The following is a 56,634-nucleotide window of genomic DNA, read 5'->3' as shown; positions in this document are numbered from 1 at the left end:
CATCTCAAACAGCGTGCGTACCGGCATCACCACGAACGCCTGCTCATCTTCCACTGCTTCCTGCAAGGCCGCCAGCGAGGAGAAGAACGGGATCACCGAAGTGCCGTCATCTTTTTCCCAGTGCAGCAGATCCAGCGCGCTGTCCTCAACAACCTGCTCACCTTCCGCGGCGGTGCCGGGCACCCAGACGGTGGACTCCAGCAGCGTGCGGAAAAAGGCCGGACGATGGGCTGGCTCGGTGGCCGCTTTCTCCAGCAGAGTTTCTAATTCGTTTTTGGTTTCTGACATAAAAGTTCCAGATGGTGCATTTGCCCCTCACCCAAACCCTCTTCCAGAGGCAAGAGGGAATATGGACACCCTCTCCCCTACAGGGAGAGGGCTGGGTTGAGGGGGAAAAAGTTACTCAGCCGTCAGCAGGTTCGCAATGGTACGTACGCCCAGACCGGTAGCGCCGGCAGACCACTGCTCGACCGCTGCTTTACGGTAGGTCGCGGAGCAGTCGATGTGCAGCCAGCCTTCGCGATAGTTTTCAACGAAGTGCGACAGGAAACCGGCGGCGGTGCTTGCGCCTGCCGGGTAAGCCGCGCTGGCGGTGTTATTCAGTTCGGCAAAGTTTGACGGCAACTGGTTGCGGTGGAACTCAGCCAGCGGCAGACGCCAGAACGGCTCGTTCTCGGCGGCAGCACTTGCCAGCAGGCGGTTCGCCAGCTTGTCGTCGAAGCTGAACAGCGCGTGATAATCGTTGCCCAGCGCGGTTTTCGCGGCCCCGGTCAGGGTCGCCATATCGATGATCAGCTCCGGTTTCTGCGCACAGGCGTCAATCAGGCCATCGGCCAGCACCAGACGGCCTTCGGCGTCGGTGTTCATCACTTCGACGTTTTTGCCGTTGCGGTAGCGGATGATGTCGCCCAGCTTAAAGGCGTTACCGCTCACCATGTTGTCGGCGCAGCACAGATATAGCTTCACGCGCTTGTTCAGACCACGGGTGATGGCAAAGGCCAGTGCGCCGGTAATGGTAGCCGCGCCGCCCATATCGGACTTCATCGAGTCCATGAACGCGCTCTGCTTCAGGCTGTAACCGCCGGTATCGAAGGTGATGCCTTTCCCGACCAGGCAGGCGAAGACAGGGGCCGCTTTATCGCCGGTTGGGTTGTAATCCAGGGCCAGCAGAACCGGTGGGCGCTCAGAGCCGCGACCGACGGTGTGAATGCCCATATAGTTCTGCTCGCGCAGATCTTCACCTTTGGTGATGCGGTAAGAGACGTTATCGCCTGCCACTTTGTTCAGCAGATCCACCGCACGCTGCGCCAGCTGTTCCGGGCCTAACTCTTCCGCCGGGGCGTTGATGGTGTCGCGCACCCAGTCAATAATGGTGAGACGGCTGGTCAGCTCTTTTTGCGCTGCCGCGTCAAGGTTAGCCCACTCAATTTTGCGGGTACCTTTTGGGCCTTTGTAGCCCGACGAAAATGCCCAGCTGCGATCCACATCCCAGCCTTCGCCATCGAGGGTAACGTGCTTGATACCCAGACCGTCGATTTTACGGGCCGCGCGCTGAATCAGACCTAAATCGTCGCTGCCGTTAAGGTGCAGGGTAATGCCGTCATTATTGATGCTGTAAGTCGCTTTTTCACCCCAGCGCGCATCGGCTGGCTGAGTAGAGAGCGTAATCTTCATCGCTTCGGTCATTTTTATTTATCCTTATTAGCAAACGGGCCGCCTGAAGGCAGCCCATAGAGTCTCTTTCCACTAAATGATTCGCGTTGCGGGACAAAACGCTCTGGCGTTTTGAACAGCGCTTGCGCTGGCCCCGAAGGGGCGAGGCGCAGGCCGAGTAACGCGGCAAGCGAGTGAATCCCCAGGAGCAGAGATAACTCTGTGACTGGGGTGAACAAGCGCAGCCAACGCATCGGCAACGTGAAGCATGACGTGGAAATTATTCTGCTTCATCTAACCAGACTAACAGAATCGCCTCCAGAATTTTTTCATTGGATGCGTTGGGATCGTCGTCAAACTCTTCCAGATCGCAAATCCACTGATGCATATCGGTGAAGCGTACGGTCTTCGGATCGAGATCCGGGTTGGCGTCATACAGCGCCTCGCCGATTTCACGGCTGTCTGTCCACTTCAGTCCCATATTAATGCTCGCGTGCGTGGTTGAGAGTATAACGCGGAAGTTCGACCACCAGATCTTCATCGGTGACGCGCGCCTGACAACTCAGACGGCTTTCCGGCTCCAGACCCCATGCTTTATCGAGCATGTCGTCTTCATCTTCTGTGCTCTCCGCCAGGGAGTCAAACCCCTCGCGAACGATGCAGTGGCAAGTCGTGCAGGCACAGGATTTTTCACAGGCGTGTTCCACTTCGATGCCGTGACGCAGGGCAACGTTAAGGATAGTTTCGCCAGTCTCAGCTTCCAGAACGGCGCCATCGGGACAAAGGTCCGCATGTGGCAAAAAAACAATCTTTGGCATATTAAACCTCGTCCACGGAGTGGCCTTTCAGCGCGGTACGGACTGACTGATCCATACGGCGAGCGGCGAACTCCTGGGTTTGTTTATCAACGTTTTTAATGGCTTGTTCTATAGCGTCAGCGTCATTGCCTTCTGCGACCGCGCCCAGTTGCGCGACGGCATCGTCAATGGCCTGACGTTCAGCGGCGCTTAGCAGCGCGGCATCAGCAGTGAGTGCGCTATTCAGGCTTTCCAGCACGCGTGCGGCTTCGACTTTCTGTTCGGCCAGCATACGCGCCTTCACATCCTGCTCGGCGTAGCTCATTGAGTCCTGAATCATGGTGGCGATTTCGCCATCGGTCAGACCGTAGGACGGCTTCACCTGAATGGAGGATTCGACACCGGTCGATTTTTCCATCGCCGTGACGCTCAGCAGGCCGTCGGCATCCACCTGGAAGGTCACGCGGATATGCGCCCCACCCGCAGGCAGCGCCGGAATGCCGCGCAGCGCAAAACGCGCCAGTGAACGACAGTCCTGGACCAGCTCGCGCTCGCCCTGCAACACGTGGATCGACATCGCCGTCTGGCCGTCTTTAAAGGTGGTGAACTCCTGTGCGCGCGCCACCGGAATGGTGGTGTTACGCGGGATCACTTTCTCCACCAGACCACCCATGGTTTCTAAACCAAGGGACAGCGGGATCACGTCCAGCAGCAGCATTTCGCTGTCCGGCTTGTTGCCGACCAGGATATCAGCCTGGATTGCGGCGCCTACGGCAACCACTTTGTCCGGGTCGATGGAGGTAAGCGGCGTGCGGCCAAAGAATTCGCCCACACGCTCGCGCACCAGCGGCACGCGGGTCGAACCGCCGACCATAACCACGTCCAGCACCTCTTCTGCCTCGACGCCCGCATCTTTCAGCGCGCGACGGCAGGCCAGCAGAGTGCGTTTCACCAGCGGGGCAATCAGATCGCTGAACTGGTCGCGGGTAATTTCACCCTGCCAGCCAGCAACATTTACGGTAACCGTCTGCGCATCGCTCAGCGCAATTTTGGCGTCGATCGCCGCATCCAGCAGTTCACGCTGTACGCGCGCATCGCTGCGATCGGTAATCCCCGCCTGCTCGCGAATGTAGTCCGCCAGCAGGTGGTCGAAGTCATCCCCACCCAGCGCGGAATCCCCGCCGGTGGCCAGCACTTCAAACACGCCGCGGCTCAGGCGCAGGATAGAGATATCAAAGGTGCCGCCGCCGAGATCGTAAACCGCAATCACCCCTTCCTGACCGGAGTCGAGGCCGTAGGCAATGGCAGCAGCGGTCGGCTCATTGAGCAGGCGCAGCACGTGGAGGCCCGCCAGACGCGCCGCGTCTTTGGTGCCCTGACGCTGAGCGTCATCGAAATAGGCCGGAACGGTGATCACTACGCCATCCAGCTCACCTTCCAGCGTCGCGGTCGCGCGGGCGGCCAGCGCCTTGAGGATATCGGCGGAAACACGGATCGGATTTAACAGACCGGCGGTGGTGGCGATCATCGGCAGGCCGTTTTCACTGGCCTGCAGCTGATACGGCAGATGCGGGTAACGGCTCTGGATGTCAGCCAGCGAGCGGCCCATCATGCGTTTTACCGAACTGATGGTGTTGGCCGGATCTTGTGCCGCGTTGGCACGGGCGTCATAGCCCACGCTGTGGCCCTGGGGCTGATAGTGGACCACAGATGGCAGCAGGTGTTGGCCGTGCGCATCCGCCAGCGTCTCAGCCTGGCCGCTGCGTACGGTCGCTACCAGCGAGTTGGTGGTGCCTAAGTCGATGCCTACCGCCAGACGACGCTGGTGCGGCGCGGCACTTAAGCCCGGCTCACTAATTTGTAATAAGGCCATAATTGCTTCCGAAATTAAAAATCGAGCAGCTTTTCTTCGAGTTGTTCAGCACTGCTTCGCAGTTTATCGAGAAAACGCAGCTTGCGCACAGTGTCGGCCGCTACGTCCCACGTCTCGTTATTCAATTGGTCAACCATCTGCTGATGGCGGGTATCGAACATGCCTTTAACGCGCGTAATAAAGCGCTCAAGACGGGCTTCGTCTTTCGCCTGTTCGATCTCATCCAGCTCTTCGCGCAGTTCCAGCTGTTCCATCAGGAAGGCGGTGTCGCGAACGGTGTGTTGCTCACTGGCGAGATCAAAACCGTGGCGCGAGAGCAGATATTCTGCCCGGCTCAGCGGATTGCGCAGGGTTTGCCACGCCTGATTGATGGTCGCAGAGTGCTGCACCGCCGCCAGTTGTTCCGCCTGCGTGCCGCTGGCGAATTTATCCGGATGATACTGACGTTGCAGATCCTGGAAACGGGCCGCCAGCGCCTGAGTATCAATTTCATACCCGGCTGGTAACCCAAAGAGGGTGAAGTAATCCATAACAATCTCAGGGTTAGCTGATTAAAGCAAACCCCACACACAGCCTGGCTGCGGTGGGGTTAGCAGGTGATACGCAATTAAACGTGGAAGCTTTCGCCGCAGCCGCACTCGTCTTTAACGTTCGGGTTAGTGAATTTAAACCCTTCGTTCAGGCCTTCTTTTACAAAGTCCAGCTGAGTGCCATTCAGGAACTGCAGGCTTTTACCATCGACCACTACCTTCACGCCTTTGTCTTCGAATACGGTATCGTCCACCGCAGGTTCGTCAACAAATTCCAGTACATACGCCATACCGGAACAGCCGGAGGTGCGTACACCCAGTCGCAGGCCGAAGCCTTTGCCACGGTTTGCCAGGAAGGAGCTTACTCGCGCGGCAGCGCTGTCGCTAAGGGTAATCGACATAACAACCTCAACTAATTATTTTGCGTCACGTTTGCTTTTGTAATCCGCAATTGCGGCTTTAATCGCATCTTCCGCCAGGATAGAGCAGTGAATTTTCACCGGCGGCAGTTCGAGTTCGTCAGCAATATCGGTATTTTTAATTGCCTGCGCTTCGTCCAGAGATTTACCCTTCACCCACTCGGTGACCAGGGAGCTGGAGGCGATTGCGGAACCGCAACCGTAGGTCTTAAAGCGCGCGTCTTCAATGATACCTTCATTGTTGACTTTAATCTGCAACTTCATCACGTCGCCACAGGCCGGTGCACCCACCATGCCGCTGCCCACGCTGTCGTCGCTGTTGTCGAAAGAACCCACGTTACGTGGATTCTCGTAATGATCGATAACTTTTTCGCTGTATGCCATGTTGAATTCTCCTTACAAACCGATTAGTGATGTGACCATTCAATGCTGTTCAGATCCACGCCTTCTTTGAACATTTCCCACAGTGGAGAAAGGTCACGCAGACGGCCAATGGAGTTGCGAACCAGTTTGATGGTGTAGTCAATCTCTTCATCGGTAGTAAAACGACCTAAAGAGAAACGGATAGAGCTGTGTGCCAGTTCGTCGGTCATGCCCAGTGCGCGCAGCACGTAGGACGGCTCGAGGCTTGCGGAAGTACACGCAGAACCGGAAGAGACGGCCAGATCTTTCAGGGCCATGATCAGCGACTCGCCTTCAACATAGTTGAAGCTGACGTTCAGAATGTTCGGTGCGCCCTGCTCGAGATCGCCGTTCAGGTAGACCTCTTCCATATCTTTCACGCCTTCCCACAGACGGTTGCGCAGCGTACGCAGGCGCGCCATCTCGGTTTCCATCTCTTCTTTGGCGATACGGTAGGCTTCACCCATACCCACGATCTGGTGAACAGGCAGCGTACCGGAACGCATACCGCGCTCGTGACCGCCGCCGTGCATCTGGGATTCGATACGGATACGTGGCTTACGACGCACATACAGCGCGCCAATGCCTTTCGGGCCATAGATTTTGTGGCCGGAGAAGGACATCAGGTCTACTTTCAGCTGGCTCAGGTCGATAGGCAGTTTGCCCACGCTCTGGGTCGCATCAACGTGGTAGATGATACCGCGTGCACGGCACAGCTCGCCGATAGTGGCGATATCCTGCACCACGCCGATTTCGTTGTTAACGTGCATGATGGAGACCAGAATGGTGTCATCACGCATTGCCGCTTCAAGCTCTTTCAGGTCGATGATACCGTTGCGCTGAGGCGCCAGGTAAGTCACTTCAAACCCTTCACGCTCGAGCTGACGACAGGTGTCCAGCACGGCTTTGTGTTCGGTTTTGCTGGTGATGATGTGCTTGCCTTTTTTCTGATAGAAATTGGCTGCACCTTTGATCGCCAGGTTATCGGATTCGGTCGCACCGGAGGTGAAAACAATCTCACGCGGGTCAGCGCCAACCAGCTCGGCAATCTGATTACGGGCGATATCTACCGCCTCTTCAGCATGCCAGCCAAAACGGTGTGAACGGGAGGCCGGGTTACCAAAGTTTCCGTCCAGGGTCAGACACTGCATCATTTTCTCGGCAACACGCGGGTCCACCGGCGTGGTTGCGGAGTAATCGAGATAGATAGGTAATTTCATTGCTCTTTAAACTCCGTACATCGCTTCAATGCAAGGAATCAGGCAACCGGCTGGATGTACGACCGAGTACACGGGGCGCGATGCCCCGGCCTGATTCTGAAATCTTATTATTTTTGCCCTACATAGTTCATGTTGCAGCACGTGCGGCCACCGCAGTTACTGCACGAAATATAACGGGCAAATTAGGCGCGTAATTTGACGTCGATTGCGTCCTGCGCGCGGGTATTACGATGGGACTCGTGCGAGTGCTGACGACCAGAGACGTCCAGCACTTCCTGGTTGTTAACCAGTTCACCAATGGTGATGTTATTCAGGAAGCCGGTCAGACGGTCGCTCAGATCACGCCACAGCGCGTGAGTCAGGCATTTATCGCCGCCCTGACAGCCGCCTTTACCCTGGCAACGGGTCGCGTCAACGGATTCATCAACCGCGCTAATGACTTCGCCAACGGCAATACTGCCCGCGTCTTTACCTAACAGATATCCGCCGCCAGGACCGCGAACGCTGGAAACCAGGCCGTTTTTACGCAGTCGGGAGAAAAGCTGTTCCAGATAAGAGAGGGAGATTCCCTGACGTTCAGAAATATCAGCCAATGGAACCGGGCCCGATTCGGAGTTGAGCGCAACGTCCAGCATCGCGGTCACGGCATAACGCCCTTTAGATGTCAGTCTCATGTCTTACTTAACCTCAAACTCGCCCCTGCCCGGGGATTTTTATTGTAAAGTGGGGGTATTGCATAGCAGGGCCAAGTCTGACATTCCCGACTAATTTGGTCAACTATTTACTTGACTGTTTTAGTCAGGTATTTAACCTTCTGTGCGCTCATGAGTTTTTGCCGGGTAACGCTTCGCTTACCCGGTCAAACGATCCGTTGGCCCGAACAAACGCAGCGCCGCCGGACATCAGCCTTACTCTTTATTCTTTTGCTCAATCGACGCCAGAATACCACGCAGGATGTTCAGCTCCTGGCTTTCCGGGCGAGCACGGGTAAAGAGGCGGCGCAGTCGGTTCATCACCTGCCCTGGATGGCCAGCGCGAATAAAGCCGGTGGCGAGCAGGGTCTGCTCCAGATGACCATAGAAACGCTCCAGATCGTCCACCAGCGGGTACGGCGTCTCTTCCGGTGCAGCGTACGTCTCTTTTTCCTGGGTGGCCAGCCACGCCATCCGCACTTCGTAGGCGATCACCTGCACGGCCATCGCCAGGTTCAGCGAGCTGTACTCCGGGTTAGCGGCAATGGCGACATGATAATGGCACTTCTGCAGTTCATCGTTCGTCAGACCCACGCGCTCACGGCCAAACACCAGCGCCACCGGCGCATGCTGACCTTCGGCAATGCTTTTCAGCCCGCATTCACGCGGATCGAGCATCGGCCACGGCAGGGTGCGCGAACGCGCGCTGGTGCCGACCACCAGGCTACAGCCAGCCAGGGCTTCATCAAGGGTATCGACAATTTGCGCATTGCCAATGACGTCACTGGCACCCGCGGCGAGCGCGATGGCCTGTGAGTCAGGTTTGACCAGCGGGTTAACCAGCCAGAGATTGGTTAAGCCCATGGTTTTCATAGCACGGGCCACGGAGCCCATATTGCCGGTATGCGATGTTTCGACCAGCACGATTCGGATATTTTGCAGCATAGTTTTTCTGAGATATGAACAATATTTGGTGATGTTATCATAAACGAGAGACAGAATCCGATCCCGCTGCTATACTCTGCGCCGTTTTCGTATCCCCCGTTCTTTAACATCCAGTGAGAGTAACCGATGCAACATCCTATGTTGACCATCGCCGTGCGCGCAGCGCGCAAGGCGGGTAATGTAATTGCCAAACACTACGAAACTCCAGATTCCGTAGAAACCAGCCAGAAAGGCAGCAATGATTTTGTGACCAACGTCGATAAAGCCGCAGAAGCGATGATTATCGAAACCATTCGCAAATCTTACCCGCAGCACACCATCATCACCGAAGAAAGCGGTGAGCATGCAGGCGAAGATCAGGATGTTCAATGGGTTATTGATCCACTGGATGGCACCACCAACTTCGTTAAACGTCTGCCACACTTCTCTGTTTCTATCGCCGTACGCATCAAAGGCCGTACTGAAGTCGCAGTGGTTTACGATCCAATGCGTAACGAACTCTTCACCGCGACCCGTGGTCAGGGCGCACAGCTGAATGGCTACCGTCTGCGCGGCACCAACGCTCGCGATCTTGACGGCACCATACTGGCGACCGGTTTCCCGTTCAAAGCCAAACAGCACGCACCTGCTTACATGAAAATTCTGGGCAAACTGTTTACCGAGTGCGCTGACTTCCGTCGCTCCGGTTCCGCTGCGCTGGACCTGGCCTACGTTGCCGCTGGCCGCGTTGATGGTTACTTTGAAATTGGCCTGAAGCCATGGGACTTCGCTGCTGGCGAACTGATCGCCCGTGAAGCAGGTGCCCTGGTGTGTGATTTCACTGGCGGCCACAACTACATGCTGTCCGGCAACATCGTTGCAGGTAACCCACGCGTTGTGAAAGCGATGCTGGCGAACATGCGTGACGAACTGAGTGAAGCGCTGAAGCGTTAATTCCTGTTTGTCTTGCCCGGATGGCGCGCAGCGATTCGGGCCTACGCCCTCCCCTCTTAACGTGGAAGGGGGCAATGTGAGGGCATCAGCCCTCACCTCATTAAAACGGCCGCATCCCTCTGCCCACCGGCACCGCACTGATCCACATCATCACCGCCGCGACCAGCAACACCACCCCACCGGCTAAGGCCAGCGTAGTCCACCCAATCTGACGCCACAGTACCGGCGCTTTATTGCCGCTGAGTCTGACCGCCAGTTGACGAAAACCGTGTACCAGCAACGCCAGAGAAGAGATCGTCAGCCCCGTTCCCGCCGCCATCGCCAGCGCCGAGGCCACGCCCCAACTGAACACGCCAATCACTTTACTGAACAACAGCACCATAATCGCCCCGGAGCAGGGCCGCATGCCCATCGACAGAACGATCATCGTCCGTGCACGCCAGTCGTTAGCGCGCTGGATCTGCGTCGGACCGGGCAGATGTTGATGGCCGCAGCCGCAGTGTGCGTCATGGACATGATGCGGCGTAAACGCTTTGAAGGTGGGTTTACGCAGCAAGATGCGCAGCTTTTTTAACGCCCGCCAGCAGAGCATCAGCCCCAGCACGCCCACCAGGGCATAGCTCCCCTTCTCCAGCCAGAAGCTGCTCATATGCAGATCCCGCGCCGGAAGCTGCAGCAGCGTTAACACGCCCACGACCAATGCGATCGCCACGCTCCCCTGTAATAAAGAGGAGGCCAGGGTTATGCCAATACTCGATTTCAGTTTTGAAGGATGAGTGGCAAGCCAGGTGGTAATGACGATTTTCCCATGGCCCGGTCCCAGGGCGTGCAGCACGCCGTATAAAAAGCTGAAAATCAGCAGCGACCCGCCCGCCGCCGTCGGATTGTCGGCCACCGCTTTCAGCAAGCCGCTCATCTGCTGATTGACGTCCCGCTGCCAGAGAATGCTCTGCCGCATCACCTGCGGCCACGCCTGCCACAGCCAGACGGCCCCTGATACCGCCGCCACCAGAAACAGTGCCAGCGGCCAGAGATCCCACATGCGGCGCGCGCGAACTACTGACATTGCAACCTCACCGTCTGGGCAAACTGTTTACCGAGATCCATGTCTTCCGGCGGGGCATCGTCTTTATCCAGCGAACTGGCAAAGTTGAGCGTCTCATCGCTCGGCTCCGGGGTCTCCACGCTGACGGAACAGCTTTTTTGCACGGCCTCCGGCAGGGTCACATCGTCATCCTCGGCGTAGCTCATGTCGACGTAGTAGGAGGGGTCGAAGGTAGAGAAGGTGTATTTTTGCCCGGCCAGCGGCTGAGGCTCCGCCAGCGGCAAAATAAAGGTCAGCACCGCCTGATGCTCATGACGAGTCATACCGTACTGGGTGGGCCGGTTGAGGAATTTCACCTTCTCGCCGTTATGCCAGAACTCGGTAAAGTAGTGTTGGCCGAGCACGTTGGCCATCACCTCTGCCGCCAGCTTTTTCCAGATTTCATCCCCTGGCTTTGCGTTTCCGGCATCGTAAAGCAGATCGGCGGAGGTAAGTTCATCCATCGCCCAGCGCATCTTCAGCCCGGTAAGCTGGTTGTCTTTCACCATTATTTGCGTTTTCAGGGTGATAAAGCTGTGAGGGTGCGCGGCGGCAGCAAAAGATAAAACCGCTAAAAAAAGCGTTGTTGCGCTGCGTTTAACTATTTGCATCTCATCCTCACGTCAAAAATTCTGTGATGTTCACCCGCATTCCTGAAGGAAATGCCCGGCATTGTGCGCTACGGGGTACATCCTTTAGCTATTCTTATCAAACACCCTAACTGGAACCCGACAGATGATGACAACTCTCGAAATGCCATCTGCACTTTCCAGTTCGCAGCGCCGCTGCCAGGTTCTGTTGATGCTCTATGTGCCAGGATTTCGCGCTACCCTGGAACGCATCGGTGAAATCAATGGTGTCGATGATGCCCTCTGCCGGCAGGATATCGACGAGATGCGCATGGAGATCCAGCGCTATCACCAGCTCGACATTGCGACACAGCATGATGGCTGCTACCTGCTTGAAGGTAGCCACCTGAACCAACGTTTATGCCTGCTGCACTGGTTGCGCCGGGCGTTACGCCTCTGCCCCCACTTCATCGCGCAGCAGTTTACCCCATCTCTGAAGATCGCGCTAAAACAGCTCGGCATCGCCCGCACTTTATATGACGATACCAATCTGCGGGCACTGATTAATTTTTGCTCGCGCCGTCTGCAGCGTCAGTTCGAATGCCGGGATACGCAGTTTTTGCAGCTCTATCTGCAGTACTGCCTGCTCCAGCACCATCTGGGCCTGAGCCCCGAGTTTTCAGTGGTTCAGCGCAACTGGACCCAGTCGCGCAATGAATACCTGATGGCGCAGGAGATTGTGCGTCACTGGCAGCGTCGCGTGGCGCAGGTCCCCCACGCTGATGAACAACCCTTTCTGGCGCTGCTGTTTATGATGCTCCGCACACCCGATCCCCTGCGCGATGCGCACCAGGAAGATGACCGTCTGCGCCGCACGATTGCCCGTATGGTTGCCCGCTTTCGTGGACAAACCGGGATGCAGTTCAGCGACGAACAAGGGCTGATCGATCAGCTTTATGTTCATATTGCGCAAGCCCTGGACCGCTCACTGTTTGGTATCGGCATTGACAACAGCCTGCCTGAGGAGATCCACCGTCTCTATCCCCGCCTGATGCGTACCACCCGGGAGGTGCTGTTCGAGCTGGAAGCGGAGTTTGGCCTGCAGTTCTCTGAGGAGGAGTCGAGCCTGGTGGCGGTGATCTTTGGCGCCTGGCTGATGCAGGAGAGCGATCTGCATGAAAAGCAGGTGGTGTTACTGACCGGGGAAGATAAAGCCTGCGAGGAGCTGATTGAACAGCAACTGCGGGAGTTGACCCTGCTGCCGCTGAACATTCGCTATGTGACGTTACAGTCCTTCCAGAAGGAGGGCGCCCCGCGCGAGGCCGCCCTGGTGGTTACACCCTATACCACCGCCCTGCCCCTGTTCTCGCCGCCGCTCATCCATGCCGTCGAGGCATTGAATGCGCAGCAGCAGGAACATATTCGGGCCATGCTGGAATCTTAGTGCGCTGCCACTCGCGGACGCAGCAGTACCGCGGGCAGCGCCACCAGCGCCATTACCCAGAAGACCCCGTGACCAAGATGCTGGTAAAGGAAGCCGGCAAAGACAGTCATGATCGCAATACTGCCGCCCATCGCCACGGCGGAGTAGACCGCCTGCAGACGGATCACATCGCTGCCTTTACGCGCCGAGATATAGCGCATCGCCGCCAGGTGGCATACCGTGAATGTTCCGCAATGCAGGATCTGCGCGACAATCAGCCACGGTAACTCGGTGGTCCAGCCCATGATCCCCCAGCGGGCAATGCCGCAAATGGCAGAGAGCAGGAGCAGATCCCGGGCACCAAAGCGGCGGAACAGCCGGTTACTGAGGGCAAAGATGATCACTTCCGCCACCACACCCAGCGACCAGAGATAACCCACGGCAGACGCTGAATACCCGGCGCCCTGCCAGTAGATAGCGCTGAAGCCATAATAGGCGGCATGCGCCCCTTGCAGCAGACAGACGCAGGCCAGGAAACGCCAGCTCTGGGCGACCAGCGAGCGCCATGCTGGCCAGCCTGCACTCTCCTGCTGACGGCTCTCGCCCTGCGGCATCACCGACGGGCGCAGCAGCATGCCGAGCAGCATCGACAGGATCCCGATACTCAACAGGGCCAGAATAGCCCGGTAGTCATACAGGCTGACGAGCTTACCCACCAGCGCCGAGCCAATCACAAAGGCAATCGACCCCCACAGCCGCACCCGGCCATAGTCCATGGTGATCTGCTTCTGCCAGGTATTGGCCAGCGCATCGGTCAGCGGCACCAGCGGCGAGAAGAAGAGGTTAAAGCCCACCATCACCACCACCAGCCAGGCAAACTGCTGGCTGACCCAGAAACCGGCCAAAAACACCAGGGTGAGCAGCGCCAGCACGCGCACGGCTTTGATTAAAAGAGAGGGATCGCTGACGCGCGGCGCAATTAGCAGACTACCGAGAAAACGCGCCACCAGGCCCGAGCCAAGCAGAATGCCAATCATCTCCGGGGTGAGGCCAATTCCCTTGAGCCAGACGCTCCAGAAAGGCAGAAAAATACCGTAGCTAAAAAAGTAGGTGAAGTAGCTGAGCGCCAGCCAGCGTGTGGAATGCAAAACCATGAATCCCTCCCGTTTTGGAGGCGATAGTCTGGCGGTAAAAACAGGCTGGCGCAAGCGGGTATTAACAGTTGATTAACAGGTGCTGGCGATGCTCGCGACGAAAATCTCCACCGTGCTGTCGCTTTCATCCCTGCCACGGCTGCTCGTGGATAAGGAAAAAGCGCTCCTGCAACCCGCCGCCCCGCGGGTTACTGCGGTAGCGACAGATCATCGGCACCGGTTATTTATTGGTGGAAGATACACCGGAGGCAGGCTAACGGGCACATGCCGCAGTCAGGCAAATTTAAATCACCCTAATGCCTGATTTATGAGGAAAACCTGAATGGCGGGGCGGCATTTTGTGTATTAGCTTTAAGATAAATGCCCTGCATAGCGAGCCTGCCATGAACAGTTTACGGTATTTCGATTTTGGTCAGTCCCGGGCGCTGATTCTGTTGATCGCCCGTCTCGCCCTCATCCTGCTGTTTATTATATTCGGTGTGCCAAAGATGTTCGGTTTCGACGGCACGGTGCAATACATGGCGAAGCTGGGCGCCCCGATGCCGATGCTGGCGGCCATCGTGGCGGTGATCATGGAAGTGCCCGCCGCCATTCTGATCGTGTTCGGCTTTTTTACCCGCCCGCTGGCAGTGCTGTTTGTCTTTTATACCCTGGGTACGGCGGTGATTGGTCACCACTACTGGGATATGAGTGGCGATGCGGTAATGCCGAATATGATTAACTTCTTTAAGAACATCAGTATTGCTGGCGGTTTTCTGCTGCTGGCGGTTGCCGGGCCAGGCGCTATCTCTATCGACCGGCGTTAGCCATAAAAAAAGGCCGCATACGCGGCCTTTATTCTGCGGGGCAGACTTATGCGTAAACCGGGAAGCGCGCGCAGATATCCAGCACTTTGGCTTTCACGCGTTCGATAACGGCTTCGTCATTGATGTTGTCCAGCACGTCACACATCCAGCCAGCCAGCTCTTTCACTTCCGCTTCTTTAAAGCCGCGGCGAGTAACAGCCGGAGAACCGATACGGATACCGGAGGTCACGAACGGACTCTTCGGATCGTTTGGTACGCTGTTTTTGTTGACGGTGATGTTGGCGCGGCCCAGGGCAGCGTCAGCTTCTTTACCGGTCAGGTTTTTATCAACCAGATCCAGCAGGAACAGGTGGTTTTCAGTCCCGCCGGAGACCACTTTGTAGCCACGATTCAGGAACACTTCCACCATCGCTTTGGCGTTCTTAGCAACCTGCTGCTGGTAAACTTTGAACTCAGGCTCCATCGCTTCTTTCAGCGCCACAGCTTTCGCCGCGATCACGTGCATCAGCGGGCCGCCCTGCGCGCTTGGGAAGACTGCGGAGTTCAGTTTTTTATACAGCTCTTCGTCACCGCCCTTCGCCAGGATCAGGCCACCGCGTGGACCCGCCAGGGTTTTGTGGGTGGTAGTGGTAACGACGTGCGCGTGTGGAACCGGGTTCGGGTAAACACCTGCGGCAATCAGACCGGCAACGTGCGCCATGTCCACGAACAGGTAAGCACCGATGCTGTCGGCGATTTCACGCATTTTTGCCCAGTCAACCACACCGGAGTAAGCAGAGAAGCCACCGATGATCATCTTCGGCTTGTGCTCTTTGGCCTGCTTCGCCATGTCTTCGTAGTCGATTTTACCGGACTCATCGATACCGTAAGGGATGATGTTGTACAGCTTGCCGGAGAAGTTAACCGGGGAGCCGTGAGTCAGGTGGCCGCCCTGCGCTAGGTTCATACCCAGCACGGTATCGCCCGGCTGCAGCAGCGCGGTGTAAACAGCGAAGTTAGCCTGAGAGCCAGAGTGCGGCTGGACGTTCGCGTAGTCTGCGCCAAACAGCTCTTTAGCACGGTCAATCGCCAGCTGTTCAACGATATCAACGTACTCGCAACCGCCGTAGTAGCGCTTGCCCGGGTAACCTTCAGCGTATTTGTTGGTCAGCTGAGAACCCTGCGCCTGCATAACGCGCGGGCTGGTGTAGTTTTCGGAGGCGATCAGTTCGATGTGCTCTTCCTGACGTACTTTTTCCTGCTCCATAGCCTGCCACAGTTCGGCATCATAATCGGCAATGTTCATTTCACGCTTTAACATCCGCATCTCCTGACTCAGCTAACAAGTAAATTTTTGCCTGAAAAAAGGCGGTCCAGTTGGACGACGGGCAACAGTATAACTGATTAGCAGAGTGATAACAGGTCTTGACAAACGATTTTACGCAAACGTTTACCTACCCGCCACGCAAGGGTTTGAGGAATAACGCACTCCCCTTGTAAAGCGGATTTCTTTTCAGGTTTGTGATGCAGCTAATTCATGTTGCAAAGAACCATTTACAACGCAGGGTTATTTTCTATAAGATGCATATAAAATACATCATTAAAGTAACATTTGAAGGAAGCTGCTATGTTAGACGCCCAAACCATCGCTACCGTTAAAGCCACTATTCCCCTGCTGGTCGAAACAGGTCCTAAACTCACCGCCCATTTCTACGATCGCATGTTCGCGCACAACCCGGAGCTTAAAGAGATTTTCAACATGAGCAACCAGCGTAACGGCGATCAGCGTGAAGCGTTGTTTAACGCCATCGCCGCCTACGCCAGCAACATTGAGAATCTGCCGGCGCTGCTGCCAGCGGTGGAAAAAATCGCCCAGAAACACACCAGCTTCCAGATCAAACCGGAGCAGTACAACATCGTTGGCAGTCACCTGCTGGCTACCCTGGATGAGATGTTCAGCCCGGGTCAGGAAGTGCTGGATGCGTGGGGCAAAGCCTACGGCGTGCTGGCTAACGTCTTTATCAACCGGGAAGCAGAGATTTACAGTGAGCACGCCAGTAAGAATGGCGGCTGGGAAGGCACCCGCGCCTTCCGTATCGTAGAAAAAACCCCGCGCAGCGCGCTTATCACCAGCTTTGAATTCGAGCCAGTCGACGGCAAGCCGGTTGCCGACTACCAGCCGGGCCAGTATCTGGGCGTGTGGCTGAAGCCGGAAGGCTTCCCGCATCAGGAGATCCGTCAGTACTCCCTGACCCGCAAGCCAAACGGCAAAGGCTATCGTATTGCGGTGAAACGCGAAGAAGGCGGTCAGGTTTCTACCTGGCTGCATGACAAAGCCAACGTCGGTGATGTGGTGCATCTGGCAGCGCCAGCAGGCGATTTCTTTATGGCGGTGGAATCTACTACGCCGGTGACGCTGATCTCTGCCGGGGTCGGTCAGACCCCAATGCTGGCGATGCTGGATACGCTGGCGAAATCGCAGCATAACGCGCAGGTAAACTGGTTCCATGCGGCTGAAAATGGCGATGTGCATGCGTTTGACGATGAGGTTAAAACCATTGCCGCCGATCTGGCGAACTTTAATGCGCACACCTGGTATCGTCAGCCGAGCGACAACGATCGTGCCCTGGCGCTGTTTGGCAGCGAAGGCCTGATGAATTTAGGCCACTATAAAGCGCTGTTCAGCGCCCCGGATATGCAGTTCTATGTCTGTGGTCCGGTGGTGTTTATGCAGTTTGCCGCCCAGCAACTCCTTGAGCTGGGCGTGAACAAAGACAACATTCACTACGAATGTTTCGGCCCGCATAAAGTGCTGTAATGCAAAAGCCCCTCCGAAGAGGGGCTTTTTTTTGCCTGGCGGTGCTGCGCTTGTGCAGGCCGACGGGTTGTACAGGCCGGGTACGTGCTGCGCCACCCGGCAAAGTTTTAGATCGCTGCGTCGTCTTCTTCGCCAGTACGGATACGGATCACGCGCGCCACGTCAAAGACGAAGATCTTGCCGTCACCAATTTTGCCGGTCTGCGCCGTGCGGATGATGGTATCCACACAGGTTTCAACGATGTCGTCAGACACCACGATTTCAATTTTTACCTTCGGCAGGAAATCGACCATGTATTCCGCGCCACGGTACAGTTCAGTGTGGCCCTTCTGACGCCCAAAGCCTTTCACCTCTGTCACCGTCATGCCGGTGATGCCTACTTCTGCCAGCGCTTCACGTACATCATCCAGTTTGAAAGGTTTAATAATCGCATCAATCTTTTTCATGGTGGTCCTTAAACTTATGCCTGTCAGCTGCCTCGTAATCGGTTGCTCACAGTATCATATTCAGGCGGAATTTAGGGTATCACTCTTTAAAATCGTTTGCTTCCAGCTCGTGGCGCGACAGCAGCTTATAGAACTCGGTGCGGTTGCGCCCGGCCATGCGAGCGGCATGGGTCACGTTGCCTTTGGTGATCTGCAGCAACTTACGCAGATAGTTAAGTTCAAACTGGTTGCGGGCCTCGACGAAGGTCGGCAGGGCGGTGTTTTCCCCCTCCAGCGCCTGCTCTACCAACGCATCGCTGATGACCGGCGAGGAGGTGAGCGCCACGCACTGCTCAATCACGTTCACCAGCTGGCGCACGTTGCCGGGCCAACTGGCGGTCATCAGCCGCTTCATCGCGTCGGTGGAGAACGCCCGCACAAAAGGCTTATGCCGCTCGGCAGACTGGCGCAACAGCTGGGTAGCCAGCAGCGGAATATCTTCCGCCCGCTCAGCCAGCGCCGGGATCTTCAGGTTGACTACATTGAGGCGATAGAAGAGGTCCTCGCGGAACTCGTTGCGCGCCATTGCCTTAGGCAGATCCCGGTGGGTAGCCGAGATAATGCGCACATTGATGTCGATATCGCGGTTACTGCCGAGCGGCCTGACCTTCCGCTCCTGCAAAACGCGCAGCAGTTTGACCTGCAGAGGCGCAGGCATATCGCCAATTTCATCGAGGAACAACGTACCGCCTTCCGCGGCCTGGAACAGCCCTTCCCGGCTGCTGACCGCGCCTGTAAAGGCCCCACGCGCATGACCAAACAGCTCTGACTCCAGCAGTTGCTCGGGCAGTGCCCCACAGTTGATGGCAATAAAGGCATTTTTGCCGCGCGGACTGGCGTTGTGAATGGCCTGGGCGAGGATCTCTTTCCCGGTGCCGCTCTGGCCGTTAATCAGTACGCTGACATCGGATTGCGCCACCATCCGCGCCTGCTCCAGCAGCCGCAGCATGATCGGGCTGCGGGTAACAATCGACTCCCGCCACGTCTCATCGCCGGACGGTGCGGCATGCTCCAGCGCATCATCGATCGCTTTGTAGAGCGCGTCCTTGTCCACCGGCTTGGTAAGGAAGCTAAAGACCCCCTGCTGGGTGGCCGCAACTGCATCCGGGATCGAGCCGTGGGCGGTGAGGATAATCACCGGCATGCCGGGCTGCAGCTTCTGGATCTCGGTAAACAGCTGCATGCCGTCCATTTCATCCATCCGCAGATCGCTGATGACCAGATCGATTTTCTCGCGCCCCAGCACCTTCAGCCCTTCCTGACCGCTTTCGGCGGTCACCACACTGTAGCCCTCGCTCACCAGACGCATGCCCAGCAGCTTCAGCAAGCCAGGGTCGTCATCCACCAGCAAAAGATGCGCAGGTTTTCGGCTTGTCATGGCTTTCCGTCCTCTTGTTTCGGGGTCTCCGCCGCGTCGCTATCAACGGGGGATGTCGCACTCTTCGGCGCATCTGGCAGATAGTTACTGACCGGCTTACGGGTGGAGAGCTGCCGTTCAATATCGGTCAGGTTTTCCAGCTTCCGGGTGGTGGTATCCAGCTGCGTGCGTAAATATTGCTGCTGCTGGCGCAGGGTATCCAGTTCGCCGTCGGTCGTCTGCTGTAGTTTGCCGTAGCGGGAACGCTCCTCTGCCAGCTGCAGCTGCAGCACCTGCCCATGTCGCCACAGTTGATACAGCGGGCGTACCTGGGCGGGGATCTGCGGGCTTAGTGCATCCAGCCGGGTGGTCAACGTTCGCCGCTCCACCGGGTTAATTTTGGCATTCGCCAGCAGGATGCCGCGTTTAAAGCTCTCCTGCCAGGTGTCATCGGTCCATCCGCGCACCTCTGCACGCGCGGCGACGGGTGAGAGGCGATCCGCGCAGTCCATGCCGCGCAGCCAGTAGAGCGGGTTACTGTCGGTCTCTTTACCGTGCAGCTGCCAGATATTATTGCAGTCGGTAGAAAGGAAATCTGCCAGCTGATGTTCAGGCAATTTTTCATCCTGCTTGTCGCTGATAGCGGGGACCGGCGCATGGGTGACGCATCCGGCCAACAGCAGGCAGGGAAGGCTCAGGCGGATAAAGTGGCCGGAAAATACCGCGCTAATGGCGCGGGAAAAGACGTGTGACATACTCACCAGACTTAGATTCATTTCAGTGATTTTTCCGACTCAAGCGGCAGTTCGATGCGAAAACAGACATCGGTACGGTCGTCAGTGACAAGATTAAGCTCTCCCTGCATACGACGAATACAGTCGCGGGCGATGCTCAACCCCAGACCGCTTCCCTTAACCGCCCCTTTGCGCTGATGGCTACCCTGGTAAAAGGGTTCGAAGATCATCGCTTTTTCATCGTCGGGGATCGGGTTTCCGGTGTTGGCCACATCGATACAGACTCGCGAGCCGCGCGTAAAACTGCGAATATAAATGGTACCGGATTCAATGCCATAGTGCACCGCGTTGGAATAAAGATTATCCAGCACGCTCATCAGCAGCATGGGTTCGGCTAAACAGGCGGGCGTCGAAAGTGCCAGCTCAGTATGCATCATTTTAGCGCGTGCAGGCAGGCTGTGAGCGGAGAGCACCATATCTACCAGCGGCGCCAGCTCTACCCGTTCCAGCTCGGGCATGCCGTCGGCCAGTTTTCGGTTGTAGTCGAGCAACTGCTCAATCAGCTTTTGCAGATTACGGCTGCTGGCATCGAGGATCTCTACAATCTCTCCCTGCTCCGGTGTCAGCGGCCCGGCCACCTCGTCAGCCAGCAGTTCGGTGCCCTCACGCATACTGGCGAGAGGGGTTTTCAGTTCGTGGGAGATATGGCGTAAAAACTGGTGGCGCTGGGATTCGAGCCACGCCAGCCGCTCTGAGAGCCAGATGATGCGTTGCCCAACCGAGCGTAGCTCGCGCGGGCCGGTAAAGACCACGGTATTGCCCAGCGAGCGCCCTTCCCCCAGTCGGTTAATCATCCGCTCGATACCTTTGACCGGGCCGATGATCATACGGGTAAAGAGCAGGACCAGCCCCAGGCTGACCAGAAACAGCACCAGCGCCTGCCAGCCAAAGAACTGGCCGCGCTCGGCAATTTCCTGCTGAAGCTGTTGCCCGCGGGAGAAGATCACCGCCCGGGTCGCCTGCACCATCTCGGCGTTCGCATTGGCGAAAGCCTCCAGCTTTAACGCAGCCAGCGCATCGGGGCCACTATTGAGACACTGGAGCTGCGACAGGGCATTGATATCCTGGCGTAAGGCCTGGTAAAGCTTATCGTCCGGTAACACGCCGGCATGGGCGTCGAGCATTTCGCTGTAGCGCTTACGCTGATTCTGGTACACCCGCGCCAGGGTTTGATCGTCAAGCACGCAATACTGCCGGTAGCTGCGTTCCATCTCCAGCGCGGCATTGGTCATCGCCTCGCTGCGGCGGGCATCAATCAGGGTGGTCCGGTTGGTAAGCGCCGCCTGGGCGCTGAGGGCGTTCAGGCTTTGCCATGCCTGCCATGCAAGCACCAGCAGAGGCAGCAGGATCAGCAGAAATGCCATCATAACTAACTGTCGCAAGGAGCGAGGGAAAACAGGCCAGCGTTTCAACGCATTACTCTCTGTTGCGAGGGGGTAAGAGGATGCTAGCTGGACAACCCTTCAGATACAACAAAGCCGGGTTAAAAACCCGGCTTTGTTGTGGAATGAGGCGGTGCCTAACTCGACGTTTCGCCCTGGGTCTGATAAAGCAACGCTATGATCAGTAGTTGGACGGCAGGCACCTTTTTGTGCGTCATTCGAAGTTTATGTAGCACGTCCCGAAGGGGCTGACATAAGAAGGTGAATGAGCCACTGGTTATTATTATGCAACAGATGTGCCATATTGCAAATAAAAATATTAAATCGTTAATTTATATAAGATTTTATAACCTTATACGGTAATTGCGGGTGGAATGATTTTCAGGCTATCTGTCGCTTATCAGCAACACCCTGGCAGGGTTATTAGTCGTTCTATTAAAATCAATAGGTTATGTGTCGCTATTTGGCGACACTGAAAAACAGGGGTTGTCGCATATTTGCGACACCAGGAAATAGCCAGCAGAACACGACGCGATGCTTTCGCCCTGCCCTCTTTCTTTTAGAGAGAAGACAAACAAAAACGGCAACCGAAGTTGCCGTTCTGAACTTAACCCAACTGCTTACGCGCGTTGCGGAAGATACGCATCCACGGGCTATCCTCGCCCCAGTTCTCCGGGTGCCAGGAGTTGCTGACGGTGCGGAACACGCGCTCAGGGTGCGGCATCATTACCGTGACGCGACCGCTCTCGCTGGTAACGGCGGTGATCCCGTTGGCAGAGCCGTTCGGGTTCGCCGGGTAGGTCTGCGTGACTTTACCGAAGTTATCGACAAAGCGCAGCGCCACCAGGCCTTTACTCTCCAGCTCCGCCAGATGCGCGGCGTTACGCACTTCAACTTGCCCTTCACCGTGAGATACCGCGATTGGCATCTGGGATCCCACCATCCCCTGCAGCAGCAGAGACGGGCTTTGGGTCACTTCCACCAGGCTGAAACGCGCTTCGAAGCGGTCGGACTGGTTACGCACAAAGCGCGGCCAGGCTTCACTACCCGGGATCAGCTCACGCAGGTTCGACATCATCTGGCAGCCGTTACAGACGCCCAGCGCCAGGGTCTGCGGACGGTGGAAGAAGGCTTCGAACTCGTCGCGAACGCGGTCGTTGAAGAGAATGGATTTCGCCCAGCCTTCGCCCGCGCCCAGGACGTCACCGTATGAGAAGCCGCCGCACGCCACCAGCGCCTGGAAATCGGCCAGACCGGTACGCCCTGCCAGCAGGTCACTCATGTGTACGTCGATGGCATCAAAGCCCGCACGGTGGAAGGCTGCCGCCATCTCAACGTGGGAGTTAACGCCCTGCTCGCGCAGAACGGCGACTTTCGGACGCGCCCCCCTGGCAATATACGGCGCAGCGATGTCTTCGTTGATGTCGAACGAGAGCTTCACGTTCAGGCCCGGATCATTGTCGTTGGCTTTCGCCTCGTGCTCCTGATCGGCGCATGCCGGGTTGTCACGCAGACGCTGCATCTGCCAGGTGGTCTCTGCCCACCACATGCGCAACTTGGAGCGGCTTTCGGCAAAGACGGCCTGACCATTGGCTTCGATGACAAAGCGATCTCCGGTCACCGCTTTACCCAGATAGTGTACGCAGTCGGCCAGACCATGCTGTGCCAGCAGCGCTTCCACTGCCTCGCGTTCGGCTGCAGGCACCTGAATCACGGCACCCAGCTCTTCGTTAAACAGCGCCGCCAGACGATCGTCGCCCAGGCTGGCAATGTTGGCTTCTACGCCGCAGTGGCCGGTAAAGGCCATCTCTGCCAGGGTCACCAGCAGACCACCATCAGAACGGTCGTGGTAGGCCAGCAGTTTGCGTTGGGCAACCAGCGCCTGAATGGCGTCGTAGAAGCCCTTCAGCTGCGCCACGTCGCGCACGTCGGCAGCCTTGTCCCCCAGTTGGCGATAAACCTGCGCCAGCGCGGTGGCGCCCAGTGCGTTGTGGCCTTTACCGAGATCAATCAGCAGCAATGCGTTGTCTTCGGTAGAGAGTCGCGGGGTGATGGTATGACGAACATCTTCCACGCGGGCGAAGGCGGTGATCACCAGCGACAGCGGCGACGTCATCTCGCGCTGCTCGCTGCCTTCCTGCCAGCGGGTTTTCATCGACATGGAGTCTTTACCCACCGGAATAGTCAGGCCCAGCGCCGGACACAACTCTTCACCTACCGCTTTCACCGCTTCGTACAGCCCGGCGTCTTCGCCCGGGTGACCCGCTGCGGCCATCCAGTTGGCGGAGAGCTTGATGCGTTTGATGTCGCCGATCTGGGTAGCGGCGATGTTGGTCAGCGCTTCACCTACGGCCAGACGGGCAGAGGCCGCGAAGTCCAGCAGAGCAACCGGGGAGCGTTCGCCCAGCGCCATCGCTTCACCATAATAACTGTCGAGACTGGCGGTGGTCACCGCGCAGTTCGCTACCGGTACCTGCCACGGGCCAACCATCTGGTCGCGGGCAACCATGCCGGTTACGGTGCGGTCGCCGATGGTAACGAGGAAGGTTTTTTCTGCCACAGCCGGCAGATGCAGAACGCGGTTTACCGCCTCGGCAACCGTCACACCTTGCAGGTCGAGGGCTTTGCCGCTCGCTTTGCGGGTCTGTACGTCGCGGGTCATCTTCGGCGTTTTGCCCAGCAGCACGTCCAGCGGCAGGTCAATCGGCTGGTTGTCGAAGTGAGTATCGCTCAGGGAGAGGTGCATCTCTTCGGTGGCTTCACCGATTACCGCGTACGGGGCGCGCTCGCGGCGGCACAGTTCATCGAACAGCGGCAACTGATCCGGGGCAACGGCCAGCACGTAGCGTTCCTGAGATTCGTTACACCAGATCTCCAGCGGGCTCATGCCTGGCTCATCGCTCAGGATGTCGCGCAGGTTAAAGCGGCCGCCGCGGTTGCCATCGCTCACCAGCTCCGGCATGGCGTTGGAGAGACCACCCGCGCCCACGTCGTGAATAAACAGGATCGGGTTAGCGTCGCCCAACTGCCAGCAGCGGTCGATCACTTCCTGGCAGCGGCGCTCCATCTCCGGGTTGTCGCGCTGTACGGAGGCAAAATCGAGATCCGCATCAGACTGACCAGATGCCATCGACGATGCCGCTCCGCCGCCAAGACCGATGTTCATCGCCGGGCCGCCCAGGACGATTAGCTTCGCACCGACGACGATTTCGCCTTTCTGTACGTGATCGGCGCGGATGTTGCCGATTCCGCCTGCCAGCATGATCGGTTTGTGGTAGCCGCGCAGCTCTTCACCGTTGTGGCTGTCCACTTTCTCTTCGTAGGTACGGAAGTAACCGTTCAGGGCCGGACGGCCAAATTCGTTGTTAAACGCTGCGCCACCTAATGGGCCGTCGGTCATGATATCCAGCGCGGTAACTATGCGCTCTGGTTTGCCAAAGTCCTCTTCCCACGGCTGTTCAAAGCCCGGGATACGCAGGTTGGAAACGGAAAAGCCCACCAGACCCGCTTTGGGTTTTGCCCCACGGCCGGTGGCGCCTTCGTCACGGATTTCGCCGCCGGAACCGGTCGCCGCACCCGGCCATGGCGAAATCGCCGTCGGGTGGTTGTGTGTTTCAACCTTCATCAGGATGTGCGCAGGCTCCTGATGGAAGTCATAGCGCCCTGCTTCGCGATCGGCGAAGAAGCGGCCCACCTCGGAACCTTCCATCACCGCGGCGTTGTCTTTATAGGCAGACAGCACGTGGTCAGGGGTTTTTTCCATGGTGTTTTTGATCATTTTGAACAGCGACTTCGGCTGCTGCTCACCGTCGATAACCCAGTCGGCGTTAAAAATCTTGTGGCGGCAGTGCTCGGAGTTAGCCTGCGCGAACATATAGAGTTCGATATCGTTCGGGTTGCGGTTCAGCTTAACGAAAGCATCCTGCAGATAATCAATTTCATCGTCGGCCAGCGCCAGGCCCAGACGCAGGTTGGCGTCAATCAGCGCCTGACGGCCTTCACCCAGCAGGTCCACGCTCTGAACTGGCGCAGGCTGGTGGTGAGAGAAGAGTTGCTGCGCATCATCCAGAGAGGCAAACACGCTCTCCATCATGCGGTCGTGCAATTCGCTTGCCACAACGGCCCACTGGGCGTCGGTCAGGGTGGAGGCTTCAACGTAATACGCCACGCCGCGTTCCAGACGATCAATCTGGCTCAGACCACAGTTGCGGGCGATGTCGGTTGCTTTAGAAGACCAGGGGGAGATGGTGCCCGGACGAGGCGTAACCAGCAGAAGTTTACCGTTCGGGGTATGGCTGCTCAGGCTTGGGCCGTACTTCAGCAGGCGCTCAAGGCGAACTAAATCCTCTGCCGTTAAGGGAGCATTCAGGTCAGCAAAATGGACATACTCAGCGTAAATATTGCTTACCGGAAGGTCGGCCGCCTGAAAACGTGCCAGCAGTTTGTTGATACGGAAGGCAGACAGTGCAGGCGAACCACGCAGAATTTCCATCATAAGTCTCTCGTCTTCGAAGCGCCGGAGGCGCTTACAGTGTGCGCAAGGGGGGAAAACGGGCGCCATTATAGTGGATCCTGCGCGCCGACGAAACCGTTTGCGTCGTAATAAAATCGTCGCCGCCATTTAAGCCTTTCCCGCTAATAAGTTGCCAAGTGGCGTAACTTTACGCAAAATGCCGCGAAATCTTTGGTAATACTTGTTTTTACTGTGGCGACAACAAACCAAAATAATAGACTGCTCATAGAATCAACTTATTGAAAAAATTAAAGATTAATTATCTGTTCATCGGCATAGTTACCTTGCTGCTGGCAGCGGCCCTTTGGCCTTCAATCCCCTGGTTCAGCAAGGCCGACAATCGCATTGCCGCCATTCAGGCGCGGGGGGAGCTGCGCGTCAGTACTATCTCTTCGCCGTTGACCTACACCGCGATCAACAACAAAGTGATTGGCCTGGACTACGAGCTGGCGCAGCACTTTGCTGACTACCTGGGCGTAAAGCTCAAAATGACCGTGCGCCAGAACATCAGCCAGCTGTTTGACGATCTGGACAACGGCGATGCCGATATGCTGGCCGCCGGGCTGGTCTATAACAGCGAGCGCAGTAAAAACTATCAACCAGGCCCCACTTTTTACTCCGTCTCGCAGCAGCTGGTCTATCGCGTCGGCAGCCTGCGTCCGCGCTCTCTTGCCAGCCTCACGGCTGACCAGCTCACCATTGCCCCCGGGCATGTGGTGATTGACGATCTGCGGGCATTGAAAGAGAAAAAGTATCCCGACCTTAACTGGAGGGTGGATGAGAAGCTGGGCACCACGGCGCTGCTGGGGCTGGTCGCCGACGGTAAACTGCCCTACACCATCGCGGACTCGGTAGCCATCAGCCTGTTCCAGCGTGTTCACCCGGAACTGGCGGTGGCGCTGGATGTCACTGACGAGCAGCCCGTCACCTGGTTCAGCCCCCTCGATGCCGACCAGACGCTCTCCGCCGCGATGCTCGATTTCTTCAACGGAATGAATGAGGACGGCACCCTGGCGCGTCTGGAGGAGAAATACCTCGGTCATGGCGATGACTTTGACTATGTAGATACCCGCAGCTTCCTGCGGGCGGTAGATAATGTCCTGCCGGATCTCAAGCCGCTGTTTGAGAAGTACGCTCAGGAGATCGACTGGCGCCTGCTGGCAGCCATCTCGTATCAGGAATCACACTGGGATGCCCTCGCCACCTCGCCCACTGGCGTGCGCGGCCTGATGATGCTGACCAAAAATACCGCCCAGAGCCTGGGTCTCACCGACCGTACCGATGCCGAACAGAGCATCAGCGGCGGCGCGCGCTACCTGCAGGATATGATGGATAAGGTGCCGGAGACGGTGCCGGAAGAGGAGCGGATCTGGTTTGCGCTGGCGGCCTACAACATGGGATATGCCCATATGATCGACGCCCGCGCCCTGACGGCAAAAACCAAAGGCAATGCCGATAGCTGGTCAGACGTCAAACAGCGACTGCCGCTGCTGAGCCAGAAGCCGTATTACAGCAAGTTAACCTATGGCTATGCGCGCGGCCACGAGGCCTACGCCTACGTGGAAAATATCCGTAAATACCAGATTAGCCTGGTGGGGTATCTGATGGAGAAAGAGAGAGAGGCGCAGGCAACACAGCAGCTGGCGCAAAGTTATCCGGTGGTGTCGCCGGATGAACTTACTCGCCCGATAACTTCAATTCTGCCTTTTGTCGCTTTTTCTGCTGACGCCGCATTCGAAAGAACTCACTTAGCATCTCCGAACACGCTGGTGCCAGCACCCCACCCATCACATTGACCTGATGGTTCATGCCGGGATGGCGGAGCACGTCCAGCAGCGAACCTGCCGCACCGGTTTTTTCATCTGACGCGCCATACACCACCGTGCCGATCCGGCTGTGGATCATGGCACCGGAGCACATGACGCAAGGTTCGAGGGTGACATAGAGCGTGGTGTCCAGCAGGCGGTAGTTTTGCAGCACCAGTCCACCCTGGCGCAGGGCCATGATTTCGGCATGGGCGGTGGGATCGTGACGTCCAATCGGGCGATTCCAGCCTTCGCCAATCGCCTGGTTATTGTGGACCAGCACGGCGCCCACCGGGACTTCACCCTCTTCCCAGGCACGTTTGGCAAGCTGGAGCGCATGGCGCATCCAGTATTCATGATTGAGTTCAAGGTCGGACAACGCAGCATACTCCAGTCTGAAAAGCGGGCGCATTATACACACCCGCTATGCATAATCACACACTCATTCCAGTTGCTGAAGTTCGCCGAGGGGCGTGACGCGCCAGCGGTGCTGGCAGAAGTAAAGGAGGGGGTTGTCCTGCTTACTGTCGCTGTAGCCGCTGTAGAGCCGCAGCGGGGTGCCAATTTTCTTCTCCAGCTGCACCACCTTTTCGTGGCCGAGGCAGCGCATGGTCAGCACCCAGCCACCGTACGCGCGCCCCATCTGAGTGGCAATCAGGTTGACGCGCGGCAGCCAGGGGGTATCGAAATAGACCTGCTCGACCAGCGACTGCGGCGAGCCGGTAATCAGCCAGATATCGGCATCGTTGGCATTCAGGTAGTTGGTTAACCGCTCCTGCACCACCGGGAAGGCGGTGACATGTCCACGAAACCAGCTGACAAACTCTTTCTCCAGCTGTTTGAGCCGCGCTTCGCTGTGGCCGAAGGTGCAGCCCCACAGCAGCAGGCTCATCGGCCAGCGGGCGGCGCGGCCTTTAACCAGCAACGCCCCGCCGATAATGGGTAACAGGGGCAACACGAGCAAAGCATTCAGGGGCTGTCGGCGCAGCAAATAGCGCATAAAGGTGCCGAACATATCCTGCTGATGCAGCGTTCCGTCCAGATCAAAAAAGACTACGCGACGCTCGTGATTGGCCAAACCTTACTCCTCTGGATCATTAAACCCTAACAGCCAGGTAAACAGGAACCCGGCGATCACCGCTACCAAATAGCCTAACAGATAGAGCATGACTTTTCCGGTAACGATGGTTAATGCCAGCGGTAATCCAGAAATACCGAAGGTGATAACGGTTGCCACTTTCCAGTAACTAATGAGCGCCCCGCCGATCGCGCCCCCCAGACAGGCGCCGATAAATGGCTTGCCCAGCGGCAGGGTGACACCGAAGATCAGCGGTTCACCGATCCCCAACAGCCCGACCGGCAGCGCCCCTTTGATCACCTTTTTCAGGCGTTCATTACGGGTTTTCATCAGCACCGCAATCGCCGCGCCGATCTGCCCGACACCGGCCATCGCCAGAATAGGCAGCAGCGCGTTGTAACCATGGGCCTGTACCAGCTCAACGTGGATAGGCACCAGGCCCTGGTGTAAGCCGGTCAATACCAGCGGCAGGAAGGTGCCGGACAGTACCCCGCCCACCAGGAATCCCCCGCGATCGATAGCCCAGGAAGCGCCGTGGGCGATAGATTCCGAGATCACGCCACCCAACGGTTGGAGGGCGATGATTGCAACGCTGCCAGTGATTAAGGTTGTCAGCAGCGGATTAAAAATCAGCTCCAGCGAGCCAGGCAGAACACTGCGAAGCCTTTTCTCAATCCAGCACATCAATACTACCACCAGCAGAACGGCGATCACCCCGCCCCGCCCCGGCTGCAGCGCTTCACCAAACAGGGTGATTTGCGCCAACTGCGGGCTGGAAAGGATCCCCGCCATAACCCCACCCATCGCCAGCGAGCCGCCAAACACTTTGGCGGTGTTCACCCCCACCAGAATGTTCATGATGGCAAAGACCGCGCTGCCGAAGATGCCGAGGATCCCCAGCAGGTTGGGATAGTGGGTCGCGAAGTCGCCAACAATGTCCGGGCGTTTGAGGATATTGATAATCCCGGTGATCAGCCCCGAGGCAATAAAAGCCGGGATAAGCGGAATAAAGACGTTTGCCAGCTGGCGCAGCGCGTCGCTCATCGGCGCTTTATATTTGGCCTTCGCCTGCGCTTTAGTGCGCTCGGCGTCATCAATCACCGCTCCGCCCATCAGCGAACGCATGGCGTCCACCACCTGCGCGGCCTTTCCAGGGCCGACGATCAGCTGGTGTTGCTCCCCCTGCTTCACATAGCCGCTGACGCCGGGCAGTTTTTTCAGCCGCGCCAGATCGAGTTTGTTATCATCCTGAACTTCCACCCGCACCCGCGTCATGCAGTTTTCCAGACGCAGAATATTGTTCTCTCCGCCGATACCCGCAAGGATATCGCTGGCGAGGGCTACTGTTTTTTCCATGTATGCCTCTTTAGTTCTCTAATGCCGCACGTAAGAATCCCTGATGCGCGTCAAGTCTGGCGCGCGCCGCAGCGGCATCCAGCCCGCTTAAGATCATCAGAATGGCCGGTTTAACGTCATACCCGGTCTGTTTCAACACCTCTTCCGCCTCTTCACGGGAGGTGCCGGTAGCTTCCACCACCATGCGGCACGCCCTGTCGATGAGCTTCACGTTAGTGGCTTTCATGTCCACCATCAGGTTCTGATAGACCTTGCCGAATTTCACCATCGCGCCGGTAGAGATCATGTTCAGCACCAGCTTTTGCGCGGTGCCGGATTTCAGGCGGGTGGAGCCGGTTAAGGCTTCCGGGCCGACAACGGGCGAGATGGCGATCGACGCAATCTGGGCAATCGGTGAGCCAGGATTACAGGAGATCGCCACGGTGGTGCAGCCGATCTGGTTCGCAAATGCCAGGCCGCCAATCACGTACGGCGTGCGTCCGGAGGCCGCCAGCCCGACCACCAGATCCTGCGCAGTCAGGTTGAGTGCTTTGAGATCGTCTTCACCGAGCTGTTGACTGTCCTCGGCCCCTTCCACCGCCTTCAGTAATGCCCCCGGACCACCGGCAATCAGGCCGATGACCAGGCCGTGCGGTACACCAAAGGTTGGTGGACATTCTGAAGCATCCAGCACCCCCAGACGCCCGCTGGTGCCCGCGCCCATGTAGATGATGCGTCCGCCCGCTTTCAGTGCGGCGGCGGCGGCATCGACGGCTTTCGCCACCTCAGGTAATGTTTCTTTCACTGCCTGCGCGACCAGCGTATCCTGTTGGTTAAAGCGATTAACCAGGTCAAGCGTGGAGAGCGCATCGAGATCCAGGGTTTGTGGATTGCGGGATTCTGATACCAGTGAGCCGAGATTCATTTTTTTGTGCCTCAAGAATTTTTAATTCATAATAGTCGCATTATAATGGAATATAAAATTCATTCAGGCGAGCAGAATTCGCATTTGCTGCACTCATCACATTTCGCCAGGAGTCCTTATGAACTGTTTAATTCGTATCCGCCAGCGATACGCGGGTTTTGCCCAGAGTGATAAAAAACTGGCGGACTTTTTGCTCACCCAGCCCGATCGTGCCCGCCACTTAAGTTCCCAGCAGCTGGCAAGCGAGGCGGGAGTGAGTCAGTCCAGCGTGGTCAAATTCGCGCAAAAAATTGGGTTTAAAGGTTTTCCGGCGCTGAAGCTGGCGCTGAGCGAAGCCCTGGCCAGCAATCCGAATCCGCAATCCATGCCGGTGCACAACCAGATCCGCGGCGATGATCCGATGCGTCTGGTGGGCGAAAAGCTGATCAAGGAGAAGGTCGCGGCGATGCACGCCACGCTTGACGTCAACAGTGAAGAGAAGCTGCTGGAAAGCGTCGCCATGCTGCACGCGGCACGGCGGGTGATCCTCACCGGGATCGGGGCGTCGGGGCTGGTGGCGCGAAACTTTGGCTGGAAGTTGAACAAGATCGGCCTGATAGCCATCGTTGAGCAGGATATGCATGCCCTGCTGGCGACCGTGCAGGCGATGGCGCCTGATGATTTGTTGCTGGCGATCTCCTATTCCGGCGAACGTCGGGAGATTAATCTTGCCGCCGATGAAGCCCTGCGCGTAGGCGGGAAAATCCTGGCTATCACCGGCTTTACGCCTAATGCACTGCAGCAGCGGGCTACGCGTTGTCTGTACACTATTGCCGAAGAGCAGGCCACCCGCAGCGCGGCGATCTCCTCTACCAGCGCGCAGATGATGCTCACCGACCTGCTGTTTATGGCCCTGGTCCAGCAGGATCTGGAGCGCGCCCCGGAACGCATACGTCACAGCGAAGCGCTGGTAAAAAAACTGGTTTGAGCAGGGAATGAGCGTATAATGCCCGCCCTGTTTGTGTTGTTTCTGAGAATTTCCTGATGGCGCTGTTAATCACCAAAAAATGCATCAATTGCGATATGTGCGAACCTGAATGCCCGAACCAGGCCATTTCGATGGGGGACACCATTTATGAGATTAACAGCGACCGCTGCACCGAATGCATTGGCCATTACGAGACGCCAACCTGCCAGAAGGTGTGCCCAATCCCCAATACCATCCTGAAAGATCCGGCACATTCTGAATCCGAAGAGCAGTTATGGGACAAGTTCGTCCTGATGCACCACGCGGATAAGATTTAACTTTCGATAATCACCGTGGCGCAGGCGTAATGACGTTCATCCGCCAGCGTGACGTGCATATGCGCCACACCGAGCTTTTCTGCCAGCGCTAATGCCTCGCCCCACAGCCTAAGGCGCGGTTTGCCCAACTCATCGTTAAACACTTCGAACTGATTAAACGCCAGGCCATTGCGGATCCCGGTGCCGAAAGCTTTCGCCGCCGCCTCCTTCACCGCAAAACGCTTGGCCAGAAAACGCACCGGCTGCTGGTGCGTTTCCCAGATGGCCCACTCGTTATCGCTGAGCACCCGGCGGGCAAGGCGATCGCCGCTACGGGTAATCACCGCTTCGATACGGGCGATTTCAACGATATCCGTGCCTAAGCCGAGGATGGCCATTACTTGCGGGCTTCCTGCATCAGACGTTTCATCTCGGCCACCGCCTCTTTCAGGCCGCTCATCACTGCACGTCCAATAATGGCATGACCAATGTTCAGCTCGTGCATCTCCGGGATCGCGGCAATGGCTTTGACGTTATGGTACGTCAGGCCGTGACCGGCATTGACCTTGAGGCCAAGACCCGCAGCATAGGCAGCGGCTCTGGCAATGCGATCCAGCTCTTTTGCCTGGGTCGCTTCGTCTTCGGCATCGGCATAGCAGCCGGTATGGATTTCAATGTACGGCGCACCCACGTCTGCGGCGGCTTTGATCTGCGCTTCATCAGCATCGATAAAAAGCGATACCAGGATCCCGGCATCGGCCAGGCGTTTGCAGGCATCACGCATCTTGTCCAGCTGACCGGCCACGTCCAGCCCGCCTTCAGTGGTCACTTCCTGGCGCTTTTCCGGCACCAGGCAGCAGAAGTGCGGTTTGGTCTCAACGGCGATGGCCAGCATCTCTTCGGTGACGGCCATCTCCAGATTCATGCGGGTGTCCAGCGTCTGGCGCAGAACACGTACGTCACGATCGGTAATATGGCGACGGTCTTCGCGCAGATGCACGGTAATGCCATCGGCACCTGCCTGCTCAGCAATGAATGCCGCCTGAACCGGATCAGGATAGGCCGTACCGCGCGCGTTGCGCAGGGTGGCAATGTGATCAATGTTGATGCCTAACAGTAATTCAGCCATGACAATCCTCGGTTTTATTTTGGTTCGTTTCCCCTCGCCCTGGCCCTCTCTCACTGGGTGAAGGCTGGAGCCGGGGTGTACTCAATACGTTAACGCTTCGGTATAAACTGCCGAAATAATTCGCGGCTCTTAAGGGGCTTGCCACCAAGATACGGCTTGAGCGCAATACGGGTAAAGCGTTTTGCCGCCCGCAGGGTGCTGGCGTCGGGAAACTCGCGTTCTGCCAGCGCCCGTAGATCCCGTCCGGTGAAGGTGCTGTTATCAATGACGACGCTGGCAATAAAGCCCTTCTCTTCGCGATAGCGGTAGGTCATGGTGTCTTCGACCGGATCGCCGCTGCCTGCACAGTGCATAAAATCGACGCCATACCCCAGATGCCCAAGCAACGCCAGCTCGAAGCGACGCAGCACAGGTTCGGGCGAGCCGGTAACACCCGCCAGCGCCTGGATACAGTGCAGATAATCGAAAAAGAGTTCAGAGAAGCGGGTCTCATGTTCAAGAACGCGCGTAATCAGCTCGTTCACATACAGACCGCTGTACAGCGTAATACCAGAGAGGGGGAGCGCCAGAGAAACGGCTTCGGCACTGCGCAGGGTTTTGACTTCCCCGCGCCCACTGAAGCGCACCAGCAGTGGGGTGAAGGGTTGTAGCGTACCCTTCAGGTTAGAACGTTTGGAACGTGCGCCTTTAGCAACAAGGCGCACGCGGCCTGATTCTTCCGTGAAGACGTCCAGCATCAGGCTGGTTTCGCTCCAGGGACGACTATGCAGTACAAATGCACGCTGCCAGCCTTCCATCATACTCGTCGTCTTTCAGGTTGCAGGCGCGTTGGCTGCGTCCGTTCACCCCAGCCAGTGAGTGGATTAAGCTCCCGGGGATTCGCGGCCATGCCGCGTGACTCAGCCTCCGGCCTCGCTCCTTCGGAGCCAGTGTAAGCGCTGTTCAAAACACGTTGTGTTTTGTCCTGCACCTCGAAAGCCATAGAGTGTGAAACGCTATACGTCGTCGCCGTAACCAAGACTGCGCAGTGCGCGCTCGTCATCGGCCCAGCCAGATTTCACTTTTACCCACAGTTCCAGGTGAACCGGGGCTTCAAACATCTCTTGCATGTCCTTACGGGCTTCAATACCGATGGTTTTGATTTTGGCACCTTTGTTGCCAATCACCATCTTCTTCTGCCCTTCGCGCTCAACGAGGATCAGCCCGTTGATGTCATAGCCGCCGCGCTCGTTGCTCTGGAAACGTTCGATTTCCACGGTCACAGAGTACGGCAGTTCAGCGCCGAGGAAACGCATCAGCTTTTCACGGATGATTTCAGACGCCATAAAGCGCTGAGAACGGTCAGTGATGTAATCTTCCGGGAAGTGATGAATCGCTTCTGGCAGATGCTTACGCACGATGCCCGCGATGGTATCGACGTTCAGACCGGTCTCGGCAGAGAGCGGAACGATATCGAGGAAGTTCATCTGGCTACCCAGCCACTGCAGATGCGGCAGCAGATCGGCTTTTTCCTGCACGTTATCAACTTTGTTGACCGCGAGGATCACCGGCGTTTTACCGTCGCGCAGCTTGTTCAGCACCATCTCGTCGTCCGGCGTCCAGCGGGTGCCTTCGACCACGAAAATGACCAGCTCAACGTCACCGATAGAGCTGCTCGCCGCCTTGTTCATCAGACGGTTAATGGCGCGTTTTTCTTCCATGTGCAGACCCGGGGTATCGACATAAATAGCCTGATACGCCCCTTCGGTATGGATACCGACAATACGGTGACGGGTGGTCTGCGCCTTGCGGGAAGTGATGGAAATCTTCTGTCCCAGCAGATTATTCAGCAGGGTTGACTTGCCTACGTTCGGACGGCCGACGATAGCAACAAAACCGCAGTAACTCTTTTCTTCGCTCATTCCAGCTCCAGCATTTTTAACGCCTGTTCGGCGGCAGCCTGTTCCGCCTTGCGACGGCTTGAACCTGTGCCAACCACCGGTTCACTCAGGCCACTGACCTGGCAATGGATGGTAAATTCCTGATCGTGTGCTTCGCCACGAACCTGCACCACCAGATAAGATGGCAACGGCAGATGGCGACCCTGCAAATACTCCTGCAAACGAGTCTTTGGATCTTTCTGTTTATCACCCGGGCTGATTTCATCCAGACGCGACTGATACCAGTTCAGGATCAGCTGCTCAACCGTCTGGATATCGCTGTCGAGGAAAACGCCACCGATTAACGCTTCGACGGTATCCGCGAGAATAGATTCACGACGGAAGCCGCCGCTTTTCAGTTCGCCAGGCCCGAGTCGCAGGCACTCACCCAGTTCAAATTCACGGGCAATTTCGGCAAGCGTATTGCCACGTACCAGCGTTGCGCGCATGCGACTCATATCACCTTCGTCCACGCGCGGGAAGCGATGATAAAGCGCATTCGCAATAACAAAACTTAAAATGGAGTCGCCCAGGAATTCGAGTCTCTCATTATGTTTGCTGCTGGCACTGCGATGGGTTAATGCCTGTTGCAACAACTCCTGATGCTGAAAAGTGTAGCCCAGCTTCCGTTGAAGCCGATTAATTACGATGGGGTTCATGCGATACCAATAGAATAAATGCGTCAAAAATGCAGCACACGAAACCGTCCTGAAAAAGCCAACGCGGTTTCGTGTGCCGTGGCACTGAATCAGCGCCAACCTTAAACTTCGGGGGAATATTCTATACGCAACGACAGGGGTTGTCGTTAGTCAGAAGAGATTTATCACTGAAATAATTCACGTAGCCTCTGATTAAAGAGACTACGTGCGTATTTATCAGGAATTAGTGGATGCCGCCGATACGATTTAACCGTACGCCGGTCGGCCATTCGCCTTCCTGTTTCTCAAAGCTCATCCAGATAGTGGTCGCTTTGCCGACCAGATTCGCTTCCGGCACAAAGCCCCAGTAACGGCTGTCCGCGCTGTTGTCGCGGTTATCACCCATCATGAAGTAGTGTCCCGGCGGCACAATCCAGGTCGCCAGCTGCTGCCCCTGCTGATGATAGTACATCCCCAGCTGATCCTGAGCGATGGAGACGGTCAGGATACGGTGCGTCACATCGCCCAACGTCTCTTTACGCTCGTTCAGACGAATACCGTTCTCTTTGGTCTCGCCTTTCGGCAGCTGGAAGAAACCGCTGGTCGCTTCGCCACCGTTACGGCGGGCAAACGTCTGTACAAAGTCGCTGGGCTCAACGCCGGAATAGGTTACTGCCAGCGCGCTTCCACAGGCCGTACCGGAACTGCATCCAGGCTGAACCGTTACCTCTTTGGAGACCGGATTATAGGTCACCTTGTCGCCCGGCACGCCAACGGTGCGTTTGATGTAATCCAGACGCGGATCGTCCGGGTATTTAAACACCACGATGTCGCCACGTTTCGGATGACCGGTTTCGATCAGCGTTTTCTGGTAGATCGGATCTTTAATGCCGTAGGCAAACTTCTCCACCAGAATAAAATCACCGATCAGCAACGTTGGCATCATCGAACCGGATGGGATCTGGAAAGGTTCATAGATAAACGAACGTACCACCAGCACAATGGCCAGCACCGGAAAGACAGAAGCGCCCGTTTCCAGCCAACCCGGCTTCGGGCTGACTTTTTTCAGGGTTTTCGCATCCAACTGGTCGCCCGTGGCCGCCTGCGCGGCGGCCTGGCGTTCGTGACGTTTCGGGGCAAAGATAAACTTATCCAGACACCACAACAGCCCTGTCACCAGGGTGGCAACCACCAGGATCAGGGCAAACATGTTCGCCATGCCAACTCCTTAAAGGATTATTTTCCGTCTTTACCCACGTGCAGAATGGCGAGGAACGCTTCCTGCGGCAGTTCGACGTTACCGACCTGCTTCATACGCTTCTTACCTTCTTTCTGCTTCTGGAGCAGCTTTTTCTTACGGCTGACGTCACCGCCATAGCATTTTGCCAGAACGTTTTTACGCAACTGTTTCACCGTCGAACGGGCGATGATGTGGTTGCCAATGGCTGCCTGAATCGCAATGTCGAACTGCTGGCGCGGAATGAGCTCTTTCATCTTCTCGACCAGTTCACGACCGCGATACGGAGCATTGTCGTTGTGGGTAATCAGTGCCAGCGCATCGACGCGCTCGCTGTTGATCAGCACGTCCACACGCACCATGTTAGAGGCCTGGAAGCGTTTGAAGTTGTAATCCAGCGACGCATAACCGCGGGAGGTAGACTTCAGGCGGTCGAAGAAGTCGAGCACCACTTCTGCCATCGGGATTTCGTAGGTCAGCGCAACCTGGTTACCGTGGTAAACCATGTTGGTCTGCACGCCGCGTTTTTCGATACAGAGCGTGATGACGTTACCCAGGAATTCCTGCGGCAGCAGCATATGACACTCTGCAATCGGCTCGCGCAGCTCATGAATATTGTTCAGCGGCGGCAGCTTGGATGGGCTGTCGACGTAGATAACCTCTTTCGAGGTGGTCTCCACTTCGTAAACTACCGTCGGCGCAGTGGTAATCAGATCCAGATCGTACTCACGCTCCAGACGCTCCTGGATGATCTCCATGTGCAGCAGGCCGAGGAAGCCGCAGCGGAAGCCGAAGCCCAGCGCCGTGGAGCTTTCTGGCTCATAGAACAGGGAAGCATCGTTCAGGCTCAGTTTGCCGAGCGCGTCACGGAAGTTCTCGTAATCATCAGAGCTGACCGGGAACAGACCTGCGTAAACCTGTGGCTTCACCTTTTTGAAGCCTGGCAGCGCTTTATCTGCCGGGTTACGTGCCTGGGTCAGGGTATCGCCCACTGGCGCGCCAAGAATGTCTTTGATGGCACAAACCAGCCAGCCTACCTCGCCGCATTTCAACTCGGTACGGTCAACCTGTTTTGGCGTGAAGATCCCCAGACGGTCAGCGTTATAGACCTGGCCGGTACTCATCACTTTAATTTTGTCGCCTTTGCGCATGGTGCCGTTTTTAATACGCACCAGCGAGACAACGCCAAGGTAGTTATCGAACCAGGAGTCGATAATCAGCGCCTGCAGTGGCGCATCGGCATCACCTTCCGGGGCCGGGATATCACGCACCAGACGTTCCAGCACGTCGGTTACACCCACGCCGGTTTTCGCCGAGCAGCGTACTGCGTCCGTCGCATCGATACCGACGATATCTTCAATCTCTTCCGCTACGCGTTCAGGATCGGCGGCTGGCAGGTCGATTTTGTTCAGTACCGGCACCACTTCGAGATCCATTTCCATCGCGGTATAGCAGTTGGCCAGCGTCTGGGCTTCTACGCCCTGCCCGGCATCAACCACCAGCAGCGCGCCTTCGCAGGCCGCCAGCGAACGGGAAACTTCATAAGAGAAGTCAACGTGGCCTGGGGTATCGATAAAGTTCAGCTGATAGGTTTCACCATCAGACGCTTTGTAGTCGAGCGTGACGCTCTGCGCTTTAATAGTAATGCCGCGTTCGCGTTCCAGGTCCATGGAGTCCAGTACCTGGGCTGCCATTTCACGATCAGACAGGCCACCGCAAATCTGGATAATACGGTCAGACAGCGTCGACTTACCGTGGTCAATGTGAGCAATGATCGAAAAGTTACGTATGTTCTTCATATAGTTAAATAATTATGCCTTACGAATTCCTGGAGGCCGCTGTTCTTAGCCTGACGTTTTTCAGTGCGAAAACGCAGCATTCTACACTACATCTCCTTCACCGGGAAATGCTCTTCCAGCAAGCTTAGCGTGAAGATTCAGCGTTTTCTTTTATGAGATGTAAATAAAGCAAAGCCCGGTGACATCACCGGGCTTCAGAAGAGAGCATTTCGACACGAAGCTGATCGGGGGGCAATCCAACACTGAGGATCACAGGCTGCCACTCTTCACGGACGGCAAGCCTGGATGAAAAGCCGCGGGCAAGTAAAAATCCCCCCACGCCACCCAGAGCTGCCCCGCACATTGCGGCAAGATCGGTACTGAACATAACCTGGAAGACGCCCCCCAGGGTAAACAGCCCCACCAGCGGCGAGAGGTAGACCAGCATGGCAGAACCAAGCAGGCTGCCTTCAGCGATCCCTAACTCGACTTTTTGTCCTGCAACCAGCGGCTCTTCGCTGGGTACACTAATGGTGTGTGACGTTTGCGGCCCGAGTTTATTCAGCACCCGGCTTCCGCAGCCGGCGCGGGAGGCGCAGCTGTTACAGGATGCTTTGACGTCACAGCTAACCAGCGCGATGCCATCCTGCCATGAAACGACAGTTGCCCACTCTTTGATCATGGTGCGGCCCTGAATTTAATGCTGTCGGCGATGCGTTTAGCCGTTTGTGGCGGTAGCTCACCCACGACGGTGATCTCGGCGTTATCACGCACGGTGGTACTCACAGTTCGGCGTCCGGTGCGCAGCATCTGATCGGCGCTGACCGCTGTTGCCCGGTTGACGTTAACCGAGAAGCTGAACAGACCGTCGGAGTAAAGACGGGATTCAACCGCAGTATCAATCGTCGGTAGCTGACGTCGACTGCTGGAGACTTCACTAAAGCCCTGAGGGATCCAGTTTGGTGCCCAGTTGAAGCTGACAGGGTCGCCTGCCGGTACAGAAAGCAGCGGCGGCAGGTTGGCTTTTGCCAGATTCTGCATGCTGTTGCCAACCTGATCGTTAATGGTGAAGGCGATCACCCGGAACTGTTCCAGCGTCTCGCCATCCCGATCCAGCAGATCGACACGCATAGGCAGCCTGGTCTCAGCATCCATCCACACGATATAGCTGTAACGCGTTCCGTCTCTGGCGACCACGCGCAGCACTTCACAGAGCCGGTCAGCAATGCGGGTACGCCCTACGGAGATAAAGTCGTAGTAAGGAGCAAGCCGTTTGAAATCGGTATAGATGAGCGAAGGCAGCGAATCAACGATGTAATCGCCGTTCAGCGTAAAGGGTTCAAGACCCGGCTCAAAATAGCTGATTTCGTTGCCACGCTGCACAACTTCGCGGCGCGGACCATCCATCTGCAATAGCTGGGCAAGCGGCTGTTTATCAAGACGGGCATGGCGATAGCGTAACGACTCTACACCTTGCTTATTAATGCTGATAAAAGACAGCTCGTAGTTGAGTGACTGGCTGGCCTGGTTCATTTGCTGTAACAACGCCCCGGACGATACATCAGCCGAGGCGTTGACAGTGAAGAACAGGCTACCCGCCATCAGAGACATGGCGCACCAAAGTTGCTTCATTACTGCGATTGCGTTCCTAAAGTTTGGTTTCCAGGCACTTGCACAGCAGCCTGCTGGGTTTGTGCTTGCTCAAACTGAAGTTGTTCGGAATGCAGACGGCGCTGCAATTCGTAGTCCTGCAACATCGCATTGATGCGACGGCGTTGCTCTTGTACCTGCTGCTGCTGACCGGCGCCTGCCGATGCATCAGAAGGAATACCCAGGCTTACCGGGCTGGCTTTGCCCATCATCGGCAGCGTGTTAAACACTGGCGCTTCTGGTTGCTGGTTGACTTCAGATTGATTGTTATACTGCTGGACGCCAACAATAACTGCAAGCGATACGCACGCAGCGACGCCCATTTGCGTCAGTTGACTTGCCCAGGGACGCACTTTGTTCCAGAAAGGCATCTTCTGCCACTGGTGCGGTGCCGGTTGGGCTTCAGGAATCAGCGGAGTGGCTTGAGAAACAGGTTCATTCTCGATGGCAGCCATTACGCGAGCTGAGATATCGAAATGGAGAACGTCACTGGTATCACCGCGCAGGGTATCGCGGATGAGATGATAACTCTCCCAGGTTTTTTGCATCTCAGGAGAGCGAGAAAGCTCATTAAGCATCTCACTGTCCAGCGTTTCACCATCCATTAAAGCGGAAAGTTGTTCTTTCTGCATGCCTAATACCTTTTCCAGTATCCCGCTATCGTCAACGCCTGATTAGCGGTTGAACTTTATTATCAATAGCTTCTCGCGCACGAAAAATTCGTGAGCGAACCGTACCGACCGGGCAATCCATGATAGCGGCTATCTCTTCATAGCTCAGGCCATCTAACTCCCGCAACGTAATTGCCATGCGTAAATCTTCCGGAAGCGACTCGATGGTGCGAAAAACTATTTGTCTCAGTTCTTCTGACAACATTAAGTTCTCAGGGTTCGAAATTTCTTTTAACGCACCGCCGCTTTCAAAGTTTTCTGCGTCAATGGCGTCAACATCGCTTGAAGGCGGACGGCGGCCCTGAGCGACGAGGTAGTTCTTGGCGGTATTGACAGCAATACGATACAGCCAGGTATAAAAAGCACTATCTCCCCGGAAAGATTCCAGCGCGCGATAGGCCTTGATAAAAGATTCTTGTACGACATCAGGGACATCGCCTGACGGTACATAACGGGACACCAGACTCGCCACTTTATGCTGGTAGCGCACCACCAGTAAGTTAAAGGCTTTCTGATCTCCCTTCTGGACCCGTTCAACCAGAATCTGGTCCGTTAACTGCTCGCTCATCCGAGGTAATGTCTCCCCAAACCTAAAATCCACGCGTTATCGAAACGCCACTCCAAACACTGCACTGTGAGCAAGCAGTTGCTTTGAGGGTCTTTTTTTCAAAAAGTTCCGTCACGCCTTTGTTTTTGTTAATCGTGTCGCAGACTGTTCATTTTCTCTCATTATAAGTCTGATACCGAAACGCACCCAGTTTCTGATAAGAATTGGCATTTACCGCTTGCAGGGTACCGCAAGACTGGCTTTATTTCACCACAAAATCTGAAGCTAACGATCTGCTTCGCAAAATATTTCTGCTCTTTTTGTGCCTGCTTGTTCCTGGCGTGTTGTTTAGTCATTGCAACTAACCTTAAAAAAAACGTGCGATTCCTCGCATTCGGGTGCTATGCTGGCCAAACACTGTTTAGTAAATTAAACACACATCATGAACGCAATGACTGACCTCTCCTGTGACGTACTGATTATCGGCAGCGGTGCCGCTGGCCTTTCACTGGCGCTGCGACTCGCCTCACACCAGAAAGTGATTGTTCTCAGCAAGGGTCCCATCAATGAAGGCTCCACCTTCTATGCACAGGGCGGGATTGCCGCTGTGTTTGATGAAACGGACAGTATCGACTCCCACGTAGAAGATACCCTGATTGCCGGTGGCGGTATCGTGGATAAGCACGCCGCTGAGTTTGTCGCCAGTAATGCCCGACATTGCGTTCAGTGGCTTATCGATCAGGGTGTGTTGTTTGATACCCACGTCCAGCCCAACGGTGAAGAGAGTTATCACCTGACGCGGGAAGGCGGCCATAGCCATCGCCGTATCCTGCACGCTGCGGATGCCACCGGTAAAGAGGTGGAAACGACCCTGGTCAGCCAGGCGTTGAGTCATCCGAACATCCAGGTGCTGGAACGCAGCAATGCGGTAGACTTGATCATTTCCGACAAGATTGGTCTGCCAGGTACGCGCCGCGTCGTGGGTGCCTGGGTCTGGAACCGTAATAAAGAGACGGTAGAAACCTGCCGGGCCAAATCGGTGGTACTGGCGACAGGCGGTGCTTCCAAGGTGTACCAGTACACCACTAACCCCGATATCTCTTCAGGCGACGGGATTGCCATGGCCTGGCGTGCAGGCTGTCGCGTGGCCAATCTGGAATTTAATCAGTTCCACCCCACCGCATTATTCCACCCGCAGGCCCGCAATTTCCTGCTGACTGAAGCCCTGCGCGGTGAAGGCGCGCATCTGAAGCGCCCGGATGGCACACGCTTTATGCCGGACTTCGACGAGCGGGGCGAATTGGCCCCGCGTGATGTCGTGGCCCGCGCTATCGATCATGAAATGAAACGCCTGGGCGTGGATTGCATGTATCTGGATATCAGCCACAAACCCGCAGAATTTGTGCGTCAGCACTTCCCGACCATCTATGAAAAATTGCTGGGGTTAGGCATCGACATCACCAAAGAGCCGATGCCTGTGGTGCCCGCGGCCCACTATACCTGCGGTGGAGTGATGGTGGACGATCATGGCCGCACCGACGTCGACGGCCTGTATGCGATCGGCGAAGTGAGTTATACCGGCCTGCATGGTGCCAACCGTATGGCCTCTAACTCGCTGCTGGAGTGTGTGGTCTATGGCTGGTCGGCGGCAGAAGATATTACCAAGCGCATGCCTTACGCCCGTCAGGCAGAAAATCTGCCCGCCTGGGATGAAAGCCGCGTGGAAAACCCGGATGAACTGGTGGTGATCCAGCATAACTGGCACGAACTGCGCCTCTTTATGTGGGATTACGTGGGGATTGTACGCACCACCAAGCGGCTGGAGCGCGCCCTGCGTCGCATTACCATGTTACAGCAGGAGATTGACGAGTATTACGCTCACTTCCGCGTGTCAAACAATCTGCTGGAGCTGCGTAATCTGGTCCAGGTGGCGGAGCTGATTGTGCGTTGCGCAATGATGCGTAAAGAGAGCCGCGGGCTGCATTATACGCTCGACTACCCGGAACAACTTGAGCACTCCGGGCCGTCCGTGCTCTCGCCGCTGGCTCACATAAACAGATAGAACGGGTGGGTCAGCGCCGTATAATCCTCGGAATAACGCTGATCTGGCCCGCGGATCACCAGCCTGTCGCTGAAGCACTCTCCTTCTTTCGGCGACAGCGCCACCAGAACCCGGTGCGGTAACCTGCCGTCCGTGTCAGCAATGTCGGTGCGCAGACGTAAATACCAGCCCATTTCCAGTGCGTTATTGATTAGCGCACTGCCCGCGCTTTCCGGTAATACCACGCAGAAAAAACCCTCTTCGGTGATCAACGCCGCCGCACAGGCTAATAGCGCACCGTGATCGAGCGAGCCGGTTGAACGAGCCTGGTCGCGCTCGGGCGTTGCGCACCCGACGCCGGGTTCATAATAAGGAGGATTACTGACAATTAAGTCATAGCGAGCCGTTTGCTCTGGTGCCCAGGTAAGAACATCCGCACAATGGAGTGCAATGCGAGAGGCCCAGGGGGATTCAGCCACGTTTTCTGCTGCCTGTTCGGCCGCACGAGGATCCAGCTCTACCGCATCAAGCGTGGTTGACGGCTCGGTGCGCTGCGCCAGCATAAGGGCTAATAACCCGCTGCCGCTGCCAATATCAAGGATACGTTTAACGCCTGCAACCGGTGCCCATGCCCCCAGTAAAATGCCATCGGTGCCGACTTTCATTGCACAGCGGTCGTGAGCGACAAAGAACTGCTTAAAGGTAAAACCATCGCGGCGCAGCTGCGCTTTGAGTTGAGACATGTCAGAGCAACCTTCAAAATGAAACGGGAGTAGCATAGGGGAAAGCGTAACGACGGAAAAGGGATATCCACACAAACAGATGAAGATTGCAGCCATAACGTCTATAATCAGCGCCCCACACAGAGGTAGAACATGACTGTAACGACTTTTTCCGAACTTGAACTCGACGAAAGCCTTCTGGAAGCCCTCCAGAATAAAGGCTTCACACGCCCGACTGCCATCCAGGCGGCAGCCATTCCGCCTGCGTTAGAAGGCCGCGACGTACTCGGTTCAGCGCCGACAGGCACCGGTAAAACGGCGGCGTACCTGCTGCCTGTCTTGCAGCATCTGATTGATTTCCCCCGCAAGAAATCCGGTCCACCGCGTATCCTTATTCTGACCCCAACACGTGAGTTAGCCGTTCAGGTTGCGGAGCATGCGCGTGAACTGGCCGCCAATACCCATCTGGATATTGCGACCATCACCGGTGGCGTAGCCTACATGAACCACGCCGAAGTGTTCAGTGAGAACCAGGATATCGTGGTCGCCACCACCGGGCGTTTGATGCAGTACATCAAAGAAGAAAACTTTGATTGCCGTGCTGTTGAAACGCTGATTCTGGATGAAGCGGATCGCATGCTGGAGCTGGGCTTCGCGCAGGATATTGAACACATCGCAGGCGAAACCCGCTGGCGCAAACAGACCATGCTGTTTTCTGCCACGCTTGAAGGCGATGCGATTAAAGACTTTGCTGAGCGTCTGCTTAACGATCCGGCAGAAGTTTCTGCCACGCCGTCCACGCGCGAGCGCAAAAAAATTCACCAGTGGTATTACCGTGCTGATAACTACGAGCATAAGCTCGAGTTGCTTAAACATCTGTTAAAACAAGATGACACGACCCGTACCATCGTCTTTGTACGTAAACGCGAACGTGTGCACGAACTGGCTGAACAACTTCGCGCCGCGGGCATTAACAACTGTTATCTCGAAGGTGAGATGGCGCAGATTAAACGTACCGAAGGGATTAAACGCCTGACCGAAGGTCGCGTGAATGTCTTGATTGCCACGGACGTGGCAGCGCGTGGTATCGACATTCCTGAAGTGAGCCATGTGATTAACTTCGACATGCCGCGCAGCGGAGATGTTTACCTTCACCGTATCGGTCGTACCGGGCGTGCAGGCCTTAAAGGCACCGCGATTTCTCTGGTTGAGGCGCATGACTATCTGCTGCTGCAGAAAGTGGGTCGCTACATCGAAGAGCCGGTGAAAGCGCGCGTGATTGACGAACTGCGCCCTACTACGCGCCCACCAAGCGAAAAAATGACGGGTAAACCGTCGAAGAAAGTTCTCGCCAAGCGCGCAGAGAAAAAAGAGAAAGAAAAAGAGAAACCGCGTGTGAAGCAACGCCACCGTGATGCCAAAAACATTGGTAAACGTCGCAAGCCAAGTGGCAGTGAACCTGCTTCACAGAAATAAGCGTAAAAAAACGCCGGGGTTAACCCGGCGTTTTTGTATCTATTCGCTGGCAGCAATTACAGGCTGGCGGTAAAGGTACGGGCAATGACGTCACGCTGCTGTTCTGCAGTCAGTGAGTTAAAGCGAACGGCATAGCCGGATACGCGAATGGTCAGCTGTGGATATTTTTCAGGATGCTTAACGGCATCTTCCAGTGTTTCGCGACGCAGCACGTTAACGTTCAGATGCTGACCGCCTTCAACGCGCACTTCCGGTTTGATTTCCATTGGGATTTCGCGGTACTCAATCTCACCCAGTTTATTAACCGGAACAACTTCATCTTCTGCAAAGCCTGCTTTTGCACATACGCAGCGCGCTTCGCCTTTTTCGCTGTCCAGCAGCCAGAAAGAGTTCAGCAGGTCGTCGTTTGCAGCTTTAGTAATCTGGATACCAGTAATCATGTAATGTCTCCCTTAAACTACACTATTGGGTGTTGCCCATTGTTTAGGGCAATTGGTAAAACCATTGTTGCTTGAGTGTATATATATCAGTCAAACCCTCGTCATTCATTGACGTAAATCAATAAAAACCATATCGACACAAGGGCTATCAGGGAAGATTATTGTTTTATATCAATTTTCTACGAAGCCAGCCTTCAAAAGAATTCGTAATTTTTTAAATATTTTTCATCAAGCTGCCCTTTTACCCCGGCAATTTTGCTCCCTCGTCATAACCAGTTAAGCTAGGAGCAGATAAAATTCGCAGGAGAGCGAGATGACAACACCTTTAACCTGGCATGACGTACTGGCCGATGAGAAAAAACAACCTTACTTCGTCAATACGCTGAACACGGTTGCCGCCGAACGTCAGGACGGCATCACCATCTATCCGCCACAGAAAGACGTATTTAACGCCTTTCGTTTTACCGAACTGGCCGATGTCAAAGTGGTAATTCTTGGCCAGGATCCCTATCACGGGCCGGGCCAGGCGCACGGTCTGGCCTTTTCCGTACGTCCGGGCGTTGCAACTCCCCCTTCCCTCCTGAATATGTATAAGGAGCTGGAAGCCTCGGTGCCAGGATTTACCCGCCCTGCACACGGCTATCTGGAAAGCTGGGCACGCCAGGGCGTGCTGCTGCTGAACACGGTGCTGACGGTACGCGCCGGGCAGGCACACTCCCATGCCAGCCTGGGCTGGGAGACGTTTACGGATAAAGTTATCAGCCTGATTAACCAACATCGGGAAGGGGTTGTGTTTTTACTGTGGGGGTCGCACGCGCAGAAGAAAGGGGCGATCATTGATACCCAGCGCCATCATGTGCTGAAAGCACCGCACCCGTCGCCGCTGTCAGCACACCGCGGCTTTTTTGGCTGCAATCATTTCGTGCTGGCAAATGAATGGCTGGAGAAACAGGGCGAAACGCCAATTAACTGGATGCCAGAGTTACCGGCTGAAAGCGAATAGACTGGATAAACAGAGCAGATATGCAGGCCCGGTAAACATAGCGCCACCGGGCCTATTGCCGGGTGGCGGCTTCGCCTTACCCGGCCTACAAAAACAGAGCGGGATTACGCTTTGTTCTGACGCCACCACTCCGCCAGCAGAACGCCGGTCGCAACGGATACGTTAAGGCTTTCGACATTGCCGGTGCCATCGATAGAGACGCTCAGATCGGCGCTGGACAGTGCCGCATCAGACAGACCATCACGCTCCTGACCCAGCAACAGCACCATTTTACGCGGCAGCGTCGCCTTAAACAGCGGGGTGGTGCCTTTGTGGCTGGAGGTAGTCACAATGGAATAGCCCGCTTTACGGAACTGTTCAATCGCGTCCAACACGCTGTCGCCAGTGATCGGCTGAACGTGTTCCGCGCCGCCTTCCGCGGTACGGATTGCCGCACCGGATTCCAGCAAAGCCGCATCCTGCAACAGTACCCCTTTCACGCCGAAATGGGCGCAGCTGCGCATCATCGCGCCGAGGTTGTGCGGGTTGCCCACGTCTTCCATCGCCAGTACGCAGTCATCTTCCGCTGCCTGGCTAACCCACTGCTTAACGGTCATCCCGTTACGTTTCTTAATCAGGAAGCAAACGCCACCGTGGTGTTCGGTGCCAGACGCTTTGGTAATCTCTGCATCATCTACCACGTGGTAGGCTTTGCGATTGGCGGCCATCCAGCGCAGCGCCTCTTTGAAACGCGGCGTGACGCTCTGGATAAACCAGGCGCGCACGATGCTGTCAGGACGGCTCTGGAACAGGGCCTGACAGGCGTTCTCACCGTAGACACGCGTCTCTTCCGCGCGTTGACGGCGGATGACTTCTGGATCAATCACCGTTTTACCGGCCATGCTGCCGTGATCGACAGGGGCCTTCGACTCATCGCCCGGCGCGCGGGAAACGGTACGCCACGGGGAAGCGTCGCGGTTAAAGTCGTCGCGTTTGAAATCATCACGCTTACGGTCGTCACGTTTACGATCGTCGCGTTTGCGGTCATCACCGCGGCTGTTTCTCTCATCGCGGGCGGGGCGACGGCCACCGTCTGCACGAGATGGCCCTGGACGCCCGCCACCTTTTCCGGTACGCGGATTTTCGGTGCGTTTATCAGAGTCATCATCACTGCGGACATACATCACTTTGACCTTGCCGCTTTTGTTTTTCAGTTCGTCGTTCATGCTTTTCTCCACCAGCGCTGCGCGAAGCGCGCAGATTACCCGATGTACCCGCGCATAGCCATTACTTCGTATAAAAGCCTGTGACTATTGTTCTCATTGAATAAAACGCATTGTTGTTTCAAACAGGGTCGCTGATAATATGTAACATATTGGAAACATAACCGGCATGTTGCCGATTTGTCCCCCTGCTCTACCTGAGGTTAGTTATGAATACCGTATGTGCCAACTGCCAGGCTCTTAACCGCATTCCAGAGGATCGAATTGATGATGGAGCAAAATGCGGACGCTGCGGTCATGAATTGTTCGATGGTGATGTCATTAATGCTACCGGTGCAACTCTGGATAAACTGCTGAAGGACGATCTGCCGGTAGTGGTCGATTTCTGGGCGCCCTGGTGCGGCCCGTGCCGCAATTTTGCACCGATCTTTGAAGATGTCGCAGAAGAGCGTAACGGCAAAATGCGTTTTGTGAAAGTGAACACCGAAGCTGAACGTGAGCTGAGCGCACGCTTCCGCATTCGCAGTATTCCAACCATCATGATTTTCAAGAATGGTGAGGTGGTCGATATGTTGAACGGCGCAGTGCCAAAAGCCCCGTTTGACAGCTGGCTGAACGAATCCCTCTGATATTCCGGGGCACGTAACTTGTGCCCCGCTCTCGCCTCTGCGAGAATGGCGTTTTTTCTACGCTCTCCCCCCATGACTGATAACGCCGTACTGCAATTGCGCGCCGAACGCCTGGCGCGTGCGACTCGCCCTTTTCTTGCCCGTGGTAACCGCATTCGTCGCTGTCAGCGCTGCCTGCTGCCGCTTAAGCAGTGCCTGTGCGCTACGCTGACACCCAGCGAGGCTAAAAGCCGTTTCTGTCTGGTAATGTTTGATACGGAACCGATGAAGCCCAGCAATACTGGCCGACTCATCGCCGATATTTTACCGGATACCGCTGCTTTCCAGTGGTCTCGCACCGAACCGCCGCAGGCACTCCTGGATTTGGTCGCCAGCCCGGATTATCAGCCGATGGTGGTGTTCCCGGCGTCTTATGCCGGAGAAACGCGTGAAGTGCTTACCGTTCCCCCTTCCGGCAAGCCCCCGCTGTTTATTATGCTGGATGGCACCTGGACCGAAGCGCGTAAGATGTTCCGTAAGAGTCCTTATCTGGATGCCCTGCCGGTAATCTCGGTCGATCTGTCACGTGTTTCTTCTTATCGCCTGCGTGAAGCCCACGCTGACGGCCAATACTGCACAGCCGAAGTGGCGATTGCGCTACTGGATCTGGCGGGCGATACCCTGGCAGCCAGTGCGCTTGGTGGCCATTTTTCCTGTTTTCGCGAACGCTATCTCGCAGGAAAAACCACTCATAAGGGAAGCATCACAGCAACAGAGCCGGAAAGCGTTTAATATCATCAGGTCACTCGCCTTTTCAGGAGACTTGTATGAGCCAGCGCGGGTTAGAAGCATTACTCCGCCCTAAATCCATCGCCGTCATCGGCGCGTCGATGAAACCCGAACGCGCCGGTTACCTGATGATGCGGAACCTGCTCGCAGGCGGTTTCAACGGCCCAATTCTGCCGGTAACGCCTGCTTATAAAGCCGTGCTGGGCGTCCTGGCCTGGCCAGACGTGGACAGCCTGCCCTTTATCCCCGATCTCGCGGTGCTTTGTACTCATGCCCGACGCAATATCACGCTGCTTGAGGCGCTGGGTAAAAAGGGCTGTAAAACCTGCATCATTCTCTCCTCACCTCCTGAACAACAGACGGCGCTTCTGGCCTGCGCGGCGCGATTCCAGATGCGACTGCTGGGGCCAAACAGCCTTGGCCTGCTGGCGCCCTGGCAGGGGCTGAACGCCAGTTTCTCGCCTGTTCCAATACGTAAAGGCAAGCTGGCCTTTATCTCGCAGTCGGCGGCGGTCTCCAATACGATTCTCGACTGGGCACAGCAGCGTGAGATGGGGTTCTCCTACTTTATCGCCCTGGGCGATGGGCTGGACATCGATGTCGACGAGCTGCTGGATTTTCTGGCACGCGATACCAAAACCAGTGCCATCCTGCTCTATCTTGAGCATCTGAGCGATGCCCGACGCTTTGTCTCCGCGGCCCGTAGTGCCTCGCGCAATAAACCGATCCTGGTGATCAAAAGCGGTCGTAGCCCGGCCGCTCAGCGTCTTTTGCACTCGCATTCCGGGATGGACCCCGCCTGGGATGCCGCCATCCAGCGTGCCGGTTTACTGCGCGTTCAGGATACCCATGAACTCTTTTCGGCTGTCGAAACGCTCAGCCATATGCGTCCGCTCCGGGGTGAACGGCTGATGATCATCAGCAACGGAGCCGCCCCCGCCGCGCTGGCGCTGGATGAACTCTGGCTGCGTAACGGCAAGCTGGCCGCGCTCAGTGAAGAGACGCTCCAGCGCCTGCGTGAGGCGCTGCCTCCTGGCGTAGAGCCGGGTAATCCACTCGATTTGCGTGACGATGCCAGCAGCGATCGCTATATCAGCGCCCTGAACATTCTGCTGGAGAGCCAGGATTTTGATGCCCTGATGGTTATTCACTCTCCGAGCGCCGTCGCGCCAGGGAGTGAAAGTGCCCGTTCGCTGATTGAAACTGTGAAAAAGCATCCGCGCGGTAAATACGTTTCGCTTCTGACCAACTGGTGCGGTGAGTTTTCCTCTCAGGAGGCACGCCGCCTGTTCAGCGAGGCAGGGCTGCCGACATACCGCACACCGGAAGGCACCATCACCGCCTTTATGCACATGGTGGAGTACCGACGTAACCAGAAACAGCTGCGGGAAACCCCTGCGCTCCCCGGAAATCTGACGGCCAATACCGGTAATGCTCGTGCCCTGCTGCAACGCGCCATTGATGATGGCGCGCGTACACTGGATACCCACGAGGTACAGCCGATACTGAATGCTTTCGGCATGCATACCCTGCCGACCTGGATCGCCAGTGACAGTGCGGAAGCGGTGCATATTGCCGAGCAGATTGGTTATCCGGTCGCGCTAAAACTCCGCTCCCCCGATATCCCCCATAAGTCAGAAGTTCAGGGGGTGATGCTGTATCTGCGCACCGCGGCGGAAGTTCAACAGGCGGCAGATGCCATCATCGATCGTGTCAAAATGACCTGGCCCCAGGCGCGGATCCACGGCCTGCTGGTGCAAAGCATGGCCAACCGCGCGGGGGCACAGGAGTTACGGGTGGTGGTTGAACACGATCCGGTCTTTGGTCCACTGATCATGCTGGGCGAAGGGGGCGTTGAGTGGCGTCCTGAAGAGCAGGCGGTGGTTGCCCTGCCTCCGCTGAACATGAACCTGGCGCGCTACCTGGTGATCCAGGGGATCAAGAGCAAGAAGATCCGCGGGCGTAGTGCCTTGCGATCGCTGGATATCGCTGCTCTGAGCCAGTTCCTGGTACAGGTATCTAACCTGATCATCGACAGCCCGGAAATACAGCGTCTGGACATTCATCCTTTACTGGCCTCCGGCAGCGAACTGACGGCCCTGGACGTGACGATGGACGTGGCAGCCTTTACTGGCGATCGTGAAAGCCGACTCGCGATCCGTCCTTACCCTCATCAGCTTGAAGAATGGGTGGAGATGAAGAATGGCGAGCAGTCGCTGTTTCGTCCCATCCTTCCTGAAGATGAACCCCAGCTACAGCGCTTCATCGCCCAGGTAACAAAAGAAGATCTTTACTATCGCTACTTTAGTGAAATCAACGAATTTACCCACGAAGATTTAGCCAATATGACGCAGATCGACTACGATCGGGAAATGGCTTTTGTTGCCGTCCGCCGCACTGATGAGGGTGATGAGATCCTTGGCGTCACGCGTGCTATTTCCGATCCTGATAACGTCGATGCGGAATTTGCAGTACTTGTTCGCTCCGATCTAAAAGGCCTCGGGCTAGGCAGACGGTTGCTGGAAAAGCTGATCGGTTATACGCGCGATCACGGACTTATCCGTCTCAATGGCATTACTATGCCTAATAATCGTGGCATGATCGCCCTGGCGCGAAAATTAGGCTTTACTGTTGATGTTCAGCTGGAAGATGGCATTGTGGGGCTGACGCTGGCGCTGATGTCGACTGGTAAACAAGAGTAAGGTACTGGAAATGTTGACCACTTTAAACGGCACTGGTGGTATGATTGCCCGCTTCTGTTGGCTGCATAGCCCATATAATCCTTCAATGAACAGAGAAGAAACGCACTGTGATGTTGTCCAAATTTAAGCGTAATAAACATCAACAACACCTTGCTCAACTACCGAAGATTTCTCAGTCAGTTGATGATGTAGAGTTCTTTTATGCTCCCGCTGATTTTCGGGAGACGCTACTGGCAAAAATTGCCAGCGCAACGCATCGTATTTGCATTATCGCGCTTTATCTTGAACAGGATGAAGGCGGCAGCGCGATTTTACGCGCGGTATACGAGGCCAAACGTCAGCGCCCTGAACTGGATGTTCGCATCCTGGTGGACTGGCATCGCGCTCAGCGCGGCCGTATTGGTGCAGCCGCATCTAACACTAATGCCGACTGGTATTGCCGCATGGCGCAGGAGAACCCTGGCGTAGATGTGGCGGTTTATGGTGTCCCGGTTAACACCCGCGAAGCGCTCGGCGTACTCCACTTCAAAGGCTTCATCATTGATGATAGCGTGCTCTACAGCGGCGCAAGTCTGAATGACGTCTACCTGCATCAGCTTGATAAATACCGTTACGATCGCTATCACCTGGTGCGTAATGCCCGCATGGCTGACGTCATGTTCGAGTGGGTGGATCAGAACCTGGTGCGCGGTCGCGGCGTGAATCGCCTTGACGATCCCCATCGTCCAAAAAGCCCGGAGATCAAAAATGACATTCGTCTTTTCCGTCAGGAATTGCGCGATGCCATGTTCCATTTCCAGGGTGATGCGGATAACGAACAGCTTGCAGTGACCCCGCTCGTAGGCCTTGGTAAATCCAGCCTGCTCAATAAAACTATCTTCCATCTTATGCCGTGCACTCAGCATAAGCTGACCATCTGTACCCCCTATTTCAACCTGCCGGCAGTCCTGGTGCGTAATATCATCCAGCTTTTACGCGACGGCAAAAAGGTAGAAATAATCGTTGGCGATAAAACAGCGAACGATTTCTTTATCCCAGAAGATCAGCCGTTTAAGATCATCGGTGCCCTGCCTTATCTGTATGAGATTAACCTGCGCCGCTTCCTCAGCCGCCTGCAGTATTATGTCAATACCGATCAGCTGGTGGTGCGTCTCTGGAAAGATGAAGACAACAGCTATCATCTGAAAGGGATGTGGGTCGATGATGAGTGGATGCTGCTAACGGGAAATAACCTCAACCCGCGTGCATGGCGACTGGATCTTGAGAATGCCATTCTGATCCACGACCCGCGTCATGAGCTGGCAGCCCAGCGCGATCGCGAGCTGGAGTTGATCCGCACCCATACCACTGTGGTAAACCATTACCGCGATCTGCAGAGCATTGCTGATTATCCAGTTAAGGTCAGAAAACTGATCCGCCGTCTGCGCAGGATCCGCATTGATCGCTTGATTAGCCGCATTTTGTAATTTTCAGCCCTGTCATTGACGGGGCTTTTTTATGGAGATCGTTGTGCGTTACTTTCTGTTAATGGGCTGTCTGCTTCTGTGTGGTTGTAGCCATATGGCTCAGGATAGCTGGTCGGGTCAGGATAAAGCACAACACTTTCTCGCCTCGGCGATGCTGTCAGCTGCGGGTAATGAGTATGCCCAACGACAGGGGTATAGTCGCGATCGTAGCGCGGCGTACGGCTTGATGTTTTCAGTGAGTCTTGGGGCATCGAAGGAGCTGTGGGACAGCCGCCCGGCGGGGAGCGGCTGGAGCTGGAAAGATTTTGCCTGGGATATCGCCGGGGCAACAACCGGCTATAGCCTGTGGCAACTGGCGGAGCACTAAAGACGGACCCCTTTCCCTTTTCGGTGCAGCATCAGCGAGACAATAAATGCCAGCGCCCCCATCAGCGTAACGTACCAGAAAAAGACGGTCTCATTGCCGATCGATTTTAATGACAGCGCAACATATTCTGCCGACCCCCCAAAGAGTGCGTTAGCTACCGCATAAGATAACCCCACCCCCAGCGCACGTACCTGAGCCGGAAACATCTCTGCCTTAAGAATGCCGCTGATAGAGGTGTAAAAACTGGCAATGACCAGTGCCACCATCACCAGAGCAAAAGCGGCATAAGGGGATGAAACATGCTGAAGCGCTGTGAGAATAGGCACCGTGCATAACGTCGATAATCCGCCAAAAATGAGCATGGAACTACGACGACCGATTTTATCTGACAGCGCACCGATAATGGGCTGAATAAGCATAAAAACAAACAGCGCCACTGTCATGACCATACTCGCCACGTTAGCGTGCATACCCGTGGTGTTGACCAGATACTTTTGCATGTAGGTTGTAAAGGTATAGAAGGTGAGTGAGCCGCCTGCCGTGAAGCCGAGCACCATCAAAAATGCCTTGCGGTTACGCCATAAACCTTTAAATGAACCCGCCTCTTTTAACGTTCTCACCTCTTTTCGCGACGTTTCATCCAGTTGGCGCCGTAACCACAGTGCCACCACGGCCAGGACTGCACCCAGCGCAAAAGGAATACGCCATCCCCAGGTACGGAGATCTTCATCACTCAATACTTGTTGCAGTATTACCACGGCCAGGATAGCCAACAGCTGACCGCCGATCAGCGTGACGTACTGAAAAGAAGCATAAAAGCCTTTACGCCCTTCCACTGCGACTTCACTCATATAGGTCGCACTTGTACCATATTCCCCCCCAACGGATAGCCCCTGGAACAAACGCGCCAGCAAGAGTAAGGCCGGTGCCCATGTGCCAATCGCATCATAGCCGGGTAGACAGGCAATAACCAAAGAGCCGAAACACATCATACAGACTGAGATCAGCATGGACGTTTTTCGCCCTCTTCGATCGGCGATGCGACCAAACAGCCAGCCGCCGATTGGGCGCATCAAAAAGCCAGCGGCAAAGACGCCTGCGGTTTGCAGAAGTTGTGTCGTGGTGTTGCCGGATGGGAAGAAGATATGAGCAAAATAGAGTGAACAAAATGAGTAAACATAGAAGTCGAACCATTCCACCAGATTGCCAGAAGATGCGCCGACGATAGCCCAGATCCTGCGGCGGGTATCGCCGTCTGCCTCTTTTTTACTTTCCGTATCTGTACTTGCTACGGTTTCTGTCATTTTAAATCCCCTGTCTTACATTGCGGGCCATTGCACCCGTTCCAGTAAAACCAGATTTAAAATTTAACGTTAGGTAAAAAAATTGTTTCTATTATGTTTCATTTAATTTTGTGAGATAAGTCATAAAATGCGGCCTGAGGCGAGGGGTATCATCAACCCCACTTTTTTTGATGCGCTTGTTTTCTCTGTAAATAATCTTCATCGGCACGAATTTTATCCCACCATCCCTTAAAGACTTTCGCCGCTTCGGCTTTGACTGGATCGTGATCTAACGGACGCACATTGCGTTCATCATCATACTTTTTGCCGCCTTTGTGGTTGGCATAGCGCCTGGCGCGGGTATACCCCATCTGAATAAATTTCCTGGCCATATCCATACCAACAAAATCATTTTTCTCACGATATTGCTCAAAGAGCGCGTAAATTTCCTGTGCAGATTTTGTCGCGACTTCAGCATTTTTGTAACGCCAGTAGGGCAGGATTTCACTTTTATAAGGTTCAACCAGCAAGACACCCTGCTCTCCCCGCCCTACCTGGTAAAGCTCAGGATGATCACGAAAGTTTGTGTTGGCAAAATCTTGTTGGTAGTTAAATGGGGGATTCGGCAAAATAACCTCGATGACGATGTATATCTTGTTATTTTAGCCAGAGATTGTTGAGTTTGCCCGGGATGGAGAAATGCGAAAAACCCCGTACCTTGCGGTACGGGGT

Annotated in this window: 56 protein-coding genes (1 of these 56 only partly in view); 15 read left to right on the top strand and 41 right to left on the bottom strand. The window is 55.9% G+C overall.

What is annotated here, in order from left to right:
- The 11 genes from sseB to trmJ all read right to left on the bottom strand — a co-directional run.
- A protein-coding gene (sseB, locus tag ACF8PE_RS02700; protein ID WP_032613116.1) for an enhanced serine sensitivity protein SseB crosses the window boundary here: on the bottom strand, positions 1 to 288 show its start. Its footprint begins 489 nt before the window's first position; the window shows 288 of its 777 coding nt (coding positions 1-288); its start codon is at positions 286 to 288; the stop codon falls past the left edge of the window.
- Between the two features lie 111 nt (positions 289 to 399).
- On the bottom strand, positions 400 to 1,686 hold the full coding sequence (gene pepB, locus ACF8PE_RS02695; RefSeq protein WP_130588404.1) for an aminopeptidase PepB: 1,287 nt from the start codon (positions 1,684 to 1,686) through the stop codon (positions 400 to 402).
- Positions 1,687 to 1,933: 247 nt separating this feature from the next.
- The gene (iscX, locus tag ACF8PE_RS02690; RefSeq protein ID WP_032613119.1) at positions 1,934 to 2,134 is read right to left on the bottom strand and encodes a Fe-S cluster assembly protein IscX; all 201 of its coding nucleotides are present in this window, start codon (positions 2,132 to 2,134) and stop codon (positions 1,934 to 1,936) included.
- A 1-nt stretch (position 2,135) separates the two neighbouring features.
- Entirely contained in the window at positions 2,136 to 2,471 is a 336-nt protein-coding gene (fdx, locus tag ACF8PE_RS02685) for an ISC system 2Fe-2S type ferredoxin (protein ID WP_032613120.1), read from the bottom strand.
- Position 2,472: 1 nt separating this feature from the next.
- Positions 2,473 to 4,323 carry a Fe-S protein assembly chaperone HscA gene (gene hscA / locus ACF8PE_RS02680; protein WP_032613121.1) on the bottom strand — a complete coding sequence of 617 codons (1,851 nt, stop codon included), beginning with the start codon at positions 4,321 to 4,323 and terminating at the stop codon, positions 2,473 to 2,475.
- A 14-nt stretch (positions 4,324 to 4,337) separates the two neighbouring features.
- Positions 4,338 to 4,853, bottom strand: a complete 516-nt coding sequence (hscB, locus tag ACF8PE_RS02675; RefSeq protein ID WP_032613123.1) for a co-chaperone HscB — start codon at positions 4,851 to 4,853, stop codon at positions 4,338 to 4,340.
- Between the two features lie 77 nt (positions 4,854 to 4,930).
- The gene (gene iscA, locus ACF8PE_RS02670; protein ID WP_032613125.1) at positions 4,931 to 5,254 is read right to left on the bottom strand and encodes an iron-sulfur cluster assembly protein IscA; all 324 of its coding nucleotides are present in this window, start codon (positions 5,252 to 5,254) and stop codon (positions 4,931 to 4,933) included.
- 15 nt (positions 5,255 to 5,269) lie between these two features.
- Positions 5,270 to 5,656, bottom strand: a complete 387-nt coding sequence (gene iscU / locus ACF8PE_RS02665; protein WP_032613127.1) for a Fe-S cluster assembly scaffold IscU — start codon at positions 5,654 to 5,656, stop codon at positions 5,270 to 5,272.
- 23 nt (positions 5,657 to 5,679) lie between these two features.
- The gene (locus ACF8PE_RS02660) at positions 5,680 to 6,894 is read right to left on the bottom strand and encodes an IscS subfamily cysteine desulfurase (protein WP_032613128.1); all 1,215 of its coding nucleotides are present in this window, start codon (positions 6,892 to 6,894) and stop codon (positions 5,680 to 5,682) included.
- A gap of 182 nt (positions 6,895 to 7,076) precedes the next feature.
- Positions 7,077 to 7,568 carry a Fe-S cluster assembly transcriptional regulator IscR gene (gene iscR / locus ACF8PE_RS02655; RefSeq protein ID WP_032613130.1) on the bottom strand — a complete coding sequence of 164 codons (492 nt, stop codon included), beginning with the start codon at positions 7,566 to 7,568 and terminating at the stop codon, positions 7,077 to 7,079.
- Between the two features lie 234 nt (positions 7,569 to 7,802).
- Entirely contained in the window at positions 7,803 to 8,531 is a 729-nt protein-coding gene (gene trmJ, locus ACF8PE_RS02650) for a tRNA (cytosine(32)/uridine(32)-2'-O)-methyltransferase TrmJ (protein ID WP_059307397.1), read from the bottom strand.
- A 126-nt stretch (positions 8,532 to 8,657) separates the two neighbouring features.
- Here trmJ and suhB point away from each other — a divergent pair, with 126 nt between their 5' ends.
- Positions 8,658 to 9,464: an inositol-1-monophosphatase gene (gene suhB / locus ACF8PE_RS02645; RefSeq protein WP_098946264.1), complete on the top strand. Its 807-nt coding sequence runs from the start codon at positions 8,658 to 8,660 to the stop codon at positions 9,462 to 9,464.
- Positions 9,465 to 9,564: 100 nt separating this feature from the next.
- Here the strand turns inward: suhB and ACF8PE_RS02640 are convergent, their stop codons facing one another.
- Positions 9,565 to 10,530, bottom strand: a complete 966-nt coding sequence (locus ACF8PE_RS02640) for a nickel/cobalt transporter (protein WP_392494516.1) — start codon at positions 10,528 to 10,530, stop codon at positions 9,565 to 9,567.
- Positions 10,521 to 11,159: a DUF1007 family protein gene (locus tag ACF8PE_RS02635; RefSeq protein ID WP_032613138.1), complete on the bottom strand. Its 639-nt coding sequence runs from the start codon at positions 11,157 to 11,159 to the stop codon at positions 10,521 to 10,523. Before ACF8PE_RS02635 ends, ACF8PE_RS02640 begins: the two co-directional genes overlap by 10 nt.
- A 124-nt stretch (positions 11,160 to 11,283) precedes the next feature.
- On the opposite strand from ACF8PE_RS02635, the gene csiE reads away from it, so the two are divergent.
- Complete coding sequence (csiE, locus tag ACF8PE_RS02630; RefSeq protein WP_077226726.1) at positions 11,284 to 12,561, top strand: stationary phase inducible protein CsiE; 1,278 nt, start codon at positions 11,284 to 11,286, stop codon at positions 12,559 to 12,561.
- On the opposite strand, the gene ACF8PE_RS02625 is transcribed toward csiE, so the two are convergent.
- On the bottom strand, positions 12,558 to 13,694 hold the full coding sequence (locus ACF8PE_RS02625) for a 3-phenylpropionate MFS transporter (RefSeq protein WP_077226727.1): 1,137 nt from the start codon (positions 13,692 to 13,694) through the stop codon (positions 12,558 to 12,560). The two genes, csiE and ACF8PE_RS02625, sit on opposite strands and share 4 nt — an antisense overlap.
- A 383-nt stretch (positions 13,695 to 14,077) precedes the next feature.
- Between ACF8PE_RS02625 and ACF8PE_RS02620 the strand changes: the two genes are divergently transcribed.
- Positions 14,078 to 14,500 (top strand): DoxX family protein, encoded by a 423-nt coding sequence (locus tag ACF8PE_RS02620; RefSeq protein ID WP_270734828.1) that lies wholly within the window; start codon positions 14,078 to 14,080, stop codon positions 14,498 to 14,500.
- A gap of 46 nt (positions 14,501 to 14,546) precedes the next feature.
- Here ACF8PE_RS02620 and glyA read toward each other — a convergent pair whose 3' ends face one another.
- The gene (gene glyA / locus ACF8PE_RS02615; RefSeq protein ID WP_032613146.1) at positions 14,547 to 15,800 is read right to left on the bottom strand and encodes a serine hydroxymethyltransferase; all 1,254 of its coding nucleotides are present in this window, start codon (positions 15,798 to 15,800) and stop codon (positions 14,547 to 14,549) included.
- 306 nt (positions 15,801 to 16,106) lie between these two features.
- Between glyA and hmpA the strand changes: the two genes are divergently transcribed.
- Complete coding sequence (gene hmpA / locus ACF8PE_RS02610; RefSeq protein ID WP_032613148.1) at positions 16,107 to 17,297, top strand: NO-inducible flavohemoprotein; 1,191 nt, start codon at positions 16,107 to 16,109, stop codon at positions 17,295 to 17,297.
- A 107-nt stretch (positions 17,298 to 17,404) separates the two neighbouring features.
- On the opposite strand, the gene glnB is transcribed toward hmpA, so the two are convergent.
- The 5 genes from glnB to purL form a co-directional block, all read right to left on the bottom strand.
- Positions 17,405 to 17,743 carry a nitrogen regulatory protein P-II gene (glnB, locus tag ACF8PE_RS02605; RefSeq protein WP_032613150.1) on the bottom strand — a complete coding sequence of 113 codons (339 nt, stop codon included), beginning with the start codon at positions 17,741 to 17,743 and terminating at the stop codon, positions 17,405 to 17,407.
- Between the two features lie 79 nt (positions 17,744 to 17,822).
- A complete protein-coding gene (gene glrR, locus ACF8PE_RS02600; protein ID WP_059307392.1) occupies positions 17,823 to 19,160 on the bottom strand; it encodes a two-component system response regulator GlrR in 1,338 nt (445 codons plus the stop codon).
- On the bottom strand, positions 19,157 to 19,915 hold the full coding sequence (qseG, locus tag ACF8PE_RS02595; protein ID WP_077226729.1) for a two-component system QseEF-associated lipoprotein QseG: 759 nt from the start codon (positions 19,913 to 19,915) through the stop codon (positions 19,157 to 19,159). Before qseG ends, glrR begins: the two co-directional genes overlap by 4 nt.
- Complete coding sequence (gene qseE, locus ACF8PE_RS02590) at positions 19,912 to 21,345, bottom strand: two component system sensor histidine kinase QseE/GlrK (RefSeq protein WP_032613156.1); 1,434 nt, start codon at positions 21,343 to 21,345, stop codon at positions 19,912 to 19,914. Before qseE ends, qseG begins: the two co-directional genes overlap by 4 nt.
- Before the next feature lie 577 nt (positions 21,346 to 21,922).
- Positions 21,923 to 25,810 carry a phosphoribosylformylglycinamidine synthase gene (gene purL / locus ACF8PE_RS02585; protein ID WP_392494510.1) on the bottom strand — a complete coding sequence of 1,296 codons (3,888 nt, stop codon included), beginning with the start codon at positions 25,808 to 25,810 and terminating at the stop codon, positions 21,923 to 21,925.
- A 257-nt stretch (positions 25,811 to 26,067) separates the two neighbouring features.
- Here purL and mltF point away from each other — a divergent pair, with 257 nt between their 5' ends.
- On the top strand, positions 26,068 to 27,624 hold the full coding sequence (gene mltF / locus ACF8PE_RS02580) for a membrane-bound lytic murein transglycosylase MltF (protein WP_144836714.1): 1,557 nt from the start codon (positions 26,068 to 26,070) through the stop codon (positions 27,622 to 27,624).
- Here mltF and tadA read toward each other — a convergent pair.
- Genes tadA through murQ form a run of 4 tightly spaced genes read right to left on the bottom strand, consistent with a single transcriptional unit; the run spans position 27,506 to position 30,971 of the window.
- On the bottom strand, positions 27,506 to 28,045 hold the full coding sequence (gene tadA / locus ACF8PE_RS02575) for a tRNA adenosine(34) deaminase TadA (RefSeq protein WP_150872070.1): 540 nt from the start codon (positions 28,043 to 28,045) through the stop codon (positions 27,506 to 27,508). The genes mltF and tadA overlap by 119 nt on opposite strands.
- A gap of 30 nt (positions 28,046 to 28,075) precedes the next feature.
- Complete coding sequence (yfhb, locus tag ACF8PE_RS02570; RefSeq protein ID WP_032613162.1) at positions 28,076 to 28,711, bottom strand: phosphatidylglycerophosphatase C; 636 nt, start codon at positions 28,709 to 28,711, stop codon at positions 28,076 to 28,078.
- 3 nt (positions 28,712 to 28,714) lie between these two features.
- Entirely contained in the window at positions 28,715 to 30,067 is a 1,353-nt protein-coding gene (locus ACF8PE_RS02565) for a PTS transporter subunit EIIC (protein WP_103793078.1), read from the bottom strand.
- A gap of 10 nt (positions 30,068 to 30,077) precedes the next feature.
- Positions 30,078 to 30,971, bottom strand: a complete 894-nt coding sequence (gene murQ, locus ACF8PE_RS02560; protein WP_032613166.1) for an N-acetylmuramic acid 6-phosphate etherase — start codon at positions 30,969 to 30,971, stop codon at positions 30,078 to 30,080.
- Positions 30,972 to 31,089: 118 nt separating this feature from the next.
- On the opposite strand from murQ, the gene ACF8PE_RS02555 reads away from it, so the two are divergent.
- On the top strand, positions 31,090 to 31,938 hold the full coding sequence (locus ACF8PE_RS02555) for a MurR/RpiR family transcriptional regulator (protein ID WP_032613168.1): 849 nt from the start codon (positions 31,090 to 31,092) through the stop codon (positions 31,936 to 31,938).
- A 56-nt stretch (positions 31,939 to 31,994) separates the two neighbouring features.
- The gene (locus tag ACF8PE_RS02550; RefSeq protein ID WP_032613169.1) at positions 31,995 to 32,255 is read left to right on the top strand and encodes a YfhL family 4Fe-4S dicluster ferredoxin; all 261 of its coding nucleotides are present in this window, start codon (positions 31,995 to 31,997) and stop codon (positions 32,253 to 32,255) included.
- On the opposite strand, the gene acpS is transcribed toward ACF8PE_RS02550, so the two are convergent.
- The 12 genes from acpS to rseD form a co-directional block, all read right to left on the bottom strand.
- Positions 32,252 to 32,632 carry a holo-ACP synthase gene (gene acpS / locus ACF8PE_RS02545; RefSeq protein ID WP_077226732.1) on the bottom strand — a complete coding sequence of 127 codons (381 nt, stop codon included), beginning with the start codon at positions 32,630 to 32,632 and terminating at the stop codon, positions 32,252 to 32,254. The two genes, ACF8PE_RS02550 and acpS, sit on opposite strands and share 4 nt — an antisense overlap.
- A complete protein-coding gene (pdxJ, locus tag ACF8PE_RS02540) occupies positions 32,632 to 33,363 on the bottom strand; it encodes a pyridoxine 5'-phosphate synthase (RefSeq protein ID WP_150872081.1) in 732 nt (243 codons plus the stop codon). Before pdxJ ends, acpS begins: the two co-directional genes overlap by 1 nt.
- 89 nt (positions 33,364 to 33,452) lie before the next feature.
- The gene (gene recO / locus ACF8PE_RS02535) at positions 33,453 to 34,160 is read right to left on the bottom strand and encodes a DNA repair protein RecO (RefSeq protein WP_032613220.1); all 708 of its coding nucleotides are present in this window, start codon (positions 34,158 to 34,160) and stop codon (positions 33,453 to 33,455) included.
- Between the two features lie 198 nt (positions 34,161 to 34,358).
- Positions 34,359 to 35,264, bottom strand: coding sequence for a GTPase Era (gene era / locus ACF8PE_RS02530; RefSeq protein ID WP_032613173.1), 906 nt, complete (start codon positions 35,262 to 35,264; stop codon positions 34,359 to 34,361).
- Positions 35,261 to 35,941: a ribonuclease III gene (rnc, locus tag ACF8PE_RS02525; RefSeq protein WP_032613175.1), complete on the bottom strand. Its 681-nt coding sequence runs from the start codon at positions 35,939 to 35,941 to the stop codon at positions 35,261 to 35,263. Before rnc ends, era begins: the two co-directional genes overlap by 4 nt.
- A 223-nt stretch (positions 35,942 to 36,164) precedes the next feature.
- Positions 36,165 to 37,139, bottom strand: coding sequence for a signal peptidase I (lepB, locus tag ACF8PE_RS02520; RefSeq protein WP_032613177.1), 975 nt, complete (start codon positions 37,137 to 37,139; stop codon positions 36,165 to 36,167).
- A 17-nt stretch (positions 37,140 to 37,156) separates the two neighbouring features.
- On the bottom strand, positions 37,157 to 38,956 hold the full coding sequence (lepA, locus tag ACF8PE_RS02515; RefSeq protein ID WP_032613179.1) for a translation elongation factor 4: 1,800 nt from the start codon (positions 38,954 to 38,956) through the stop codon (positions 37,157 to 37,159).
- A gap of 184 nt (positions 38,957 to 39,140) precedes the next feature.
- Complete coding sequence (gene rseC / locus ACF8PE_RS02510) at positions 39,141 to 39,617, bottom strand: SoxR-reducing system protein RseC (protein WP_150872084.1); 477 nt, start codon at positions 39,615 to 39,617, stop codon at positions 39,141 to 39,143.
- Positions 39,614 to 40,567, bottom strand: a complete 954-nt coding sequence (gene rseB / locus ACF8PE_RS02505; protein ID WP_032613183.1) for a sigma-E factor regulatory protein RseB — start codon at positions 40,565 to 40,567, stop codon at positions 39,614 to 39,616. Before rseB ends, rseC begins: the two co-directional genes overlap by 4 nt.
- The gene (gene rseA / locus ACF8PE_RS02500) at positions 40,567 to 41,217 is read right to left on the bottom strand and encodes an anti-sigma-E factor RseA (protein ID WP_032613185.1); all 651 of its coding nucleotides are present in this window, start codon (positions 41,215 to 41,217) and stop codon (positions 40,567 to 40,569) included. Before rseA ends, rseB begins: the two co-directional genes overlap by 1 nt.
- A 31-nt stretch (positions 41,218 to 41,248) precedes the next feature.
- Entirely contained in the window at positions 41,249 to 41,824 is a 576-nt protein-coding gene (gene rpoE / locus ACF8PE_RS02495; RefSeq protein ID WP_032613187.1) for an RNA polymerase sigma factor RpoE, read from the bottom strand.
- Entirely contained in the window at positions 41,821 to 41,889 is a 69-nt protein-coding gene (rseD, locus tag ACF8PE_RS02490; protein WP_231313890.1) for a rpoE leader peptide RseD, read from the bottom strand. Before rseD ends, rpoE begins: the two co-directional genes overlap by 4 nt.
- 356 nt (positions 41,890 to 42,245) lie before the next feature.
- On the opposite strand from rseD, the gene nadB reads away from it, so the two are divergent.
- Complete coding sequence (gene nadB / locus ACF8PE_RS02485) at positions 42,246 to 43,865, top strand: L-aspartate oxidase (protein ID WP_200142115.1); 1,620 nt, start codon at positions 42,246 to 42,248, stop codon at positions 43,863 to 43,865.
- Here nadB and ACF8PE_RS02480 read toward each other — a convergent pair.
- Positions 43,850 to 44,587 (bottom strand): tRNA1(Val) (adenine(37)-N6)-methyltransferase, encoded by a 738-nt coding sequence (locus tag ACF8PE_RS02480; RefSeq protein WP_032613191.1) that lies wholly within the window; start codon positions 44,585 to 44,587, stop codon positions 43,850 to 43,852. The genes nadB and ACF8PE_RS02480 overlap by 16 nt on opposite strands.
- 132 nt (positions 44,588 to 44,719) lie before the next feature.
- Between ACF8PE_RS02480 and srmB the strand changes: the two genes are divergently transcribed.
- Positions 44,720 to 46,042 carry an ATP-dependent RNA helicase SrmB gene (gene srmB, locus ACF8PE_RS02475; RefSeq protein WP_032613193.1) on the top strand — a complete coding sequence of 441 codons (1,323 nt, stop codon included), beginning with the start codon at positions 44,720 to 44,722 and terminating at the stop codon, positions 46,040 to 46,042.
- A gap of 56 nt (positions 46,043 to 46,098) precedes the next feature.
- Here srmB and grcA read toward each other — a convergent pair whose 3' ends face one another.
- Entirely contained in the window at positions 46,099 to 46,482 is a 384-nt protein-coding gene (grcA, locus tag ACF8PE_RS02470; RefSeq protein WP_032613195.1) for an autonomous glycyl radical cofactor GrcA, read from the bottom strand.
- A gap of 313 nt (positions 46,483 to 46,795) precedes the next feature.
- On the opposite strand from grcA, the gene ung reads away from it, so the two are divergent.
- Positions 46,796 to 47,485, top strand: coding sequence for a uracil-DNA glycosylase (gene ung, locus ACF8PE_RS02465; RefSeq protein WP_032613197.1), 690 nt, complete (start codon positions 46,796 to 46,798; stop codon positions 47,483 to 47,485).
- Positions 47,486 to 47,589: 104 nt separating this feature from the next.
- On the opposite strand, the gene ACF8PE_RS02460 is transcribed toward ung, so the two are convergent.
- The gene (locus ACF8PE_RS02460) at positions 47,590 to 48,690 is read right to left on the bottom strand and encodes a tRNA/rRNA methyltransferase (RefSeq protein WP_117385216.1); all 1,101 of its coding nucleotides are present in this window, start codon (positions 48,688 to 48,690) and stop codon (positions 47,590 to 47,592) included.
- 206 nt (positions 48,691 to 48,896) lie between these two features.
- Between ACF8PE_RS02460 and trxC the strand changes: the two genes are divergently transcribed.
- From trxC to ACF8PE_RS02435, 5 genes are all read left to right on the top strand, one after another.
- Complete coding sequence (trxC, locus tag ACF8PE_RS02455; RefSeq protein ID WP_059307384.1) at positions 48,897 to 49,316, top strand: thioredoxin TrxC; 420 nt, start codon at positions 48,897 to 48,899, stop codon at positions 49,314 to 49,316.
- A gap of 72 nt (positions 49,317 to 49,388) precedes the next feature.
- A complete protein-coding gene (gene tapT, locus ACF8PE_RS02450) occupies positions 49,389 to 50,087 on the top strand; it encodes a tRNA-uridine aminocarboxypropyltransferase (RefSeq protein WP_059307383.1) in 699 nt (232 codons plus the stop codon).
- A gap of 35 nt (positions 50,088 to 50,122) precedes the next feature.
- Positions 50,123 to 52,786, top strand: a complete 2,664-nt coding sequence (gene pat, locus ACF8PE_RS02445; RefSeq protein ID WP_103793085.1) for a protein lysine acetyltransferase — start codon at positions 50,123 to 50,125, stop codon at positions 52,784 to 52,786.
- Between the two features lie 110 nt (positions 52,787 to 52,896).
- Positions 52,897 to 54,252, top strand: a complete 1,356-nt coding sequence (gene pssA / locus ACF8PE_RS02440) for a CDP-diacylglycerol--serine O-phosphatidyltransferase (protein ID WP_032613208.1) — start codon at positions 52,897 to 52,899, stop codon at positions 54,250 to 54,252.
- Positions 54,253 to 54,283: 31 nt separating this feature from the next.
- A complete protein-coding gene (locus ACF8PE_RS02435; protein WP_072250771.1) occupies positions 54,284 to 54,619 on the top strand; it encodes a YfiM family lipoprotein in 336 nt (111 codons plus the stop codon).
- On the opposite strand, the gene ACF8PE_RS02430 is transcribed toward ACF8PE_RS02435, so the two are convergent.
- Both ACF8PE_RS02430 and ACF8PE_RS02425 read right to left on the bottom strand, forming a co-directional pair.
- Positions 54,616 to 55,923 carry an MFS transporter gene (locus ACF8PE_RS02430; RefSeq protein ID WP_032613210.1) on the bottom strand — a complete coding sequence of 436 codons (1,308 nt, stop codon included), beginning with the start codon at positions 55,921 to 55,923 and terminating at the stop codon, positions 54,616 to 54,618. The genes ACF8PE_RS02435 and ACF8PE_RS02430 overlap by 4 nt on opposite strands.
- 152 nt (positions 55,924 to 56,075) lie before the next feature.
- Positions 56,076 to 56,531: a DUF4385 domain-containing protein gene (locus tag ACF8PE_RS02425; RefSeq protein WP_032613212.1), complete on the bottom strand. Its 456-nt coding sequence runs from the start codon at positions 56,529 to 56,531 to the stop codon at positions 56,076 to 56,078.
- Positions 56,532 to 56,634 lie beyond the last annotated feature (103 nt).

This window comes from Leclercia sp. GLN_9 (assembly GCF_043105735.1).
In the GTDB taxonomy this organism is placed as follows: domain Bacteria; phylum Pseudomonadota; class Gammaproteobacteria; order Enterobacterales; family Enterobacteriaceae; genus Enterobacter; species Enterobacter adecarboxylatus.
Note: the sequence above shows the minus strand (reverse complement) of the source record. Positions and strands in the feature narration are given on the sequence as shown.

Coding starts and splice junctions, on each gene's coding strand:
- pepB (WP_130588404.1), bottom strand. CDS start 1,686: ATGACCGAAGCGATGAAGATTACGCTCTCTACTCAGCCAGCCGATGCG.
- iscX (WP_032613119.1), bottom strand. CDS start 2,134: ATGGGACTGAAGTGGACAGACAGCCGTGAAATCGGCGAGGCGCTGTAT.
- fdx (WP_032613120.1), bottom strand. CDS start 2,471: ATGCCAAAGATTGTTTTTTTGCCACATGCGGACCTTTGTCCCGATGGC.
- hscA (WP_032613121.1), bottom strand. CDS start 4,323: ATGGCCTTATTACAAATTAGTGAGCCGGGCTTAAGTGCCGCGCCGCAC.
- hscB (WP_032613123.1), bottom strand. CDS start 4,853: ATGGATTACTTCACCCTCTTTGGGTTACCAGCCGGGTATGAAATTGAT.
- iscA (WP_032613125.1), bottom strand. CDS start 5,254: ATGTCGATTACCCTTAGCGACAGCGCTGCCGCGCGAGTAAGCTCCTTC.
- iscU (WP_032613127.1), bottom strand. CDS start 5,656: ATGGCATACAGCGAAAAAGTTATCGATCATTACGAGAATCCACGTAAC.
- ACF8PE_RS02660 (WP_032613128.1), bottom strand. CDS start 6,894: ATGAAATTACCTATCTATCTCGATTACTCCGCAACCACGCCGGTGGAC.
- iscR (WP_032613130.1), bottom strand. CDS start 7,568: ATGAGACTGACATCTAAAGGGCGTTATGCCGTGACCGCGATGCTGGAC.
- trmJ (WP_059307397.1), bottom strand. CDS start 8,531: ATGCTGCAAAATATCCGAATCGTGCTGGTCGAAACATCGCATACCGGC.
- suhB (WP_098946264.1), top strand. CDS start 8,658: ATGCAACATCCTATGTTGACCATCGCCGTGCGCGCAGCGCGCAAGGCG.
- ACF8PE_RS02640 (WP_392494516.1), bottom strand. CDS start 10,530: ATGTCAGTAGTTCGCGCGCGCCGCATGTGGGATCTCTGGCCGCTGGCA.
- ACF8PE_RS02635 (WP_032613138.1), bottom strand. CDS start 11,159: ATGCAAATAGTTAAACGCAGCGCAACAACGCTTTTTTTAGCGGTTTTA.
- csiE (WP_077226726.1), top strand. CDS start 11,284: ATGATGACAACTCTCGAAATGCCATCTGCACTTTCCAGTTCGCAGCGC.
- ACF8PE_RS02625 (WP_077226727.1), bottom strand. CDS start 13,694: ATGGTTTTGCATTCCACACGCTGGCTGGCGCTCAGCTACTTCACCTAC.
- ACF8PE_RS02620 (WP_270734828.1), top strand. CDS start 14,078: ATGAACAGTTTACGGTATTTCGATTTTGGTCAGTCCCGGGCGCTGATT.
- glyA (WP_032613146.1), bottom strand. CDS start 15,800: ATGTTAAAGCGTGAAATGAACATTGCCGATTATGATGCCGAACTGTGG.
- hmpA (WP_032613148.1), top strand. CDS start 16,107: ATGTTAGACGCCCAAACCATCGCTACCGTTAAAGCCACTATTCCCCTG.
- glnB (WP_032613150.1), bottom strand. CDS start 17,743: ATGAAAAAGATTGATGCGATTATTAAACCTTTCAAACTGGATGATGTA.
- glrR (WP_059307392.1), bottom strand. CDS start 19,160: ATGACAAGCCGAAAACCTGCGCATCTTTTGCTGGTGGATGACGACCCT.
- qseG (WP_077226729.1), bottom strand. CDS start 19,915: ATGAATCTAAGTCTGGTGAGTATGTCACACGTCTTTTCCCGCGCCATT.
- purL (WP_392494510.1), bottom strand. CDS start 25,810: ATGATGGAAATTCTGCGTGGTTCGCCTGCACTGTCTGCCTTCCGTATC.
- tadA (WP_150872070.1), bottom strand. CDS start 28,045: ATGCGCCCGCTTTTCAGACTGGAGTATGCTGCGTTGTCCGACCTTGAA.
- ACF8PE_RS02565 (WP_103793078.1), bottom strand. CDS start 30,067: ATGGAAAAAACAGTAGCCCTCGCCAGCGATATCCTTGCGGGTATCGGC.
- murQ (WP_032613166.1), bottom strand. CDS start 30,971: ATGAATCTCGGCTCACTGGTATCAGAATCCCGCAATCCACAAACCCTG.
- ACF8PE_RS02555 (WP_032613168.1), top strand. CDS start 31,090: ATGAACTGTTTAATTCGTATCCGCCAGCGATACGCGGGTTTTGCCCAG.
- ACF8PE_RS02550 (WP_032613169.1), top strand. CDS start 31,995: ATGGCGCTGTTAATCACCAAAAAATGCATCAATTGCGATATGTGCGAA.
- acpS (WP_077226732.1), bottom strand. CDS start 32,632: ATGGCCATCCTCGGCTTAGGCACGGATATCGTTGAAATCGCCCGTATC.
- pdxJ (WP_150872081.1), bottom strand. CDS start 33,363: ATGGCTGAATTACTGTTAGGCATCAACATTGATCACATTGCCACCCTG.
- recO (WP_032613220.1), bottom strand. CDS start 34,160: ATGGAAGGCTGGCAGCGTGCATTTGTACTGCATAGTCGTCCCTGGAGC.
- era (WP_032613173.1), bottom strand. CDS start 35,264: ATGAGCGAAGAAAAGAGTTACTGCGGTTTTGTTGCTATCGTCGGCCGT.
- rnc (WP_032613175.1), bottom strand. CDS start 35,941: ATGAACCCCATCGTAATTAATCGGCTTCAACGGAAGCTGGGCTACACT.
- lepB (WP_032613177.1), bottom strand. CDS start 37,139: ATGGCGAACATGTTTGCCCTGATCCTGGTGGTTGCCACCCTGGTGACA.
- lepA (WP_032613179.1), bottom strand. CDS start 38,956: ATGAAGAACATACGTAACTTTTCGATCATTGCTCACATTGACCACGGT.
- rseC (WP_150872084.1), bottom strand. CDS start 39,617: ATGATCAAAGAGTGGGCAACTGTCGTTTCATGGCAGGATGGCATCGCG.
- rseB (WP_032613183.1), bottom strand. CDS start 40,567: ATGAAGCAACTTTGGTGCGCCATGTCTCTGATGGCGGGTAGCCTGTTC.
- rseA (WP_032613185.1), bottom strand. CDS start 41,217: ATGCAGAAAGAACAACTTTCCGCTTTAATGGATGGTGAAACGCTGGAC.
- rpoE (WP_032613187.1), bottom strand. CDS start 41,824: ATGAGCGAGCAGTTAACGGACCAGATTCTGGTTGAACGGGTCCAGAAG.
- nadB (WP_200142115.1), top strand. CDS start 42,246: ATGAACGCAATGACTGACCTCTCCTGTGACGTACTGATTATCGGCAGC.
- ACF8PE_RS02480 (WP_032613191.1), bottom strand. CDS start 44,587: ATGTCTCAACTCAAAGCGCAGCTGCGCCGCGATGGTTTTACCTTTAAG.
- srmB (WP_032613193.1), top strand. CDS start 44,720: ATGACTGTAACGACTTTTTCCGAACTTGAACTCGACGAAAGCCTTCTG.
- grcA (WP_032613195.1), bottom strand. CDS start 46,482: ATGATTACTGGTATCCAGATTACTAAAGCTGCAAACGACGACCTGCTG.
- ung (WP_032613197.1), top strand. CDS start 46,796: ATGACAACACCTTTAACCTGGCATGACGTACTGGCCGATGAGAAAAAA.
- ACF8PE_RS02460 (WP_117385216.1), bottom strand. CDS start 48,690: ATGAACGACGAACTGAAAAACAAAAGCGGCAAGGTCAAAGTGATGTAT.
- trxC (WP_059307384.1), top strand. CDS start 48,897: ATGAATACCGTATGTGCCAACTGCCAGGCTCTTAACCGCATTCCAGAG.
- tapT (WP_059307383.1), top strand. CDS start 49,389: ATGACTGATAACGCCGTACTGCAATTGCGCGCCGAACGCCTGGCGCGT.
- pat (WP_103793085.1), top strand. CDS start 50,123: ATGAGCCAGCGCGGGTTAGAAGCATTACTCCGCCCTAAATCCATCGCC.
- pssA (WP_032613208.1), top strand. CDS start 52,897: ATGTTGTCCAAATTTAAGCGTAATAAACATCAACAACACCTTGCTCAA.
- ACF8PE_RS02435 (WP_072250771.1), top strand. CDS start 54,284: ATGGAGATCGTTGTGCGTTACTTTCTGTTAATGGGCTGTCTGCTTCTG.
- ACF8PE_RS02430 (WP_032613210.1), bottom strand. CDS start 55,923: ATGACAGAAACCGTAGCAAGTACAGATACGGAAAGTAAAAAAGAGGCA.